This is a genomic window from Pseudomonas sp. P110(2024), assembly GCF_057480795.1.
The window spans coordinates 1-56,093 of the sequence record NZ_JBLIYT010000014.1 but is presented as its reverse complement, the minus strand read 5'-3'; the positions used below and the strand labels follow the sequence as shown (position 1 = coordinate 56,093).

The 56,093-nt window shown below is 64.3% G+C and carries 52 protein-coding genes, 2 tRNA genes and 1 pseudogene (1 of these 55 running past the window's edge); 20 read left to right on the top strand and 35 right to left on the bottom strand.

What is annotated here, in order from left to right; all coding sequences use genetic code 11:
• The 5 genes in view from urtC to AC25ND_RS21320 are tightly spaced (at most 37 nt apart) and all read left to right on the top strand, a layout consistent with a single transcriptional unit that may run on beyond the window.
• A protein-coding gene (urtC, locus tag AC25ND_RS21340; protein ID WP_062572703.1) for an urea ABC transporter permease subunit UrtC crosses the window boundary here: on the top strand, positions 1–873 show its 3' portion. 207 nt of this gene lie to the left of the window's left edge; only the last 873 of its 1,080 coding nucleotides appear in the window; its start codon lies off the left edge, out of view; its stop codon occupies positions 871–873.
• Positions 870–1,727 carry an urea ABC transporter ATP-binding protein UrtD gene (gene urtD / locus AC25ND_RS21335; RefSeq protein ID WP_028691301.1) on the top strand — a complete coding sequence of 286 codons (858 nt, stop codon included), beginning with the start codon at positions 870–872 and terminating at the stop codon, positions 1,725–1,727. Before urtC ends, urtD begins: the two co-directional genes overlap by 4 nt.
• 37 nt (positions 1,728–1,764) lie before the next feature.
• A complete protein-coding gene (gene urtE, locus AC25ND_RS21330; protein ID WP_236179494.1) occupies positions 1,765–2,463 on the top strand; it encodes an urea ABC transporter ATP-binding subunit UrtE in 699 nt (232 codons plus the stop codon).
• Between the two features lie 31 nt (positions 2,464–2,494).
• Complete coding sequence (locus tag AC25ND_RS21325; protein ID WP_186596612.1) at positions 2,495–3,019, top strand: GNAT family N-acetyltransferase; 525 nt, start codon at positions 2,495–2,497, stop codon at positions 3,017–3,019.
• Positions 3,020–3,024: 5 nt separating this feature from the next.
• Positions 3,025–3,567 (top strand): GNAT family N-acetyltransferase, encoded by a 543-nt coding sequence (locus AC25ND_RS21320; protein WP_182321815.1) that lies wholly within the window; start codon positions 3,025–3,027, stop codon positions 3,565–3,567.
• A gap of 82 nt (positions 3,568–3,649) precedes the next feature.
• On the opposite strand, the gene AC25ND_RS21315 is transcribed toward AC25ND_RS21320, so the two are convergent.
• Positions 3,650–3,955, bottom strand: a complete 306-nt coding sequence (locus tag AC25ND_RS21315; protein ID WP_028688225.1) for a chaperone modulator CbpM — start codon at positions 3,953–3,955, stop codon at positions 3,650–3,652.
• A 2-nt stretch (positions 3,956–3,957) separates the two neighbouring features.
• Positions 3,958–4,917, bottom strand: coding sequence for a curved DNA-binding protein (gene cbpA / locus AC25ND_RS21310; protein ID WP_486976575.1), 960 nt, complete (start codon positions 4,915–4,917; stop codon positions 3,958–3,960).
• Positions 4,918–5,080: 163 nt separating this feature from the next.
• Here cbpA and AC25ND_RS21305 point away from each other — a divergent pair, with 163 nt between their 5' ends.
• Positions 5,081–6,352, top strand: coding sequence for an Hsp70 family protein (locus tag AC25ND_RS21305; protein ID WP_062360878.1), 1,272 nt, complete (start codon positions 5,081–5,083; stop codon positions 6,350–6,352).
• Between the two features lie 36 nt (positions 6,353–6,388).
• Here the strand turns inward: AC25ND_RS21305 and AC25ND_RS21300 are convergent, their stop codons facing one another.
• The 3 genes from AC25ND_RS21300 to AC25ND_RS21290 form a co-directional block, all read right to left on the bottom strand.
• Entirely contained in the window at positions 6,389–7,396 is a 1,008-nt protein-coding gene (locus AC25ND_RS21300) for an AI-2E family transporter (RefSeq protein WP_062360876.1), read from the bottom strand.
• Between the two features lie 70 nt (positions 7,397–7,466).
• Positions 7,467–7,760 (bottom strand): PsiF family protein, encoded by a 294-nt coding sequence (locus AC25ND_RS21295; RefSeq protein ID WP_062360875.1) that lies wholly within the window; start codon positions 7,758–7,760, stop codon positions 7,467–7,469.
• Between the two features lie 64 nt (positions 7,761–7,824).
• Positions 7,825–8,613, bottom strand: coding sequence for an AraC family transcriptional regulator (locus tag AC25ND_RS21290; RefSeq protein WP_028688230.1), 789 nt, complete (start codon positions 8,611–8,613; stop codon positions 7,825–7,827).
• Positions 8,614–8,801: 188 nt separating this feature from the next.
• On the opposite strand from AC25ND_RS21290, the gene AC25ND_RS21285 reads away from it, so the two are divergent.
• The gene (locus AC25ND_RS21285; RefSeq protein WP_028688231.1) at positions 8,802–9,674 is read left to right on the top strand and encodes a DMT family transporter; all 873 of its coding nucleotides are present in this window, start codon (positions 8,802–8,804) and stop codon (positions 9,672–9,674) included.
• Between the two features lie 114 nt (positions 9,675–9,788).
• Here AC25ND_RS21285 and AC25ND_RS21280 read toward each other — a convergent pair whose 3' ends face one another.
• Positions 9,789–10,679: an esterase/lipase family protein gene (locus AC25ND_RS21280; RefSeq protein ID WP_486976574.1), complete on the bottom strand. Its 891-nt coding sequence runs from the start codon at positions 10,677–10,679 to the stop codon at positions 9,789–9,791.
• Positions 10,680–10,803: 124 nt separating this feature from the next.
• On the opposite strand from AC25ND_RS21280, the gene osmE reads away from it, so the two are divergent.
• The gene (osmE, locus tag AC25ND_RS21275; RefSeq protein ID WP_028688233.1) at positions 10,804–11,145 is read left to right on the top strand and encodes an osmotically-inducible lipoprotein OsmE; all 342 of its coding nucleotides are present in this window, start codon (positions 10,804–10,806) and stop codon (positions 11,143–11,145) included.
• Positions 11,146–11,181: 36 nt separating this feature from the next.
• On the top strand, positions 11,182–11,709 hold the full coding sequence (locus AC25ND_RS21270; protein WP_036985638.1) for a ferritin-like domain-containing protein: 528 nt from the start codon (positions 11,182–11,184) through the stop codon (positions 11,707–11,709).
• Between the two features lie 120 nt (positions 11,710–11,829).
• Here AC25ND_RS21270 and AC25ND_RS21265 read toward each other — a convergent pair whose 3' ends face one another.
• Complete coding sequence (locus tag AC25ND_RS21265; protein WP_028688235.1) at positions 11,830–13,896, bottom strand: AsmA family protein; 2,067 nt, start codon at positions 13,894–13,896, stop codon at positions 11,830–11,832.
• A 316-nt stretch (positions 13,897–14,212) separates the two neighbouring features.
• Here AC25ND_RS21265 and AC25ND_RS21260 point away from each other — a divergent pair, with 316 nt between their 5' ends.
• The 3 genes from AC25ND_RS21260 to AC25ND_RS21250 all read left to right on the top strand — a co-directional run bounded on the left by AC25ND_RS21260 (position 14,213) and on the right by AC25ND_RS21250 (position 16,623).
• Complete coding sequence (locus AC25ND_RS21260; RefSeq protein WP_028688236.1) at positions 14,213–14,713, top strand: hypothetical protein; 501 nt, start codon at positions 14,213–14,215, stop codon at positions 14,711–14,713.
• A gap of 122 nt (positions 14,714–14,835) precedes the next feature.
• A complete protein-coding gene (locus AC25ND_RS21255) occupies positions 14,836–15,468 on the top strand; it encodes a TetR family transcriptional regulator (RefSeq protein ID WP_028688237.1) in 633 nt (210 codons plus the stop codon).
• Positions 15,469–15,534: 66 nt separating this feature from the next.
• Complete coding sequence (locus AC25ND_RS21250) at positions 15,535–16,623, top strand: AGE family epimerase/isomerase (RefSeq protein WP_486976573.1); 1,089 nt, start codon at positions 15,535–15,537, stop codon at positions 16,621–16,623.
• A 68-nt stretch (positions 16,624–16,691) separates the two neighbouring features.
• Here AC25ND_RS21250 and AC25ND_RS21245 read toward each other — a convergent pair whose 3' ends face one another.
• The 6 genes from AC25ND_RS21245 to AC25ND_RS21220 form a co-directional block, all read right to left on the bottom strand.
• Positions 16,692–17,459: an SDR family oxidoreductase gene (locus tag AC25ND_RS21245; protein ID WP_023629361.1), complete on the bottom strand. Its 768-nt coding sequence runs from the start codon at positions 17,457–17,459 to the stop codon at positions 16,692–16,694.
• 651 nt (positions 17,460–18,110) lie between these two features.
• Positions 18,111–18,827: an ABC transporter ATP-binding protein gene (locus AC25ND_RS21240; protein WP_028688239.1), complete on the bottom strand. Its 717-nt coding sequence runs from the start codon at positions 18,825–18,827 to the stop codon at positions 18,111–18,113.
• Positions 18,824–19,699: an ATP-binding cassette domain-containing protein gene (locus AC25ND_RS21235; RefSeq protein ID WP_050707124.1), complete on the bottom strand. Its 876-nt coding sequence runs from the start codon at positions 19,697–19,699 to the stop codon at positions 18,824–18,826. Before AC25ND_RS21235 ends, AC25ND_RS21240 begins: the two co-directional genes overlap by 4 nt.
• Positions 19,696–20,997, bottom strand: a complete 1,302-nt coding sequence (gene livM, locus AC25ND_RS21230) for a high-affinity branched-chain amino acid ABC transporter permease LivM (RefSeq protein WP_182321818.1) — start codon at positions 20,995–20,997, stop codon at positions 19,696–19,698. The genes AC25ND_RS21235 and livM overlap by 4 nt, the downstream gene beginning before the upstream one ends.
• 2 nt (positions 20,998–20,999) lie before the next feature.
• Positions 21,000–21,914, bottom strand: coding sequence for an ABC transporter permease subunit (locus AC25ND_RS21225; RefSeq protein ID WP_028688242.1), 915 nt, complete (start codon positions 21,912–21,914; stop codon positions 21,000–21,002).
• A 156-nt stretch (positions 21,915–22,070) separates the two neighbouring features.
• Positions 22,071–23,207, bottom strand: coding sequence for a branched-chain amino acid ABC transporter substrate-binding protein (locus tag AC25ND_RS21220; RefSeq protein WP_062360862.1), 1,137 nt, complete (start codon positions 23,205–23,207; stop codon positions 22,071–22,073).
• A 440-nt stretch (positions 23,208–23,647) separates the two neighbouring features.
• Between AC25ND_RS21220 and pncB the strand changes: the two genes are divergently transcribed.
• Both pncB and nadE read left to right on the top strand, forming a co-directional pair.
• Positions 23,648–24,853, top strand: a complete 1,206-nt coding sequence (gene pncB / locus AC25ND_RS21215; protein ID WP_028688244.1) for a nicotinate phosphoribosyltransferase — start codon at positions 23,648–23,650, stop codon at positions 24,851–24,853.
• 3 nt (positions 24,854–24,856) lie between these two features.
• Positions 24,857–25,684: an ammonia-dependent NAD(+) synthetase gene (nadE, locus tag AC25ND_RS21210; protein ID WP_182321819.1), complete on the top strand. Its 828-nt coding sequence runs from the start codon at positions 24,857–24,859 to the stop codon at positions 25,682–25,684.
• A gap of 66 nt (positions 25,685–25,750) precedes the next feature.
• On the opposite strand, the gene azu is transcribed toward nadE, so the two are convergent.
• Positions 25,751–26,203, bottom strand: a complete 453-nt coding sequence (azu, locus tag AC25ND_RS21205) for an azurin (protein WP_028688246.1) — start codon at positions 26,201–26,203, stop codon at positions 25,751–25,753.
• A gap of 346 nt (positions 26,204–26,549) precedes the next feature.
• Here azu and AC25ND_RS21200 point away from each other — a divergent pair, with 346 nt between their 5' ends.
• The gene (locus AC25ND_RS21200; RefSeq protein WP_069016481.1) at positions 26,550–27,137 is read left to right on the top strand and encodes a cytokinin riboside 5'-monophosphate phosphoribohydrolase; all 588 of its coding nucleotides are present in this window, start codon (positions 26,550–26,552) and stop codon (positions 27,135–27,137) included.
• 135 nt (positions 27,138–27,272) lie between these two features.
• On the opposite strand, the gene AC25ND_RS21195 is transcribed toward AC25ND_RS21200, so the two are convergent.
• From AC25ND_RS21195 to rnr, 8 genes are all read right to left on the bottom strand, one after another.
• Entirely contained in the window at positions 27,273–29,570 is a 2,298-nt protein-coding gene (locus tag AC25ND_RS21195; RefSeq protein ID WP_028688248.1) for a YgiQ family radical SAM protein, read from the bottom strand.
• A gap of 113 nt (positions 29,571–29,683) precedes the next feature.
• Positions 29,684–31,081: a replicative DNA helicase gene (dnaB, locus tag AC25ND_RS21190; protein ID WP_023629368.1), complete on the bottom strand. Its 1,398-nt coding sequence runs from the start codon at positions 31,079–31,081 to the stop codon at positions 29,684–29,686.
• A gap of 113 nt (positions 31,082–31,194) precedes the next feature.
• Positions 31,195–31,641 (bottom strand): 50S ribosomal protein L9, encoded by a 447-nt coding sequence (gene rplI, locus AC25ND_RS21185; RefSeq protein ID WP_028688249.1) that lies wholly within the window; start codon positions 31,639–31,641, stop codon positions 31,195–31,197.
• 20 nt (positions 31,642–31,661) lie between these two features.
• Complete coding sequence (locus tag AC25ND_RS21180; RefSeq protein WP_028688250.1) at positions 31,662–32,528, bottom strand: YybS family protein; 867 nt, start codon at positions 32,526–32,528, stop codon at positions 31,662–31,664.
• 34 nt (positions 32,529–32,562) lie between these two features.
• Positions 32,563–32,793, bottom strand: a complete 231-nt coding sequence (gene rpsR / locus AC25ND_RS21175) for a 30S ribosomal protein S18 (RefSeq protein ID WP_003249563.1) — start codon at positions 32,791–32,793, stop codon at positions 32,563–32,565.
• A 28-nt stretch (positions 32,794–32,821) separates the two neighbouring features.
• Positions 32,822–33,247 carry a 30S ribosomal protein S6 gene (rpsF, locus tag AC25ND_RS21170; RefSeq protein WP_011535936.1) on the bottom strand — a complete coding sequence of 142 codons (426 nt, stop codon included), beginning with the start codon at positions 33,245–33,247 and terminating at the stop codon, positions 32,822–32,824.
• Between the two features lie 246 nt (positions 33,248–33,493).
• Complete coding sequence (rlmB, locus tag AC25ND_RS21165) at positions 33,494–34,240, bottom strand: 23S rRNA (guanosine(2251)-2'-O)-methyltransferase RlmB (protein ID WP_028688251.1); 747 nt, start codon at positions 34,238–34,240, stop codon at positions 33,494–33,496.
• Positions 34,237–36,810 carry a ribonuclease R gene (gene rnr / locus AC25ND_RS21160; protein WP_062360855.1) on the bottom strand — a complete coding sequence of 858 codons (2,574 nt, stop codon included), beginning with the start codon at positions 36,808–36,810 and terminating at the stop codon, positions 34,237–34,239. The genes rlmB and rnr overlap by 4 nt, the downstream gene beginning before the upstream one ends.
• Before the next feature lie 271 nt (positions 36,811–37,081).
• Here rnr and AC25ND_RS21155 point away from each other — a divergent pair.
• The 4 genes from AC25ND_RS21155 to AC25ND_RS21140 all read left to right on the top strand — a co-directional run bounded on the left by AC25ND_RS21155 (position 37,082) and on the right by AC25ND_RS21140 (position 40,092).
• Positions 37,082–37,168 (top strand) — tRNA-Leu (locus AC25ND_RS21155).
• 87 nt (positions 37,169–37,255) lie between these two features.
• Positions 37,256–37,342 (top strand) — tRNA-Leu (locus AC25ND_RS21150).
• 171 nt (positions 37,343–37,513) lie between these two features.
• Entirely contained in the window at positions 37,514–38,527 is a 1,014-nt protein-coding gene (locus AC25ND_RS21145; RefSeq protein ID WP_028688253.1) for an extracellular solute-binding protein, read from the top strand.
• Entirely contained in the window at positions 38,527–40,092 is a 1,566-nt protein-coding gene (locus AC25ND_RS21140; RefSeq protein WP_028688254.1) for an ABC transporter permease, read from the top strand. The genes AC25ND_RS21145 and AC25ND_RS21140 overlap by 1 nt, the downstream gene beginning before the upstream one ends.
• A 124-nt stretch (positions 40,093–40,216) precedes the next feature.
• Here the strand turns inward: AC25ND_RS21140 and AC25ND_RS21135 are convergent, their stop codons facing one another.
• The 13 genes and pseudogenes from AC25ND_RS21135 to AC25ND_RS21075 all read right to left on the bottom strand — a co-directional run bounded on the left by AC25ND_RS21135 (position 40,217) and on the right by AC25ND_RS21075 (position 54,637).
• Entirely contained in the window at positions 40,217–40,921 is a 705-nt protein-coding gene (locus AC25ND_RS21135) for a methyl-accepting chemotaxis protein (protein WP_371349751.1), read from the bottom strand.
• Positions 40,922–41,122: 201 nt separating this feature from the next.
• Positions 41,123–41,335 (bottom strand): annotated as a pseudogene (locus tag AC25ND_RS21130) (methyl-accepting chemotaxis protein); the annotation flags it as partial.
• Positions 41,336–42,357: 1,022 nt separating this feature from the next.
• Entirely contained in the window at positions 42,358–43,650 is a 1,293-nt protein-coding gene (locus AC25ND_RS21125; RefSeq protein WP_028688256.1) for an adenylosuccinate synthase, read from the bottom strand.
• Positions 43,651–43,705: 55 nt separating this feature from the next.
• Positions 43,706–44,893: an ATP phosphoribosyltransferase regulatory subunit gene (locus AC25ND_RS21120; RefSeq protein WP_062360852.1), complete on the bottom strand. Its 1,188-nt coding sequence runs from the start codon at positions 44,891–44,893 to the stop codon at positions 43,706–43,708.
• Between the two features lie 292 nt (positions 44,894–45,185).
• Complete coding sequence (hflC, locus tag AC25ND_RS21115; protein WP_186596604.1) at positions 45,186–46,055, bottom strand: protease modulator HflC; 870 nt, start codon at positions 46,053–46,055, stop codon at positions 45,186–45,188.
• Positions 46,055–47,239, bottom strand: coding sequence for an FtsH protease activity modulator HflK (gene hflK / locus AC25ND_RS21110; protein WP_182321821.1), 1,185 nt, complete (start codon positions 47,237–47,239; stop codon positions 46,055–46,057). Before hflK ends, hflC begins: the two co-directional genes overlap by 1 nt.
• Before the next feature lie 96 nt (positions 47,240–47,335).
• Positions 47,336–48,637, bottom strand: coding sequence for a ribosome rescue GTPase HflX (gene hflX, locus AC25ND_RS21105; protein ID WP_028688260.1), 1,302 nt, complete (start codon positions 48,635–48,637; stop codon positions 47,336–47,338).
• A gap of 18 nt (positions 48,638–48,655) precedes the next feature.
• The gene (hfq, locus tag AC25ND_RS21100; RefSeq protein ID WP_028688261.1) at positions 48,656–48,916 is read right to left on the bottom strand and encodes an RNA chaperone Hfq; all 261 of its coding nucleotides are present in this window, start codon (positions 48,914–48,916) and stop codon (positions 48,656–48,658) included.
• A gap of 94 nt (positions 48,917–49,010) precedes the next feature.
• A complete protein-coding gene (miaA, locus tag AC25ND_RS21095) occupies positions 49,011–49,982 on the bottom strand; it encodes a tRNA (adenosine(37)-N6)-dimethylallyltransferase MiaA (protein ID WP_062360847.1) in 972 nt (323 codons plus the stop codon).
• Position 49,983: 1 nt separating this feature from the next.
• A complete protein-coding gene (gene mutL / locus AC25ND_RS21090; RefSeq protein ID WP_486976572.1) occupies positions 49,984–51,885 on the bottom strand; it encodes a DNA mismatch repair endonuclease MutL in 1,902 nt (633 codons plus the stop codon).
• Complete coding sequence (locus AC25ND_RS21085) at positions 51,882–53,312, bottom strand: N-acetylmuramoyl-L-alanine amidase (protein ID WP_028688264.1); 1,431 nt, start codon at positions 53,310–53,312, stop codon at positions 51,882–51,884. Before AC25ND_RS21085 ends, mutL begins: the two co-directional genes overlap by 4 nt.
• A 12-nt stretch (positions 53,313–53,324) precedes the next feature.
• Positions 53,325–53,777 carry a tRNA (adenosine(37)-N6)-threonylcarbamoyltransferase complex ATPase subunit type 1 TsaE gene (gene tsaE, locus AC25ND_RS21080; protein WP_371349750.1) on the bottom strand — a complete coding sequence of 151 codons (453 nt, stop codon included), beginning with the start codon at positions 53,775–53,777 and terminating at the stop codon, positions 53,325–53,327.
• An 8-nt stretch (positions 53,778–53,785) separates the two neighbouring features.
• Positions 53,786–54,637, bottom strand: a complete 852-nt coding sequence (locus tag AC25ND_RS21075; RefSeq protein WP_028688266.1) for an NAD(P)H-hydrate dehydratase — start codon at positions 54,635–54,637, stop codon at positions 53,786–53,788.
• A gap of 65 nt (positions 54,638–54,702) precedes the next feature.
• On the opposite strand from AC25ND_RS21075, the gene queG reads away from it, so the two are divergent.
• On the top strand, positions 54,703–55,767 hold the full coding sequence (gene queG, locus AC25ND_RS21070) for a tRNA epoxyqueuosine(34) reductase QueG (RefSeq protein ID WP_062360844.1): 1,065 nt from the start codon (positions 54,703–54,705) through the stop codon (positions 55,765–55,767).
• The last annotated feature ends 326 nt before the right edge of the window (positions 55,768–56,093 follow it).

Here is a 56,093-nt window from a genome sequence, read left to right as displayed (position 1 = left end):
GTCTGGGGCTATGCCGGGTTGCTGTCGCTCGGCCATGGCCTGTTCTTCGCCCTGGGCGGCTACGCCATGGGCATGTACCTGATGCGCCAGGCGGCCGGCGACGGCCTGCCGGGGTTCATGACCTTCCTGTCGTGGAGCGAGCTGCCCTGGTACTGGGCCGGCACCCAGCATTTCGCCTGGGCGCTGTGCCTGGTGGTGCTGGCGCCGGGGCTGCTGGCGCTGGTGTTCGGCTTCTTCGCCTTCCGCTCGCGGATCAAGGGCGTGTATTTCTCGATCATGACCCAGGCCCTGACCTTCGCCGGGATGCTGCTGTTCTTCCGCAACGAGACAGGCTTTGGCGGCAACAACGGCTTCACCAGCTTCCGCACCATCGTCGGTTTCGACATCGCCGCCCAGGGCACTCGGGCCGTGCTGTTCCTGCTCACGGTCGGCCTGCTGCTGGGCAGCCTGTTCCTGTGCTGGCGCCTGACCCAGAGCAAGTTCGGGCGCCTGCTCACTGCCGTGCGTGACGCCGAGAACCGCCTGATGTTCTGCGGCTACGACCCGCGTGGCTTCAAGCTGCTGGTATGGGTGCTCAGCGCCGTGCTGTGCGGCCTGGCCGGGGCGCTGTACGTGCCGCAGGTGGGCATCATCAACCCCAGCGAGATGTCGCCGACCAACTCCATCGAGGCCGCCGTGTGGGTGGCCCTGGGCGGGCGCGGCACGTTGATCGGGCCTCTGCTCGGCGCCGGCCTGGTCAATGGCATGAAGAGCTGGTTCACCGTGGCGTTCCCCGAGTTCTGGCTGTTCTTCCTCGGCGCGCTGTTCATCCTCGTCACCCTGTACCTGCCCAAGGGCGTGGTCGGCCTTGTGAAGAAAAGGAGCCAGCCATGAGAAGCGTGCCCCCGGTGCATCCGGAATTCATGCTGGAGCCGATCTTCGACCAGATCGGCAGCGGTCGCGAGGCGATCGGCCTCGGTCGGCGCCGCGAGACTGGGCTCGACACCCGCCACGGCACGGTGCTGAGCCTGGAGGGCATCAGCGTCAGTTTCGACGGCTTCAAGGCGCTCAACGATCTGAACCTGTACATCGGCGTGGGTGAGTTGCGCTGCATCATCGGCCCCAACGGCGCCGGCAAGACCACGATGATGGACGTGATCACCGGCAAGACTCGGCCCGACACGGGGACCGCGTTTTTCGGCGACACCCTCGACCTGACCCGCATGAGCGAATGCCAGATCGCCCAGGCCGGCATCGGCCGCAAGTTCCAGAAGCCCACGGTGTTCGAGGCGCTGACGGTGTTCGAGAACCTGGAGCTGGCGCTCAAGGCCGACAAGTCGGTGTGGGCAAGCCTGGTGGCGCGGTTGTCCGGCGAGCAGCGCCAGCGCATCGAGGAGGTGCTGACCACCCTGCGCCTGCTGCCCCTGGCCCAGCGCCAGGCGGGGCTGTTGTCCCATGGACAGAAGCAGTTCCTGGAGATCGGCATGCTGCTGGTGCAGGAGCCGAGGTTGCTGCTGCTCGACGAGCCGGTGGCGGGGATGACCGATGCCGAGACCGCGTTCACCGCCGAGCTGTTCCGCTCCTTGGCGGGCAGGCATTCGCTGATGGTGGTGGAGCATGACATGGGCTTCGTCGGCAGCATTGCCGACCATGTGACGGTGCTGCACCAGGGGAGTGTGCTGGCGGAAGGGTCGCTGGCGCAGGTGCAGGAGGATGAGCGGGTGGTCGAGGTGTATCTCGGTAGATAGGCCCGCTCCCACGAATTGAACGACTCAAGGGCAGAACATGCTGAAAATCGACACCCTGCACCAATACTACGGTGGCAGCCACATCCTGCGCGGCCTGTCCTTCGAGGCCAAGGTCGGCGAGGTCACCTGCCTGCTGGGCCGCAACGGCGTGGGCAAGACCACCCTGCTGCGCTGCCTGATGGGTGTGCTGCCGGCCCGCGAGGGCCGCGTGGAATGGGAAGGCAAACCCATTACCACGCTCAAGCCCCAGCAACGGGTCCAGGCCGGCATCGGCTACGTGCCGCAGGGCCGCGAAATCTTCCCGCGCCTGACCGTCGAGGAAAACCTGCTGATGGGCCTGTCGCGGTTCCCCGCCCGCGAGGCCCGGGAAGTGCCAGCCTTCATCTACGAACTGTTCCCGGTGCTGGAGCAGATGAAGCAACGCCGTGGCGGCGACCTCTCCGGTGGCCAGCAGCAACAGCTGGCCATCGGCCGCGCCCTGGCCAGCCGCCCGCGCCTGCTGATCCTCGACGAGCCCACCGAAGGCATCCAGCCGTCGGTGATCAAGGAAATCGGCGCGGTGATTCGCACGCTCGCCGACCGGGGCGACATGGCCATCCTGCTGGTGGAGCAGTTCTACGACTTCGCCGAGGAGCTGGCCGACCAGTACCTGGTCATGGCCCGCGGTGAGATCGTCCAGCGCGGCCGGGGTGAAAACATGCAGGCCGAAGGTGTGCGCGGCCTGGTTACCATTTAATCTGCAGCCACTTCCCTTGCGAGACGCTGTCATGAGTTACCAGATCCGCGACGCCCTGATCGACGACATGCCGGGCATCCTCGACATCTACAACGACGCCGTGGCCAACACCACGGCGATCTGGAACGAAACCCCCGTGGACCTGGGCAACCGCCAGGCCTGGTTCGAGGCCCGTGCGCAGCAGGGCTATCCGATCCTGGTGGCGGTGGACGACAGCGGCGTGCTGGGCTATGCCTCATTTGGCGACTGGCGGCCGTTCGAAGGCTTCCGGCATACCGTCGAGCACTCGGTGTACGTGCGTGGCGACCAACGCGGCAAGGGCCTGGGGCCGGTGTTGATGGCAGCGCTGATCGAGCAGGCGCGTCTTTGCGACAAGCATGTGATGGTCGCCGCCATCGAGAGCGGCAACGCCGCATCGATCCGCCTGCACGAACGCCTGGGCTTCAGCATCACCGGGCAGATGCCGCAGGTGGGGGTGAAGTTCGGGCGCTGGCTGGACCTGACCTTCATGCAGCTTTACCTGGATGACAACACCCATCCCCCTTCAAGGACCTGAAGCCAATGAACACCGCCCAGCTGCACCGCGTCACCCACGAAGGCCTGGCGTACTACCGCGACGGGTTGGTGGCCCTTTTGCTGAATGCGGTGCGCCAGGGCGCGTCGGTGGGGTTTCTGGCCGATATCGACGAGCAGCAGGCCAAGGCCTACTTCGATGAGGTGAAGGCAAAAATGGCCAGTGGCGAGCAACTGCTCTGGGTCATTGCCCAGGGGCAGGAAGTGCTGGGCAGCGTGCAGTTGGGGTTGTGCCTGAAGCCCAATGGGCTGAACCGGGCCGAGGTGCAGAAGTTGCTGGTGCACAGCGATGCTCGGCGGCGTGGGCTGGGGCAGCAGTTGATGGGGGCCCTGGAGGCCGAGACGCGGCGGATCGGGCGGGGGATGCTGTTTCTCGATACCGAGGCGGGGTCTGGGGCCGAGGCGTTCTATCGGGCGCAGGGGTACAGCAAGGCGGGGGAGATTCCGGATTATGCCTGCGGACCGGAAGGGGTGTACCGGGCAACAGCGTTGTATTTCAAGGTCCTGGCGCCGGCTTCAGAACGGCGTTGATGCAATCGCGGGGCAAGTCCGCTCCCACGAAGCACCTCGATGCCTGGCGTGGGAGCGGGCTTGCCCCGCGATGCTTTTACTCTTATATCTGGGTAAACCTGCCCAACCGCTGCTTCAACATGCTGTTCTCACTGCGTAACTGCTGCACCTCTTCCAACAGTTCCAGCGCCAGCGCCACCCCTTCCCACTCCAACTCCAGCTCCTGATGCAGCTTCACCGCGCGCTTCAGCGTCACCGGCGCGCGGTCATCGAACACCCACTCCTCGGGCGTTCGCCCTGACGGTTCGACAATGCCGTGCTCGACGATCTCGATCACCCAGTCGGCCGATACATTGGCCTCCTGGCACAGGGTACGCATGTCCAGTTGAACGATCAGGGTGCTGCTCATGATCACTTACTCCATTGAGTCCTCGGATTGAACGCGGCTTTCTCGGAGAGCTGGGTCCACAGTTCGCGCGCGGCGGCGTCGGACTGGGCGGGCATGACCACCTTGAGCTGGGCGTACAGGTCGCCGCGCTCGCCCTGCTTGTTCAACAGGCCCATGCCCTTGACCCGCAGGCGCTGGCCGCTCTGGCTGTCGGGGCGGATGGTCAGGTTGATCTTGCCGGTCAGGGTCGGCACGGCCACCTTGGCGCCGAGCACCGCTTCCCACGGTGCCAGCGGCACGGTGATGATCAGGTCATGGCCTTCGACATCGAACAGCGGGTGCGGAGCCATGCGGATGGTCAGGAACAGGTCGCCGTTGGCGCCACCGCCCACGCCCGGCGCGCCCTGGCCCTTGAGACGGATGCGCTCGCCGTCGGTCACCCCGGCGGGGATCTTCACGTTCAGCGTTTTCGTGGTGAACCCGGTACGCTGCCCGGCACCGTTGGTCTGCGGCACCTGGAAGCTGATCTGCTTGGATTCCTTGTTCAGGGTCTCTTCGAGGAAGACCGCCAGTTCCAGTTCCACGTCCTGCCCTCGCCTGCCGGCACTGCGTTGCTGCCGGCCACCGCCGCCACCAAAGGGGTTGCCGCCCCGGGCGCCGAAGATCGAGCTGAAGAAATCGGAAAAATCGCCACCCTCGAAGCCACCGCCACCACCGCCGCGGGACTCCCAGCCAGGCGGCGCCTGGAACGGCCGGCCATGCTGGCCGCCGTACTTGCGGATTTCGTCGTACTCGGCACGCTTGTCCTTGTCGCCAAGCACTTCGTAGGCCTCGTTGGCCTCCTTGAACTTGTCCTCGGCGTCACGCTCCTTGCTGACGTCGGGGTGATACTTGCGCGCGAGCTTGCGGTACGCGGCCTTGATCGCCTTCTCGTCCGCGCTCGCCTCGACGCCGAGTATCTTGTAATAGTCTTTGAAGTCCATCTATGGATCACCGATGTGAATGTACGTATTGCTATTGAAGATTGGGGTCAAGCATAGCCTTTCAAGGTTCATTCGGGGTTGCGCTATCGCAGACGACCGGTCTTGATTTAGTCGCAGACTGGCATAAACTGCGCGGCCGTTTTGCCTCCGGAAGCTCTCCTTCATGTCTGACGTATCCCCGGCCCGTGCCCTCGGCATCGACTTCGGCACCTCCAACTCCACGGTCGGCTGGCACCGCCCGGGCGTCGAATCGCTGATCGCCCTGGAAGACGGCAAGATCACCCTGCCGTCGGTGGTCTTCTTCAACATCGAGGAGCGTCGCCCGGTGTACGGCCGCCTGGCCCTGCACGAGTACCTGGAGGGCTACGAAGGCCGCCTGATGCGCTCGCTCAAGAGCCTGCTAGGCTCCAAGCTGATAAAGCACGACACCAGCGTGCTGGGCAGCGCCCTGCCGTTTAAGGACCTGCTGGGCATGTTCATCGGCGAACTGAAAAAGCGTGCCGAAGCCGATGCCGGCCGCGAATTCGACCAAGTGGTGCTGGGCCGCCCGGTGTTCTTCGTCGACGAAGACCCGGCCGCCGACCAGGAGGCCGAGGACACCCTGGCGGAGGTGGCGCGCAAGATCGGCTTCAAGGACGTGTCGTTCCAGTACGAACCGATCGCCGCGGCGTTCGACTACGAGTCGGGCATTAGCCGTGAAGAGCTGGTCCTGATTGTCGATATCGGCGGTGGTACCTCGGACTTTACCCTGATCCGCCTGTCGCCCGAGCGTCACCTGGTGGCCGAGCGCCAGAGCGATATTCTCGCCACCGGCGGCGTGCACATCGGCGGTACCGACTTCGACAAGCAGCTGAGCCTACAGGGCGTGATGCCGCTGTTCGGCTACGGCAGCCGGATGAAGAGCGGCGCGCTGATGCCCACCAGCTACCACCTCAACCTGGCCACCTGGCACACCATCAACGCCCTGTACTCGCAGAAGTCGCAACTGGCCCTGGGCAGCATGCGCTATGACATCGAGGACACGCTAGGCATCGACCGCCTGTTCAACCTGATCGAGCAGCGCGCCGGGCACTGGCTGGCGATGGAAGTGGAAGCCAGCAAGATCGAACTGACCGAGCGCGACAGCCGTCGCATCGACTTCGGCCGGATCGAGCCTGAACTGTCGGCCGAACTGACCCGGGCGCTGTTCGAAGATGCCATCGGCGGGTTGCTGGAGCGGGTGCGCGGCAGCGTGACCGAGCTGCTGGCCAAGGCCGGCGTGAGCGAAGGGCAGGTGGACACGGTGTTCTTCACCGGTGGTTCCAGCGGGATTCCGGCGCTGCGCAACAGCGTGGCGGCGATGCTGCCCAATGCGCGGCATGTGGAAGGCAATATCTTCGGCAGCATTGGCAGTGGGCTGGCGATCGAGGCACGCAAGCGTTACGGCGCCGCCTGAGCCATCCCGGGGCCGCGTGGCGGCCCCGGCAATCCTTCAGACCAACTCCGCCCGCTTCAACTCACTCTTCAGGTAAGCGTAATAGATCGGCCCCGCCACCACCCCCGGCAAGCCGAATGCCGCCTCGAACACCAGCATCGCCAGCAACAGCTCCCAGGCCTTGGCACTGATCTGCCCGCCAACGATCCGCGCGTTGAGGAAGTACTCGACCTTGTGGATAACAATCAGATACCCCAGCGCCGCCATCGCCACCCAGATCGACAGCGACAAGCCGACGATGGTGATCAGGGTGTTGGACATCAGGTTGCCGATCACCGGCAGCAGCCCGAGCAGGAAGGTCAGCACGATCAGCGTCTTGGTCAACGGCAGGTGCACGCCGAACAGTGGTAGCACCACGGCCAGGAAGATGCCGGTAAAGAAGGTGTTGAGCAGCGAGATCTTGATCTGCGCGAAGACGATGTTGCGAAACGCCTGCACCAGCAGGCTCAGGCGCTCGAACAGCGCCGCCGCCAGGGGCTTGCGCCGGGAGATGTCGGGGATGCGCTGCAGGGCGACGATGGCGCCGAGGATCATGCCGATCAGCAGGGTCACGAACATGTGCGCCATGCCCTTGCCCACCAGTTGCAGGTCGCTCAGGTGGCTCTTGATCCAGTCGCCGATGGCCACCTTGAACTCGGCGGCGCTGGCCGGCAGGTAGGCTTCGATGAACGGCGGCAGCTGGCCCCGCGCGCGCTCGACCAGGCCCATGAACTTGTCCAGCGAGGCGCCGGGGTTCTCGGCCTCGTGCAGCAGGAAACTGAAGGCGCCGGCGATCAGCAACGTCAGCGTGCTCACCACCAGGGTGCCGAGCAGCGCCACCGCCAACCAGCGTGCGCGCTGCCCGGCGATCAGCGGTTGCAGGCGCGGGGTGAGCATGTTGACCAGCTCGTAGACCAGCAGGCCGGCCAGCAGGCTCGGCAGCAGCTTCAGCGGCAGCGCCAGCAACAGGCCCGCCATGACGATGATCCAGCTGGCCAGGGTGACCTGGCGGGGAGTGAAAGTCATACAGCCTCAACGGCAGACAGCGGAAAGTCCCGCAGTCTGCCAGCCTTCACGGCAGAGGCATAGGCGCAGGTCATTTCTTCTTCAGGCAGTCACTCATGAAGGTCTTGCGTTCATCGCCCTTGAGCGCCTTGGTGGTGGCGTCGGCGTTGCAGGTCTTCATCTTCTCCTGCTGGGTGGCGGCTTTGGCCGGCTCGGCCTTTTTCAGGCAGGTACTCATGAACGCCTTGCGTTCATCGCCCTTGAGCGCCTTGGCGGTGGCGTCGGCGTTGCAGGTCTTCATCTTTTCCTGTTGCGCGGTGGCGGCGAACCCTTGGCCCGCGATCAACAGGCCCAACACCAGCAGGGGTACGTGCAGCAGCTTCATGGAGTGGTCTCCTTGCCTGCGCGCCGGATGCGCGCTCGTCGCAGCTGAGTGTAGACAAGAATTCTTACATCTCTGTCCGTGCCCGCCGCCGGTACTGCTCCGGGGTGCAATTGGCCTGGCGCTGGAACATGGCGATGAAGGCCGAAGCGCTGCTATAGCCGAGGTCGAAGGCGATGGCCTGGATCGGCGTGCCCGCCTCGAGCGCCTCGATAGCCCGCAGAAAGCGCAGTCGCAAGCGCCATTCGCCGAAGCTCATCCCCAGCTCCCGCAGAAACTGCCGGGCCAGGGTACGCTCGCTGACATGCACCTGCCCGGCCCAATGGGCGAGCGGCCGGTTGTCGCCAGGCCCCGCGTGCAACGCCTTGAGCACCTGGCGCAGGCTGTCGCTGCGGGCGAACGGCAAATAACAGGTCTGCGTCGGCGCCAGACGCAGTTGGTCGATCAGTACCTGGACCAGGCGCTGGTCGCGCTCGTCCTGGGCGATGTGCAGGTCGCGGCGGGCGAAGTCGCCAAGGATCGCCTTGAGGATGTCGCTGATCACCAGGCTGCAGGGCTGCGCCGGCAGTTCAGCGCACAAGCTGCGCTCCAGATAGACCGAACGGTAGATGATGGCCTGGGGGTTGTAGCAGCCATGCTCCGTCTCCGGCGGCACCCAGACAGCGTAGTGCGGGGGCGAGATGAAGCGCTGGCCCTCGACGTCCAGGTGCATCAGGCCATGGGAGGCATAGTTGAGCTGGCCCCAGGGGTGACGGTGGGGCGGGCTGTGGGTGTCGGCGCCGAATTCGTCGTAGCGGAAGTAGACCGGTGCGGGGAGCCGGTCGAACCGGGGGATGTCGAGGAACTTGCGGGTCATGCTGTCTGCTTCGCGGGACGGGTTGTCTGGATGGAAGTATAGGCATTTGGACAGACAAGCGATAATGGCCGCCACGTGGGAGCGGGCTTGCCCCGCGATTGCACCCGCCCGGCCAACATCATTTCCTGGCCTGGCGCAATCGCGGGGCAAGCCCGCTCCCACGGGTCAACCGCAACTCGAGAATCATCATGAACTACCTCTTCCCCCTCATCGCCATCCTCATCTGGGCCGGCAACACCGTGGTCACCAAGATGTCCGCCGGGGCCATCTTCCCCGCCGAGATCGGCTTCTACCGCTGGCTGCTGGCCGGCCTGCTGTTCACCCCTTTCCTGCTGCCACAGCTCTGGCGCAACCGCACGGCCATCCGCCCGCACCTGGGCAAGATCTTCGTGCTGGGCGTGCTGGGCATGGCCATCTACCAGAGCCTGGCCTACTTCGCCGCCGCCATCACCAGCGCCACCAACATGGGCATCATCCTCTCGTTGATGCCGCTGATGTCGCTGGCCCTGTCCATTGCCTGGCTCGGTCAGCGCCTGACCTATGGCGCGCTGCTGGGCGCGCTGGTGTCGTTCTTCGGCGTACTGGAGGTGGTCTCGGCCGGGCAACCCGGCGTGCTGCTGCACCAGGGGTTGAACGCCGGCGACCTGATGATGCTGGTGGCCACTTTCGCCTATGCGCTGTACAGCTTCCTGTTGAAAAAATGGCAGCTGCGCCTGCCGCCGTTGCAGTTGCTGTACCTGCAGGTGCTGGTGGCGATCCTGGTGTTGCTGCCGCTGTTCCTGCTGTCACCCAAGACCGGGTTGAACGGCCACAACATTGGCCTGGTGCTGTATGCCGGCCTGCTGGCCTCGATGGTCGCGCCACGGGTGTGGATGCAGGCGGTGCACCGTCTGGGGCCAAGCCGGACCACGCTGTTCTTCAACCTGCTGCCGGTGGTCACGGCGGTGATCGCGGCGGTAGTGCTGGATGAGCAGTTGGCCAGTTATCACTTGGTTGGCGGTGTGCTGACGCTGGTTGGCGTGCTGCTGGCCGAGCGTTGGACCACTCCGGTACGGCGTTAGTACGCGGGGAGCGCTGCGCGCTCCTTTCGCGACGCAAGGCCGCTCCCACAGACGAACGCAATCCCCTGGAGCGGCCTTGTGTCGCGATAGGGCTGCGAAGCAGCCCCAGGCTTCTCACAGCCCCGCAGCCTTGAGCCGTGCGGCATGCTCGGTGAACAACCGCACCGGCTCGGCACCCTTGCCCACCGCGCCCAGCGACTGATTGACGATATCCAGGTGATCGAGCGGATAGTCGTCCCCGATCACCAAACCCAAGTGCGAGCTGAAGCGCCCGACCATGCCATCGCACTGCCCCTTCTCTCGGACGAAACTGCGGGCGAACAGCCGGCAAAATCGGTTGCTGCCGTCAAACCGGTTCAAGCCTTGGTCGGTGCGCCCTGGCTGCAGGGTGCCGGACCAGGAGTAGTAGCGAACACCGTTCACCTCAGCCGGCCCTTCGCCGCCCCAGACCTCGGGCAGCCCCTGTGGATAAGCATGGTTGAACAGCGCCACCCCGGCACTGGTCAGCGACTGATGGGAGGCGTGCACATCGATCGGCAGCGGATCGCGGCGCCATCCGGTCTCCAGCCAACCCAACAGCACAGCGAAGCCATGCAGCACGGCCTTCAGGAAGCGCCCCCGCACAGAGTCACCAGGTGCCGTGCGTTCGAGATGGTCGGCCAGCTCCGAGCCATGATTGGGGCCGGCCACCGACGTCACCGAAGCCACCCGGTCAGGCCGCTTCGCCGCCGCATAGCGGGCACTGAGGGCGCCCTGGCTGTGACCGATCAGGTTGACCTTGTCGGCCCCCGTGCGCTGACAGATGTCCTCGATGATGCCGAGCAGCTGCTCACCCCGCACTTCGCTGGAATGCAGCGGCGACACCTGCACCGGGAATACCTGCGCGCCGCCCCGGCGCAATGCCGGCACGATGCCGAACCAGTAGGGATACACCAGCGCCCGCACGAACCCGAGCATGCCCGGCACCAGCACCAGTGGATAACGCGTGGCCAGCTCCTGACTCATCCCCCTTGCCCTCATCCGTGAACAGACCGGTCCACCCTACAGCGCGATCGACGACAAGTGCAATCGAACTCCCGGCGCGCCGCGCGGTTCCAAGCAGAACAGACCCTGAGCAAGGAGCGGGACCATGTACAAGCGAACCCTGGCCATCCTTCTGGCAAGCGCCACCCTAGCCGCCTGCGGCAGCCGCCCGGAAAACCCGGTGGACTATGTCACCTACCGCGACGAACCGCTGGTCAAGCAGGTTGAGCACGGCATGACCATGCAAAAGGTCATTGCCATCGGCGGCAGCCCGTCCAACGTCATAGACCTGCCCCACGGCGGCACCTGCAACGACTACATCCTCAACCGTGATGGCCACCAGCAGCCCTACTACGTGCGTTTCGACGCCACCGGCCATGTCGACGCCAAAGGCTTCAAGACCTGCAAGCAACGCCAACAAGACAGCGACGCCGTACACGGCGCATGACACACCATGACTACCCTGATGCTTTCGGAGATGAACATGAGCGTTGAACTGACCGATGTGAAGACCCTGCGCGAACGTGCCCGCCAGCATGTCGAGCAAGGTGCGGTGACCGAGGGTTACCACGCCGATCGTGAAAAGATCCTGCGCCTGCTGAACGAGTCGCTGGCCACCGAGCTGGTCTGCGTCCTGCGCTACAAGCGTCACTACTTCATGGCCAGCGGCATCAAGGCCAGCGTTGCCGCCGCGGAGTTCCTCGAGCATGCCAACCAGGAAGCCGAGCACGCCGACAAGCTGGCCGAGCGCATCGTGCAGCTGGGCGGCGAGCCGGACTTCAATCCGGACAACCTGACCAAGAACTCCCACGCGCAGTACGTGGCAGGCAATTCGTTGAAGGAGATGGTGCTGGAGGACCTGGTGGCCGAGCGCATCGCCATCGACAGCTACCGCGAGATCATCCAGTACATCGGCGACAAGGACCCGACCACCCGGCGCATCTTCGAGGACATCCTGGCCCAGGAGGAAGAGCACGCGGACGATATGTCGGACCTGTTGCAGGGGCTGTGATACCTGGGGGCGCTGTGCGCCCCTTTCGCAAAGCCGCTCCCACAGGTCAAGCATATGACTCAAGATCGACGCTTTGCCTGTGGGAGCGGCCTTGCGTCGCGAAAGGGCCGCAAAGCGGCCCTACTTCTTGCCCTTCACCGCCGCCGGCGCCTTGCCAGCGCGCATCTGCTGCAACAACGGCGTGCACTGGTTGGGTTCATCCCCGCTGCTCGGCGCGATCAGCGCCAGCAGCCCCGCCGCCGGCCCGGCCACCACGCCAAGCGCCACCATTCCCGCGCCACGCAGCGCCAGCGGCACCGCCTGCACGCCGGCACTCGGCTTGGCGAACGGTCCGCGCACATACAATGGCGAACGCAGCGAGAACAGACGCAGGCCCTTGGACTCCGGGGTGATCTTCAGGTCCAACTGCTCGCTGGCGAAGTTGGCCGTACCGTTGATGTAGATGATCGCGTTCTCGGTATCGAAAACGAACAAGCGGCTGGTGGCCAGGCCATCCTTGATCCCGACATCCGCTGCGGCACAATTGATCTTCACATCTTCGTCGCCAAACAACTTGCCGATCACGTAGTTGCCCACGTTCAGCCCAGCGATCTCCATCAGGCTGCGGCTGATTGCGCCATCGTTGATCAGCAGGCGTAGATCCCCGTTGGAAGTGCCCAGCAGCGCGGCCACCGAGTTGCCCCGGCCACTGATGTCGGCATCGCCGTTGAGTTCGCCGAAGCTGGTCTGCATCGGCGCGAAGCTGGGGAACAGCTGCTTGAGCTTGAAGCCACGCGCGGTCAGCCGTGCACGACCCTGCAACGGCGCGCTGCGCCCGTCCAGGCGGATGTTGGAATCGAGGTTGCCGCCGGCCACGCCGAAGCGCAGCGGCTCCAGACGCAGCAGGCCGTCCTCGAGGATCACATGGGCGGACAGGTCGTTGAACGGCAGCGTCTCGCTGTGCACGATGCGCTTGCCGGCGAAGGTCACATCGGCGTCCATGGCCCGCCAGCGCTCGGTGCGGAATTCTTCGACCGGCAGCACCTTGCCGGCCGGCTGCTTGCTGGCACCGCCGCGGGCCTTCTGCTCGCTGTTGGAATCGGCGCCGATCAGTGGCGCCAGGTCCTTGAACAGCAGTTGGTTGGAGACCAGGTTGCCGGAGAGCTTCGGCCGGGGCTGGCTGGCGACAAAGACCAGGTCGCCGTGAATGTCGCTGTCGCCGATCTTGCCGTTGAAGCCCTCGTAACGGAACTGCGCGCCGCCGGCGGCGTGCAAGTTGGCGGTCAGATGACCATCGGTGGCGTACGGCGGCGTATCGGGCAAGGTCACGCCGGTCAGCGGGTAGAGGTTGCCCAGGCTGTTGCCGGAAAGCTTCAGGCGCAGGTCGAGGGCGCCGAGGTTGCGTGGATCGGTCAGGGTCCCGGCCAGCGCGACCTGGGTATCGCCGATACGCACATCGGCCTGCAGCGGAAACGGCTGGCTGGCGTCCTGCAGCGCCAGCAGGCCGCCGATCTTGCCGGTGCCGGCCACCGCCAGGCCCTTGTAGCGGCCCTGGGCCTTGAAGCCGAAGGCATAGTCCTGGGCATTGCCGGCCTTCTCGGCGCGGGCCTTGCCGACGATGTCGCTGAACGGGATCGGCTTGCCCAGCGGATCGACCTGCACCTTCATGCTGGTCTTCAGCGTCTGGTCGTCAAAGCTGACGTTGCCCTGGTCGAAGCCGATGGCGCCGATGTCCAGCTCCCACTTTGACGGTGCCTCGTTCTCATCCTTGGGCCCGAAATCGAACACCCAGTTGGCCCGGCCATCGGCCAGCCGGGTAAGGCTGGCGCTGGGCTTGACCAGGTCGATGCGCGGGATGCTGATGCGCTGGACGATCAGTGGCAAGGGCGCCAGGCGAAAGTCCACTCGCTCGAGGGCGACCATGCGCGGCGCCTTGAGCCAGTCGGGGTTGCCCAGGGTGAGGTCCTCGGCGCTGAAGTGCGGCCAGGGCACGAAGGCCCGCCAGCCGCCTTCCTCGGGTTCGGTGCGCCAATGCACGGCGAGGTTGCCGTTGATCGCGAAGGGCCGCTGCAGTGCTTCGGAGACTTTCTCGTTGAGCAGCGGCTTGACGCGGTTCCAGTCAAAGGTGGCGATCACCACCACCAGGATCGCCAGCAGGGTGGCAAGGGTGGCGAAGGTCCAGATGAGGATTCTGGCAGGGCGCGTCATTGCATGGTTCTCCTGACTGCATGGCACTCATTATGTCGGACTGATGAAAAACCGCCGGGTTTAATCCGTGCGCCATGATAACCAGGATTTTCCTGACGCCTTTCTCAGCTTTTCGTCCACGGACAGCGGCAGTGTTACCGGGGATCAAGCGTGCCTCAGTGTTTGATAAACACCTGAAAACACTGATCCAGAGCCCTCCACGCACAGTATCAATCCTGTCGATTGTTACCATTATCCTGATGAACTTTTCTCTGGAGTTACCAGGCGTAGCATTGGCTTCGTACCCACTTTCCAGCCCCCCGAGGAGCACCGAACCATGAAACGCCATCTGCTGCTGAGCCTGACCCTGTCCGTACTTGCCGCCAACGCCTTCGCCCTGCCAGCCGAAGACCAGCACCTGAGCGCCGAATCGCGCTCCAGCGCCGCCACCGTCAGCCAACCGCTGAACACCTTGGCAGAAGGTGGCGCCGAGCGCCTGCAGGAGCGCGCAGGCCGTGTGGCCGAAGGCGGCTCCGAGCGTCTGCTCGAACGTAACAACCGCGTCGCCGAAGGTGGCTCCGATCGCTTGATCCAACGCAATGACCGCGTTGCCGAAGGTGGCTCCGATCGCTTGATTCAACGCAATGACCGGGTTGCCGAAGGTGGCTCCGATCGCTTGATTCAACGCAATGACCGGGTTGCCGAGGGTGGCTCGGATCGTCTGATCCAACGCAATGACCGTGTCGCCGAGGGTGGCGCCGATCGCCTCAACGAACGCAACAACCGTATCGCCGAAGGTGGCTCGGATCGTCTGGTCGAACTCAGCCGTGTGAGCTGATCGCCATGGCCGAGAACAACAACCCGCCCCACTGCGCCTGCTACCCTCCAAGCCCGGTCCATTGACCGGGCTTTGTTTTTTTATCCAGAATGCCCAGCCGTACCGTCATAGAATCCTGCCCCATGCTGCCGCGCGCCGAACAGAAGCTACAGACCCGCCAGGCCCTGCTGGATGCCGCCTGCCTGCTCATGGAGAGCGGCCGTGGCTTCGGCAGCATCAGCCTGCGCGAGGTGGCCAAGGCCGCGGGCATCGTGCCCACCGGCTTCTACCGCCACTTCCCCGACATGGATGCGCTGGGCCTGGCCCTGGTTGCCGAGGTGGACACCACTTTCCGCCAGACCATCCGCCTGGTACGCCACAACGAATTCGAGCTGGGCGGCATCACCGACGCCTCGGTGCGCATCTTCCTCGACGTGGTCGTCGCCCACCGGGCGCAGTTCCTGTTCCTCGCCCGCGAGCAATACGGCGGCTCGCAGCCAGTGCGCCAGGCCATCGCCCGCCTGCGCCAGGACATCAGCAACGACCTGGCCACAGACCTGGCACGCATGCCGCGTTGGCAGCATCTGGACGGCGCCGCCTTGGCGGTGATGGCCGACCTGGTGGTCAAGACCGTGTTCGCCACCCTGCCGGAACTGATCGACAGCCCTGAGTCGGGTCATCCACAGGCGCTGACGCCCCAGGAGAAGATCACCCAGCAACTGCGCTTCATCTTCGTGGGCGCGCGGCACTGGCAGGGGCTGGGCAATCCCGGCTGACGCGCCCACGAAGCACTTGTTACATCTGCTACCATGGCGCCCTGCCCGACCGTCACGAGCGCGACCATGTCCGACCCCCGCCCCGCATTGACCCGTTTCCAACAGCACTTCGCCGAGCGCATCGTGCCGCTGTGGCAGGGCCCTGGCTGGAACGCCGACATGGCCCTGCCGTACGAAGCCCTGGACACCCAGCACCGGCCACTGCCGGTGCAACGCTACCGGGCCATGGCCTGCGCCCGCCAGCTGTACCTGTTCAGCAGCCGCATCGGTCAACCGGGCGCCGCCGAACGCGCCGCCGCGCTGTTCCGTTCGCTGCAGAAGCACTTCCACGACGCCGAGCACGGCGGCTGGTTCTACAGCATCGACGCGCAGGGCAAGCCGTTGGACCGACGCAAGGACCTCTACACCCACGCCTTCATCGTGTTCGCCTGTGCCCATTACTGGGGCAAGGTCGGAGAAGGCCTGGTGGAAGCCACGCTCAACGGTGCCCTCGAAGTCGTTGCCGAGCAGTTCGCCCGTGACGATGGCCTGTACGAGGCCAGCCTCGCTGAGGACTGGTCGGACCTGGGCAGCGGCTCGCTGCAGAACCCGCAGATGCACCTGGCCGAGGCTTTCCTTCAGGTACTGGCCGTGCGCGAGGACGACGAGGTTCGCCAGTCGCTGCTGCAGTTGTGCGACGCGCTGCAGGTGCAATTCATCGAACAGCGCCACGGCCTGATGCTGGAAAAACCACGCGGGTCTGTGGATAACTGGTTCGAGCCGGGGCACCAGTTCGAATGGTTCTACTTGCTGGACACCTCGCCGCTGCTGCGCGGGACAGCGCTGCACGCTTCCATCACCCGCGCCTTCGACTACGCCGAGCAGTACGGTGTGAAAGATACGGCGGTGCTGGCGATGCTCGATGTGGACGGCAAGGTCATCGATGCGACCCAACGGATCTGGGCCCAGGCCGAGTACCTGCGGGCGCTGGCCTTGCGGCCAGGAAGCGAGGCGAGGTTGCTGGCGCAGCTACAGGCGCTGGAGTCGCGATTCCTGCATGACGGTGGCTGGCATGAGTGCCGTGATGGTAATGGCGCGGTCAGCCGCCACGACATGCCATCGACTACGCCGTATCACCTGGCGACCTGCCTGGAAGGCTTGCAGCTCCTGATCTGACACAATCGCGGGGCAAGCCCGCTCCCACGCCATCGTGGGAGCGGGCTTGCCCCGCGATCATTGGCGTATCAGCCCTTGGCCGACCGGTCGATCGAGAACCCTGCCCAGTCCTGGCTCACTGGCATCAGCTCAAGGCTGTTGATGTTGATATGTGCCGGCTGGTTGAGAATCCAGAAGATGGTCTCGGCGATGTCCTGCGGCTGGATTGGCTCGGCGCCGGCATAGGTGGCGTCATACTTGGCTTGGTCACCGCCGAAGCGCACCAGCGAGAACTCGCTCTCGCACAGCCCCGGCTCGATATTGCTCACCCGCACGCCCGTTCCTCGCAGGTCGCAGCGCAGGCTCAGGGAAAACTGGCCGACGAAGGCCTTGGTGCCGCCATACACATTCGCGCCCGGGTACGGGTAGTTGCCCGCCACCGAACCGACGTTGAGGATCGACGCGCCACGCCCATGCGCAATCAATCGAGGCAACAGCAGGCGAGTGGTGTACATCAGCCCCTTGATGTTGGTGTCGACCATGGTTTCCCAGTCGTCCAGGCTGCAGTTCTGCGCGGCGTCCACGCCCAGCGCCAGGCCGGCGTTGTTGACCAGGCCCTGCAGCTTGTCGAAGCTCGGCGGCAGGCTGGCGATGGCGGCTTCCATCGCCTGACGGTCACGCACATCGACCACCAGGCCGTGCACCTCGGTCTTGGCCGACAGTTCCTGGCACAACGCATCCAGGCGCTCCTTGCGCCGACCGGTGAGTACCAGCTTCCAGCCGGCGTCGGCGAAACGGCGGGCGGTGGCCTCGCCAAAACCGGACGTCGCGCCAGTGATGAATACGGTGGATGTCATGCTCTTCTCCTTAGCGTTGGATTGTCGTCGACAGGCCTCGCAGCATGCCCGGCGCAGGGCTCGACCACAACCGTCATCACCGCTGGTCAAAAAATGTACTAACCTCGCTGAGGCCCGTGGTAGAAGGGCTGCACCGGGCTATGCGCACCTTATCCACAAGGCTTTCCCCATGGATTGGGGGCAACTCGTCGGGTCAAGGGAACCTCTGCGCGCTGTGGACATCCGTGGATGATGGCGCAAGGCTTTCAACCATGCCGTCTCTGGCGGTCTGTCCAAGGTTTTCCCACAGCGTTATCCACAGAAATTTCCCCGCTGTGGGTATATCCATGGGTTGCGCAAAACACATGCAAAATCATGCACAAACCGTTATTGGTCAAAAAACGACCAAGTGCTCGAACGCGCTGATTTATCTGGGCTGGAGCGAGGTGCCACCATGTTTTCCACAGGCGGTTCCACATAATCCGTGGAAAGTTTTCCACTTGTGGAAACAAGGGTTTGCAGTGGGGTTGTGGCGTGTTTCAAGAAAGATATGCGACAAGTTGTCCACATCTGCCGTCTGGCATAAAACGCATCGCGGGGCAAGCCCGCTCCCACAGGCCCAAATGAGGCGCTTGTGGGAGCGGGTTCGCCCCGCGATCTGTGGAATGTAACTCAGTGCCCGCCCAGATAGGCGTTACGCACCTCCTCGTTGACCAACAGCTCCTGCCCGGTCCCGGTCATGCGGATCTGCCCGTTGACCATCACATAGGCCCGGTCCGACAGCTTCAGCGCATGGTTGGCGTTCTGCTCCACAAGGAAGATGGTCATGCCGGTCTGCGCCAGCTCGCGCAGGGTGGAGAAGATCTGCTTGACCACGATCGGTGCCAGCCCCAGCGAGGGCTCATCGAGCAGCAGCAGCTTGGGCCGGCTCATCAGCGCCCGGGCGATGGCGAGCATCTGCTGCTCGCCGCCGGACATGGTCATGGCACGCTGGTTGCGCCGCTCCTTGAGCCGTGGGAACAGCTCGAACATGCGCTGCATGTCCTCACCGGCATGTTTGTCGCCAATCGGAATGGTGCCCATCATGAGGTTCTCCTCGACGGTCATGTCGGGGAACACCCGCCGCCCCTCCGGAGACTGGGCGATACCGTTGGAGGCAATGTAGTGCGACGACTTGCGGGTGATGTCGGTGCCGCGATAGACGATCTGCCCGGAGGCCGCCCTCGGCTGGCCGAAGATCGACATCAGCAGTGTCGACTTGCCCGCGCCATTGGCGCCGATCAGGCTCACCGTCTCGCCCTCGTTGATATGCATGGAGACTTTCTTCAGGGCCTGGATCGGCCCGTAGAACACATCCAGGTCCTTCAGCTCAAGAATGGGCGCACTCATATCAGCTCCTCTTCATCTGCACCCAGGTAGGCGGCGATCACCGTCGGGTTGTGGCGGATGTCCTGCGGCGTGCCTTCGGCGATCACGTTGCCGTGGTCGAGCACGACGATATGATCGGAGATGCTCATGACCATGCCCATGTCGTGCTCGATCAGCACCACGGTGATGTCGTGCTCATCGCGCAGCACGCGGATCATGCGGCTCAGGGCCTCGGTCTCCTGCGGGTTGAGGCCGGCGGCCGGCTCGTCCAAGCAGATGATCTTCGGCCGCGTGCACATGGCCCGGGCGATTTCCAGGCGGCGCTGCTGGCCGTATGACAGCTCGCCAGCCAGGCGGTTGGCGCAATCGACCAGGTCGACCACCTCCAGCCAGTAGAACGCATGGTCCAGCGCGTCGCTCTCGGCCTTGCGGTAACCCGGGGTATTGAGCACGCCGGCCAGCAGGTTGCGGTTGACCCACATGTGCTGGGCCACCAGCAGGTTTTCCACCACCGACATTTCCTTGAACAGGCGAATGTTCTGGAAGGTCCGTGCAAGACCTGCGCGGTTGACCAGGTGGGTACCGCCGAACATCTTGTAGTACAGGCGGTTGGCGAAGCGCGCCGGCGAGACGAAGTCCGCCGCCTGGAAGCGCTCGCCGAGCAGTTGGATGACGTTGGTGTGGCTGCCGCGCACGTTCAGCTCGATACGTCCGCCGCTGGCCTTGTAGAAGCCGGTGAGGCAGTTGAACACGGTGGTCTTGCCGGCGCCGTTGGGGCCGATCAGGGCGAAGATCTGGTTGCGCTTGACCTTCAGGCTGACATCGCTGAGCGCCTTGATCCCGCCGAACTGCATCATCAGGTTGTCGACCGACAGAATGATTTCGTCGCTCATGGCGCCACTCCTTTACGCGGGACCACGCCGGTACGGCTGATGCGGACCAGCCCCCGCGGTCGCCAGATCATCATCAGCACCATCAGCACGCCGAACAGCAGCACCCGGTACTCGGAGAAACTGCGCAGCAGCTCCGGGGCCACGGTCAGCACGAACGCGGCGATCACCACGCCCACGGTCGAGCCCATGCCGCCGAGCACGACGATGGCGAGGATCAGTGCCGACTCGAAGAAGGTGAACGACGATGGGTTGACGAAGCCCTGGTAGGTGGCGAAGAACACCCCGGCCAAACCAGCGGTGGAGGCGCCCAGGGTGAACGCCGAGAGCTTGACCAGCACGTGGTTCAGGCCCATGGAACGGCAGGCGATCTCGTCCTCGCGCAGGGCTTCCCAGGCGCGGCCCACCGGCATGCGAGTCAGCCGGTGCTTGATGTACAGCACCGCCAGCACCACCAGGAACAGCACGGCGTAGATGAACACGAACTTCAGGTTGGGGTTGTAATCGAAGCCAAAGAACTCATGGATCGGCACTCCGCCATCCTTGGCCCGGCGACCGAACTCCAGCCCCAGGAAGGTCGGCGACGGCGCCGGCATGCCATTCGGGCCGCCGGTGAACGACAGCCAGTTGTTCAGCACCAGGCGAATGATCTCGCCGAAGCCCAGGGTGACAATGGCCAGGTAATCGCCGTGCATGCGCAACACCGGGAACCCGAGGATGCACCCCGCCAGCGCCGCGGCGATCGCCGCCAGCGGCAGCACGCTCCAGAAGCCCAGGCCCAGGTACTGGTAGCCGAGGGCCAGGCCATAGGCGCCGATGGCGTAGAACGCCACGTAGCCCAGGTCGAGCAGGCCCGCCAGGCCCACCACGATGTTAAGGCCCAGGCCCAGCAGCACGTATATCAGGCCGAGGATGACCACGGTCAGCAAGTACTTGTTGGCGAACACCGGGAACACGATGGCGATGACGATCAGCGCCGGGATGATGTAGCGCAGCCGCGACTTGTAGTCCGGCGCCAGTACATGCACGCCCGAACCACCGCTATCGAAGCCCTGGAGCATGCGCTGGCCGGTCGGTGTCTGCAGGAATAAGCTGAGGATGAAACGCCCGGCCATCACACCGCCGACCAGCCAGGCCACGCGGGCCGGTTCGGCGTTGAAGCTGTAGCCGTCAAGTACCACGCCGACGACCGGACCGAAGACGATGAGGGCCAGCAGGCCGGCGACGATCGTCTCCAGCAGGCTGCGTTTGAGGTCGAAACCTTTGGTTTGGGCAACAGAGGCAGAATTGGCAGCGGACATGTTCACACCTTAGCCACGAGCGGGCGACCCAGCAGGCCTTGGGGACGGAAGATGAGGATCATCACCAGCAGCGAGAAGCTGAACACGTCCTTGTAGTCGGAGTTGATCAGGCCGGAGAACAACGATTCTGAGATCCCCAGGATAATGCCGCCGAGCATCGCCCCCGGCAGCGAGCCGATACCGCCGAGCACAGCGGCGGTGAAGGCCTTGATGCCGATGATGAAGCCGGCGTAGAAGTCGAAGGTGCCGTAGTTCATGGTGATCAGCACGCCGGCCAGCGCGGCCATCACCGCGCCGATGACGAACACGTAGGAGATCACCCGGTCGGTGTTGATGCCCAGGATCGAAGCCATCTTGCGATCCTGCTGCGTCGCTCGGCACATGCGCCCGAGCTTGGTGTACTTGATGACGTAGGTGAGCAGCGCCATGCCAACGAAGGCGGCCACCAGGATGAAGATCTTGGTGTAGGTCAGTTGCACGAAGCCGGTGCCCACTTCGATGCGCATGGCGCCTTCGAGCAGGGTCGGCACGCCTTGCTGGCGGGCGCCCTGGCTGATCTGCGCGTAGTTCTGCAGGATCAGCGAGATGCCGATGGCGCTGATCAGCGGAGCCAGGCGGGTGGAGTTGCGCAGAGGCTTGTAGGCGATGCGTTCGATGGTGAAGCCATAGACGCCGGTGACGACGATGGTGAACAACAGGGTGCCCAGCATCAGCAGCGGAAACGACTCGATACCAAAGTAGGCCAGCAATGCCAGGCTGATCGCCGCGAGGTACGCGGAGATCATGTACACCTCGCCGTGCGCGAAGTTGATCATGCCGATGATGCCATAGACCATTGTGTAGCCGATGGCGATCAGGCCGTAGACCGACCCGAGGGTCAGGCCGTTGACCAGTTGCTGCAGGAAAATACCATCCATAACGCAATCTCACCTGATTGAGATCGCACGAGCGCCGACCACGCAGGGTCCGGATGCAACGGCCCTCGCAGCGCAGAACTGTGCAGATCTACTGACAATGACAGGTACCGCGGGGCCACGGCCCGGAGCATGGCGCGCCCGGGCCGGATGCCGTTGTTATTGTTGTTTTTCCAGCTGGTGGTACTTGCCGTTGGCATCCCACTGGTAGACCACGTAGTCGGAGACGGTCAGGTCGCCCTTCTGGTCCCACTTCTTCTCACCCATGACGGTCTTGACCGGATTGGCCTTCAGCCACTTGGCGGCATCTTCGCCCTTGTTCGACTTGGCACCGTTGAAGGCGGCGGCCAGGGCCTGGACCGAAGCGTAGGCGTACAGGGTGTAGCCTTCAGGCTCGGTGCCGTTCTTGCGGAACTCCTCCACCACCGCCTTGCTGTCGGGCAGCAGGCGCGGGTCGGCGCCGAAAGTCATGTACACGCCGTTGGTGTACTGGGCGCCGCCGGCGGTGGCCACCAGTTCGTCGGTGACGATGCCGTCGTCGGACATGAACGCCACATCCTTCAGGCCCTGCTCGCGCAGCTGACGCACCAGCGGACCGGCCTCGGGGTGCAGGCCGCCGAAGTAGACGACATCGGCACCTGCGGCGCGGATCTTGGTGACCACGGCGCTGAAGTCCTTCTCGCCACGGGTCAAACCTTCGTAAAGCACCGGCGTGACACCGCGCTTGATCAGCTGCGCCTTGGTCGCGTCGGCCAGGCCCTGGCCGTAGGTATCCTTGTCGTGCAGCACGACGACTTTCTTGCCTTTGAGCACATCGACGATGTAGTTGCCGGCGACGATGCCCTGTTGGTCGTCACGGCCGCACATGCGGAACATCGCGGACAGGCCGCGCTCGGTCACCTGCGGGTTGGTCGAGCCGGGCGTGATGGCGATCACGCCGGCCTCGTCGTAGACCTCGGAAGCGGGGATGGTGTTGGAGGAGCAGAAGTGGCCGACCACGCCCGCCACCTTGTCCTTATCGACCAGACGGTTCGCCACGGCCACGGCCTGCTTCGGCTCGCAGGCATCATCGCCCTTGACCAGGACGATCTTCTCGCCGTTCACGCCACCGGCCTTGTTGATCACATCGGCCGCTGCCTGCGCACCTTTCATGTACTGCTCGCCAAACGCTGCGTTGGCCCCGGTCATGGGACCCGCGACGCCGATCTTGATGTCGGCCTGAACATACGAAGAAACACCCAGTGCCGTGGCTACGGCCAGTGCCAGGAAACCTTTCTTGTAAAACGTCTGCGACATGAGGTGGTGCTCCTAGAGTATTTTTTTGGTTGGCACTACAACTTCTCAGCCCTGAGCTCCGAGCAAGGGCCGTGCCAGTGGTTTTGTCTTCCGGGAAAACACACGATAGGGAGTGAATAGAGGCGACCGGCGGCCTTTTCTTTATTGAGCGTGCAACCGTCTACTGCGGAGCAAGCGCTACCGATACACCTAGACAAGGAGCAACCTCCGAGCGCCATCATTGCAACCCTTGCGAGTGTTAACGTGCAACCGACCTGTAACAGCGGACGTCACCGAACTGCACACCGCTGGTGCGTGACTGCTACAGGCAGCACCGTTTGAAGGCTAGCTGGCGCACGGAAAATTACCTGCAAAGGCCAGGATCGCGAGCGGCGTGGGAGCGGGCTTGCCCCGCGATCTGGCACAATGGTCGCCATTGCCCGCCTTGGAGCTTCCCCCTGATGAGCGAGAGCGCATTCGCCGAGCGCATCGTGCACAACCTGCTCGACACCGACTTCTACAAACTGACGATGATGCAGGCCGTCCTGCACAACTACCCGGACGCCGACGTCGAATGGGAGTTCCGCTGCCGCAATGGCGAGGACTTGCGGCCCTACCTGGGCGAGATCCGCAACCAGCTCGAACGGCTCAGCGAGTTGACCCTGGATGACGACCAACTGGCGTTCCTCGAGCGCATCAGCTTCCTCAAGCCGGACTTCCTGCGCTTCCTGCGCCTGTTCCGCTTCAACCTGCGTTATGTGCGCATCGGTATCGAAAACGATCAGCTGTTCCTGCGCCTGCGCGGCCCCTGGCTGCATGTGATCCTGTTCGAGGTGCCGTTGCTGGCCATCATCAGCGAGGTGCGCAACCGCCACCTGCATCCGCGCATGCGCCTGGCCGAAGCCCGCGACCAGCTGCATCGCAAGTTCGACTGGCTGCGCGCCCACGCCAGCGATGACGAACTGGCCCATCTGCAGGTGGCCGACTTCGGCACCCGCCGGCGTTTTTCCAGCCGCGTACAGGAAGAAGTAGTGCGGGTGCTTCGCGATGAGTTCCCGGGCCGTTTCGTCGGCACCAGCAACGTCGACCTGGCATGGAAACTGGATATCAAGCCCCTGGGCACCATGGCCCACGAGTGGATCATGGCCCACCAGCAGCTCGGCCCGCGGTTGATCGACAGCCAGATCGCCGCGCTGGACTGCTGGGTCCGCGAATACCGTGGATTGCTCGGCATCGCCCTGACCGACTGCATCACCATGGACGCTTTCCTCCAGGACTTCGACCTGTACTTCGCCAAGCTGTTCGACGGCCTGCGCCACGACTCGGGCGAGCCGGTGGCCTGGGCCGAGAAAGCCATCGCCCACTACCAGAAGCTGGGGATCGACCCGATGACCAAGACCCTGGTGTTCTCCGACGGCCTGAACCTGACCCGCTCGCTGGAGATCTTCCGGGCCCTGCGTGGGCGCATCAATGTCAGCTTCGGTATCGGTACCAACCTGACCTGCGACATCCCCGGTGTGGCGCCGATGAACATCGTGCTTAAAATGACCGACTGCAATGGCTCGCCGGTGGCGAAGATCTCCGACGAAGCCGCCAAGACCCAGTGCCGCGACGAGAACTTCGTCACTTACCTGCGTCACGTATTCAAAGTCCCCAGCAAGGAGTAACCCATGCAAGCCGTTCAGCAAGAGATTGCCCGGGCGCTCAAGGTGCAGCCGCCGTTCGCAGACGCCGCCGCGCTCGAGCGGGAAGTCGCCCGGCGCGTGGCCTTCATCAAGGACTGCCTGGCCAATGCCCGGCTCAAGACCCTGGTCCTGGGCATCAGCGGCGGCGTCGACTCGCTGACCGCCGCCCTGCTCGCCCAGCGTGCCATCAACGAGCTGCGCAGCGAGACCGGCGACCAGGCCTACACCTTCATCGCCGTGCGCCTGCCGTACCAGGTGCAGCACGACGAGCACGACGCCCAGGCCTGCCTGGAGGTGATCAAGGCCGACGAGGTGCACACCATCGATATCGCCTCGGCGGTGAAGGCCCTGGCGGCGGAAGTTCAGGCGCTGAAAAATGGCTCGCCGACCCTGGTGGACTTCGTCGTCGGCAACGTCAAGGCGCGCACGCGCATGGTCGCCCAGTACACCGTCGCCGGTGCCCGCGCGGGCCTGGTGATCGGCACCGACCACGCCGCCGAGGCGGTGATGGGGTTCTTTACCAAGTTCGGTGACGGGGCGTGCGACCTGGCGCCGCTGAGCGGGCTGGTGAAGAACCAGGTACGGGCCATTGCGCGCAGCTTCGGCGCGCCAGAGTCACTGGTGGAGAAGGTGCCGACCGCGGACCTGGAAGACCTCGAGCCGGGCAAGCCGGACGAGGCGTCACACGGCGTGACCTACCAGCAGATTGATGCCTTCCTGCATGGGCAGCCGGTCGATCAGGCAGCGTTCGACATCATCGTCGCCACCTACCGCAAGACCCAGCACAAGCGCGAGCTGCCGTTCGCGCCCTGAATAGCATGAGGTTGAACGTGGGAGCGGGCTTGCCCCGCTCCCACAGGGTACTGCGTCAGACGTTGATTACTTGACGATGACCTTGCCCTTCATCATCGCGATGTGGCCCGGGAAGGTGCAGAAGAAGCTGTAGTCGCCACCGGCTTCCAGCTTGGTGGCATCGAACTTCACTTCGGTTTCTTTCTCAGGCGCGCCGATCATCTTGGTGTGGGCGATGATCGCGGCGTTATCGGCCTTGATGTAATCCTTGTCCAGGCCCTGGGACATGCCTTCGGTGGCGATGGCCTGCATGTCGGCGGTCTTGCTGATGACCAGGTTATGGCCCATGACGTTCTTCGGCAGGCTGCCGGAGTGGGTCAGTTTTACGGTGAACTCCTTGCAGCTCTTGTCGACGGTGATTTCCTTGGTATTGAAGGACATCTGGTCAGTCGAGTCGACAGTCACCGAGCACTTGTCAGCAGCGAAGACAGAGGCGCTGGCGAGGGTCAGCAGGGATACCGCTACAGCTTTCGCAAACATCATGAATCTCCTTGGCAGGGTTTTATCAATTGCGAGACTGCCTGAAAATCGGACGCCCGTACCTGATATGGGTCAAGGGGTGTCAAGTGGCCAGGCAGTAGATTTGTTCAATGGATTGTATACAACCAATCAAAGTGCACATCATGCCCTCTTGATAGACGATGGGACAACCTCTCATTTAGGAGTTGAATGAAATGTCCCTTTCCAGCTTCATGAACAGCCTGCTCGCCGCTTACGCTCACGGCGCCAGTGGCGCCATCTGTGAGTTCGCCCGTCCCGAATGATCCCCCTTGGAAGCGACAGGCATGCGCCTTACCCTGTGCGCGCATGTAAAGGGAGATAAGCAATGCCTGTACGTTCCGTTTGTGTCTTCTGCGGCGCCAGCATCGGTGCCAACCCCGCCTATCGCGAAGCTGCCGTGGCTCTGGGCCAGGCCATCGCACGTCGTGGCCTGACCTTGATTTACGGCGGTGGCGCGGTCGGCCTGATGGGCACCGTCGCCGATGCCGCGCTGGCTGCTGGTGGCGAAGTCATCGGCATCATTCCGCAAAGCCTGATGAACGCCGAGATCGGCCACAAGGGACTGTCCCGCCTGGAGGTGGTGGACGGCATGCACGCGCGCAAGGCGCGCATGGCCGAGCTCAGCGATGCGTTCATCGCCCTGCCGGGCGGCCTGGGCACGCTGGAGGAGCTGTTCGAGGTGTGGACCTGGGGGCAGTTGGGCTATCACGCCAAGCCGCTGGGGCTGCTGGATGTGAACGGGTTCTATGAAAAGCTGGGCGGGTTCCTCGACCATATCGTCGAAGAGGGCTTCGTGCGGCCGCAGCATCGGGCGATGCTGTTGCTGGGGCAGCAGCCGGATGAGCTGCTGGACGGGATGGATCGGTTCGAATCGCCGGTGTTGCCGAAGTGGGTCGACAAGCAGCCGGATTGAAAGCTGAGAGCCTGGGACCGCGTTGCGGTCCTTTCGCGATACAAGGCCCACGCACTTCGATCAGCGTACGCTGTATTTCTGTGGGAGCGGCCTTGTGTCGCGAAAGGGCTGCGACGCAGCCCCATGGCCGGTAGATCAGCGCGGAATGACCGGCTGGCGCGGCTTCTTGCCCTTGCCGCCCTTGGCCGCTTCCTTGCGTTCCTTGGCCGCCTGCTGGTTGCGGGCGAACGCCTCGGCCTTGGCCTTCTCGCGCTTGTCCCACGGCTTGCTGCCGTCGCTGGCGCGCGGTGGCAGGCCGGTGTGCTGGGTGAGGATCTTCTGGTCCTTGCCCACCTTGTGGCTGCCGGCCGGCGTCGAGTTCTTGCGTCGGGCACTTTGGTAGCTGTCGGTCTGCGGCTGGTGCAGCGGGATCAATTGGTGCTTGCCCGGGCCGATCAGGTCGGCGCGGCCCATGCGCTGCAACGCTTCACGCAGCATCGGCCAGCCCTTCGGATCGTGGTAGCGCAGGAACGCCTTGTGCAACCGGCGCTGCTCCTCGCTCTTGACGATCTCCACCCCTTCGCTCTTGTAGGTGACCTTGCGCAGCGGGTTCTTGCCCGAGTGGTACATGGCCGTGGCCGAGGCCATCGGCGAGGGGTAGAACGCCTGCACCTGGTCGGCGCGGAAACCGTTGCCCTTGAGCCACAGGGCCAGGTTCATCATGTCTTCGTCGGTGGTGCCCGGGTGCGCGGCGATGAAGTACGGGATCAGGTACTGCTCCTTGCCCGCTTCCTTCGAGAACTTCTCGAACATGCGCTTGAAGCGGTCGTAGGTGCCAATGCCCGGTTTCATCATCTTGTCCAGCGGACCACGCTCGGTGTGCTCCGGGGCGATCTTCAGGTAGCCGCCGACGTGGTGGGTGACCAGCTCGCGCACGTATTCCGGCGACTCGACCGCCAGGTCGTAGCGCAGGCCCGAGGCGATCAGGATCTTCTTCACCCCCGGCAAGGCGCGGGCCTTGCGGTACAACTCGATCAGCGAGCTGTGGTCGGTGTTGAGGTTCTCGCAGATGCCCGGGAACACGCACGACGGCTTGCGGCAGTGCTTCTCGATGTCGTGGCTCTTGCAGGCGATGCGGTACATGTTGGCGGTCGGGCCGCCAAGGTCGGAGACCACGCCGGTGAAGCCCGGCACCTTGTCGCGCATCTCCTCGATCTCGTGCAGGATCGACTCGTGGGAGCGGTTCTGAATGATCCGGCCTTCGTGCTCGGTGATCGAGCAGAAGGTGCAGCCACCGAAGCAGCCACGCATGATGTTCACCGAGAAGCGGATCATCTCGTAGGCCGGGATGCGCTCCTTGCCATAGGCCGGGTGCGGGACGCGTGCGTAGGGCATGCCGAACACATAGTCCATTTCCTCGGTGGTCATGGGAATGGGTGGCGGGTTGAACCACACATCCACGTCGCCATGCTTCTGCACCAAGGCGCGGGCATTGCCCGGGTTGGTCTCCAGGTGCAGCACGCGGTTGGCGTGGGCGTAGAGCACCGGGTCGTTGCGTACCTTCTCGAACGACGGCAGGCGGATCACCGACTTCTCGCGGGTGACGCTCGGGCTGTCGAGGATCTGCACGACCTTGGCTTCGTTCGGGTCTTCCTGCTCGCCCTTGGCCTGCTCGATGGCACAGGCCTGGGTGTCCTGGGTGTTCACGTACGGGTTGATGATCTTGTCGACCCGGCCCGGACGGTCGATGCGCGTGGAGTCGATCTCGAACCAGCCCTGCGGGGTGTCACGGCGAATGAACGCGGTGCCGCGCACATCGGTGATGTGCTCGATGCTTTCACCCTGGGACAGGCGCTGGGCGACCTCGACGATCGCCCGCTCGGCGTTGCCGTAAAGCAGGATGTCGGCGCTGGCATCGACCAGGATCGAGTGGCGGACCTTGTCCTGCCAGTAGTCGTAGTGGGCGATGCGGCGCAGCGAGGCCTCGATGCCGCCGAGCACGATCGGCACGTGCTTGTAGGCTTCCTTGCAGCGCTGGCTGTACACCAGGCTGGCGCGGTCCGGACGCTTGCCGGCCATGCCGCCGGGGGTGTAGGCGTCATCGGAACGAATCTTCTTGTCCGCGGTATAGCGGTTGATCATCGAGTCCATGTTGCCCGCCGCGACACCGAAGAACAGGTTCGGCTCGCCGAGCTTCATGAAGTCGTCCTTCGACTGCCAGTTCGGCTGGGCGATGATGCCCACGCGGAAACCCTGGGCTTCCAGCAGACGGCCGATGATGGCCATGCCGAACGACGCATGGTCGACGTAGGCGTCGCCGGTCACGATGATGATGTCGCAGGAATCCCAGCCGAGCTGATCCATCTCCTCCCTGCTCATCGGCAGGAAAGGCGCTGGCCCGAAGCATTCGGCCCAGTACTTGGGATAGTCGTAGAGTGGTTTGGCTGCTTGCATGTCAGTGACCGGTTCTAATGTGCAGGAAAATCGCGGGCGCGGAATATAGCACAAATTTTGACCAAATCCGACGGTGATGGTCGGATTCATGGACGGGCGAACAGGCCAGCGGCTTATTCGTCGTCGTCGAAGTTGTACATGCCCGGCGCGAGGTTCTCGAAGCGGGTGTACTTGCCGATGAACGCCAGGCGCACGAAGCCGATGGGGCCGTTACGCTGCTTGCCGATGATGATCTCGGCCACGCCCTTGTGCTCGGTCTCGGGGTGATACACCTCGTCACGGTAGACGAACATGATCACGTCGGCGTCCTGCTCGATCGCACCCGATTCACGAAGGTCGGAGTTGACCGGACGCTTGTTGGGCCGCTGCTCCAGGGAGCGGTTGAGCTGCGACAGGGCGATCACCGGGCAGTTGAATTCCTTGGCCAGCGCCTTGAGCGAGCGGGAGATCTCGGAAATCTCGTTGGTCCGGTTGTCACCGGCCGAACCCGGAATCTGCATCAACTGCAGGTAGTCGACCATGATCATGGCGATCTCGCCATGCTCGCGCGCCAGTCGGCGGGTACGTGCCCGCATCTCCGAGGGGCTGATACCGGCGGTATCGTCGATGAACAGCTTGCGGTCGTTGAGCAGGTTCACCGCCGAGGTCAGCCGCGGCCAGTCATCGTCGTCCAGCTGACCGGAACGCACCTTGGTCTGGTCGATCCGCCCGAGCGAGGAGAGCATACGCATGATCAACGACTCACCGGGCATCTCGAGGGAGAACACCAGCACCACCTTGTCGCTGCGCAACACGGCGTTTTCCACCAGGTTCATGGCGAAGGTGGTCTTGCCCATCGACGGACGGCCGGCAACGATGATCAGGTCGGCTGCCTGCAGGCCGCTGGTCTTCTCATCCAGGTCGGTGAAGCCGGTGGACACGCCAGTGATGTCGCTGTCGGAGTTGAACAGCGTGTCGATGCGGTCGATGGCCATGGTCAACAGCTCGTTGACCCCCACCGGGCCACCGGTCTTCGGCCGCGCTTCGGCGATCTGGAAGATCTGCCGTTCGGCGTCGTCGAGGATCTCCTCGGCGTTGCGCCCCTGGGGGTTGAAGGCGTTGTCGGCGATGTCGGTGCTGATGCTGATCAGCTGACGCAGCGTGGCACGCTCGCGGATGATCGCGGCGTAGGCCTTGATGTTAGCCACCGACGGGGTGTTCTTGGCCAGCTCGGCCAGATACGCCAGGCCGCCGACCTGGGTGGACACGCCTTCCTTGTCCAGCTGCTCGTGCAGGGTCACCACGTCGAACGGCTGGTTCGCGTCCACCAGCTTGTGGATGGCGCGGAAGATCAGGCGGTGGTCATGCCGGTAGAAATCGCCGTCCGACACCTGGTCCAGTACCCGCTCCCAGGCGTTGTTGTCCAGCATCAGGCCACCGAGCACGGCCTGTTCGGCCTCGATGGAATGCGGCGGCACCTTCAGGGCGGCGGTTTGCAGGTCGAGCTGTTCGGGGGTGGTGATCTCGTTCATGGCCACGAAAGAATTCTGGGGGATGAAAAAGACAAAGGGCACGGCCTGTTAAACACAGGACCGTGCCCGATGTTAACCGTCTGACCCACAAGGAGCCAGCCAGTCAGCGCAGCTTAGGCAGCTACGACGACCACACGTACAGTGGCTTCAACGTCGCTGTGCAGGTGCACGGCTACGTCGTATTCGCCAACCTGACGGATGGTGCCGTTCGGCAGACGAACTTCAGCCTTGGCCACTTCAACGCCGGAGGCGGTCAGGGCGTCAGCGATGTCGTGGGTGCCGATCGAACCGAACAGCTTGCCTTCGTCGCCAGCGGTGGCAGTGATGGTCACTTCCAGCTCGGCCAGTTGGGCAGCGCGGCTTTCAGCCGAAGCTTTCTTCTCTGCGGCGGCTTTTTCCAGCTCGGCGCGGCGCTCTTCGAACGCGGCCTTGTTGGCGGCGTTGGCGACGGTGGCCTTGCCGAACGGCAGCAGGAAGTTACGGCCGTAGCCGGACTTGACTTTAACGATGTCGCCCAGGTTGCCCAGGTTGGCGACTTTTTCCAGCAGGATCAGTTCCATTTGGTAAAACCTCTTAACTTTTAACCTTCACCGTTCGCGGAGTCGTCACCCTGTGAAGGGGACTTGCGACCGCGAAAATCAATCAGGCTGTCGACAATGGCCAAAACCACGAGCAACGGATACATCAGCTGCATGAGCAGCGGCAGCGTCACGTACATCCCCACCAGCCAGAACCCAGCCAGTCGCCCTTGCGCCACCAGCCCGTGAATCAGGGCGATGCCAGCGAGCAGCAGCACCAGGCTGGAGGCGGTGGCGAGAACGATGAACGGCGAGCCGAGAAACGGACCGAGCACCATCAACGACACCAGCACCAGCATTGGCACCAGTGGCAGCCTCAGCTCGCGAAACTCGCGACCGAAACCGCCGGGGTTGTACAACGCCGCCTGCCAATAGCGCGCCAGCATCAGAGCCAGCAGGCTGAACAGCTGCAGCATTACCGCACTGGAAGCGACCAGCAAAGGGCCGATCAGCTCACCAGGTAGTACCGGTTGACCCTCGATCTGCGGCAGGGCTTTTTCAAGCGCCTTGGCCAGCACCTCGAAGGTCTCGCGCATCACCGCGTCCAGGATCAGGCTGTACAGCAAGCCTAATGCGACACTGGACAGCAGCACCCGGGTCCAGGAATGTCCGGCCCGCAACAAGGCGGCCAGACCCAGCGTTCCCAACAGCACCAGCAAGGTGCTCAGTTCGCCGAAGTACGCCAGGACCATCGCTGGCAAAAGGCCCCAGGCGATGATCGATGACGCGTCCTTGAAACCGCGCCGCAGGAACACCAGGCTCCCGGCGGCGGCACTCAACCAGAACAGCAGCGGCAGTACCGCGCTGATGACCACCACGAGGGTGGCCTGCACACGACCGCGCATGATGAAACTTGCCAACGCTCGCATGCCTATCCCTTGCTACTTAGTCGACGACCCGGTCTCAGCGGCCGTGGCTGTCGGTGTAGGGCAGCAGGGCCAGGAAGCGGGCGCGCTTGATAGCGGTAGCCAGCTGACGCTGATAACGAGCTTTGGTACCGGTGATGCGGCTTGGAACGATCTTGCCGGTTTCGGATACGTAAGCTTTCAGGGTGTTGAGATCTTTGAAGTCGATCTCTTTCACGTCTTCAGCAGTGAAGCGGCAGAATTTACGACGACGGAAGAAACGTGCCATGTGATTGGCTCCTCAAAAGGTCCGTGGATTACTCGTCAGCGTTATCGCTGTTGTCGCTGTCATTGCTGTCGTCGCCTTCGGCGCCATCAGCATGCTCAGGACGTTCGCGACGCTCACGGCGCTCGCTGCGGTTCTCTTCGGCCTTGAGCATCTCGGACGGGCCGGTAACGGCTTCGTCACGACGGATGACCAGGTTACGGATCACGGCATCGTTGTAGCGGAAGTTGTCTTCCAGCTCGGCCAGAGCCTTGCCGGTGCACTCAACGTTCAGCATCACGTAGTGAGCCTTGTGAACATTGTTGATTGCGTAGGCCAGTTGACGACGGCCCCAGTCTTCCAGACGGTGGATCTTGCCGCCGTCTTCTTCGATCAGCTTGGTGTAACGCTCAACCATGCCGCCGACTTGCTCGCTCTGGTCCGGGTGAACCAGGAAGATGATTTCGTAATGACGCATGAATGCTCCTTACGGGTTAGTAGTCTGCCAGCTACCTGGTCAGACAAGGAGTGAATGACACTTGTATGTCTTGCCCTGGCGAGAAGGCGCATGCGCGCCTGCCAGCTCGGCAAGGGGCGCAATTGTAGAGAAGGCTGGAGGGACAAGCAAGGAGGCTGGCGAATATTTGAACAGCCGGAAACATATTCGCCCGCCGAAGCGATTCCCGCGAGGGCGGGCTCGTGGAAGCCCACCCCAGGGGAGGAATCAGCGCTTGACCTGACGCTGCCTCACGGCCTCGAACAGGCACACCCCGGTCGCCACCGAGACGTTCAGGCTGCTGACGCTGCCCGCCATCGGCAGCTTGACCAGGAAATCGCAGTGCTCGCGGGTCAGACGGCGCATGCCCCTGCCTTCGGCGCCCATGATCATCACCAGCGGGCCGGTCAGGTCCTGCTGGTAAATCTCCTGCTCGGCCTCGCCGGCAGTGCCGACCACCCACAGACCGCGCTGCTGGAGTTTTTCCAGGGTACGGGCCAGGTTGGTCACGGCCACCAGCGGAATCACTTCCGCAGCGCCGCAGGCCACCTTGCGCACCACCGGCGTCAGGGTCGCCGACTTGTCCTTGGGCACCACCACCGCCGTGGCGCCGGCGGCATCGGCGGTGCGCAGGCAGGCGCCGAGGTTGTGCGGGTCGGTGACACCGTCCAGGACCAGGATCAGCGGCGGCGTCTCGGTGCGCTCGAGCAGTTCCTCGAGCATCAGTTCGCCCCAGACCTGGCTCGGGCTCACCTCGGCGACCACGCCTTGATGCACGCCCTCGACCCAGGCGTCGAGCTCACGACGCTCGGCCTGGCCGACCTGGACGCGGTTTTCCGCGGCCAGGGCCAGCAAGGCCTGGATGCGCGGCTCGCTGCGCCCCTCGGAAAGCCAGATCTGCTTGACGCGCTTGGGGTGGTGCTGCAGCAGCGCCTGCACAGCATGCACACCGTAGATCTTTTCCAGCTGACTCATGACTTGCTCTTGCCCTTACGTGGCGCGCCGGACTTCGACGGCCCCTTGCGATGCTTGGTCTTGCCCGACGACTTGGCGCCCTTCTCCGCCTTGCCACCGGCGTGAGCGCTGTGCTTGGCGTCGCTCATCAGCGCCTTCTTCATCTCGCGACTCTTGCGCACCTCGGCGTTGCGCTGCACCGCGTCTTTCGGGAAGTACGCCTCGGCGGTTTCGCTCTTGCGGCTGCGCGGCTTGGGTGAGATCTTCGCCTCGGGCGCCGCTGCCGGCTCCGGCGCGGCCTTGCCGACAGGCGCGGCGGACTTGCGGCCGACCGGCGCGTTGACGGTAGCCTCGGACATTTCGAAATCGATCTTGCGCTGCTCGAGATCGACGCGCATGACCTTGACCTCGACCGTATCGCCCAGGCGGAAGCTGCGACCACTGCGCTCGCCCGACAGACGGTGGTGTACCGGATCGAAGTGGTAGTAATCACCCGGCAGGGCGCTGACATGCACCAGGCCTTCGACGTAGATGTCGGTCAACTCGATGAACAGGCCGAAACCGGTCACCGCAGTGATCACGCCGGGGAAGGTCTCGCCCACGCGATCACGCATGTACTCGCACTTGAGCCAGTTGACCACGTCGCGGGTGGCCTCGTCGGCGCGGCGCTCGGTCATCGAGCACTGCTCGCCCATCTGCTCGAGGGTGTTCTCGTCGTACGGGTAGATGCGCGCCTTGGGGATGCTCATGGCGCCGGCACGCTTGACGTGCGGGGTGTCGACCTTGGAGCGGATCACACTACGGATGGCGCGGTGCACCAGTAGGTCCGGGTAGCGGCGGATCGGCGAGGTGAAGTGGGTGTAGGCCTCGTAGTTCAGGCCGAAGTGGCCGTTGTTCTCGACGCTGTACACCGCCTGGCTCAGCGAGCGCAGCATGACGGTCTGGATCAGGTGGAAGTCCGGACGCCCGGCGATGCTCGCCAGCAGTTGCTGGTAGTCCTTGGGCGATGGATCCTTGCCCTTGTGCAGGGTCAGGCCCAGTTCGCCGAGGAAGGCGCGCAGTTTTTCCAGGCGTTCCGGCGGCGGACCGTCGTGCACGCGGTACAGCGCAGGCACGTTGTGCTTCTGCAGGAATTCGGCGGTGGCGACGTTGGCCGCCAGCATGCATTCCTCGATCAGCTTGTGGGCATCGTTGCGCACGGTCGGACGAATTTCGTCGATCTTGCGGTCTTCGCCGAATATGATCCGGGTTTCCTGGGTTTCGAAGTCGATCGCGCCACGGGTGTGACGGGCATCGACCAGCACCTTGTACAGGTTGTACAGGTTCTTCAGGTCCGGCAGGACTTCCTTGTACTCCTCGCGCAGCGCCTTGCCCTCGCGGGTGCGGGCATGCTCGAGCATGCTGCTGACCTTGTTGTAGGTCAGGCGCGCGTGGGAGTGGATAACCCCTTCGTAGAACTGGTAGTCGACCATCTGGCCGGCCTTGTTCATGGTCATTTCGCAGACCATGGCCAGGCGATCGACGTGCGGATTCAGCGAGCACAGGCCGTTGGACAGCTCCTCGGGGAGCATCGGCACCACGCGCTCGGGGAAGTACACCGAGTTGCCGCGCTGCTGGGCCTCGACGTCCAGGGCCGAGCCCAGGCGCACATAGCTGGAGACGTCGGCGATCGCCACGTACAGGCGCCAGCCGCCGGAGAACAGGCGCAGCTTGCCCAGCGGTTCGCAATAGACGGCGTCGTCGAAGTCGCGGGCATCCTCGCCGTCGATGGTGACGAACGGCAGGTGGCGCAGGTCGACGCGCTTCTCCTTGTCCTTCTCCTCGACTTCGGAGCGGAACTTGCGCGCTTCCTTGATCACGTCCCTCGGCCAGACATGCGGAATGTCATAGCTGCGCAGGGCAATGTCGATCTCCATGCCCGGCGCCATGTAGTTGCCGATCACCTCGACCACGTCGCCCTGGGGCTGGAAGCGTGGGGTTGGCCAGTGGGTGATCTTGATCGACACGAACTGACCGATCTTGGCGCCGCCGTTGCGCCCGGCGGTGACCAGCACTTCCTGCTGGATCTTCGGGTTGTCCGGGGTCACGTAGCCGATGCCGCCTTCTTCGAAGTAGCGGCCGACCACGCTTTCATGGGCGCGGGAGATGACTTCGACCAGCACGCCTTCGCGCCGGCCACGGCGGTCGACGCCGGACACCCGGGCCAGGCCGCGGTCGCCGTCGAACACCAGGCGCATCTGCGCCGGGCTGAGGAACAGGTCCTCGCTGCCGTCATCGGGGATCAGGAAGCCGAAACCATCACGGTGGCCGGATACGCGGCCGCAGATCAGGTCGAGCTTGTCCACCGGGGCATAGGTGCCGCGCCGGGTATAGATAAGCTGACCATCGCGCTCCATGGCACGCAGGCGGCGGCGCAGGGCTTCGATCTGGTCTTCTTCATAAAGACCGAACTCTTCGGCCAGCTGTTCACGGGCAGCCGGTTCGCCACGGTCGGCGAGGCGCTGCAGGATCAGCTCACGGCTGGGGATGGGGTTGTCGTATTTTTCCGCTTCGCGAGCGGCCTCGGGATCGAGGGATTGCCAATCGGCCATCAGAAAGGGTTCACCTTGGGGTATATAGAATGGAATTCTGGCATAGGCGTATTGAAACCGGAAATGTCAGCCTTGGACAGCCCCGGCAGCGTGTCCGTCATGCGGCAATAGGCCTGCGGAATCAACAAGTTGAATTTTTTGAATTTTTTTTCGTTCGGGGGGTTTACAGGCATCAGGGGCGTCCGTATAGTGCGCACCACAACGACGGACAACCCCGAAGTTGTAGTAGAGATGAACGACGCTGTAAAGCATCTTGTAATCTCGAATGTGTGCCCAGGTGGCGGAATTGGTAGACGCGCTGGTTTCAGGTATCAGTGGCTTAACGGCCGTGGAAGTTCGAGTCTTCTCCTGGGCACCAAATTTTTCAAGTAACAGATGACCAAGGATCTGTTACTACTGTGTGAAAGCGAACGATAGTCGCCTTCATCAGATGATGCAAAGCTTTGCCCAGGTGGCGGAATTGGTAGACGCGCTGGTTTCAGGTATCAGTGACTTAACGGTCGTGGAAGTTCGAGTCTTCTCCTGGGCACCATACAAAAACCCACTAGCTTGCTAGTGGGTTTTTTCTTGCCTGCGATTTTGTATCGCGGGGCAAGCCCTATCCCATGGTCGACCCATGAATTTCCCGTCATGCGCCCATTTGAGAAACAATTTCGTTTACCATTGTTTCCAAATATGTAGCCGTAAGCGAGGAAGTACCCGCATGACGATCCGCCCGCAACCGCTGATGCGCACCCTGGCCGCCGCAGTTCTGAGCCTGGTGATCGGCGCTCCGGCCGCCCTGGCAGACGAACCGGTCACGTTGACGATGTACAACGGCCAGCACAAGGAAATCGGCGACGCCATCGCCAAGGCCTACGAGGCCAAGACCGGCATCCATATCAATATCCGCAAGGGCAGCAGCAACCAGCTGGCCAGCCAGATCATCGAGGAAGGCGCACGCTCGCCGGCCGACATCATCTACACCGAGGAATCCCCGCCCCTGAACAACCTGGGCGAGCTGGGCCTGCTGGCGAAGATCGACGACGCCACCGCGAACATGATGCCCAGGGAATACGTAGGCGCCAACGGCACCTGGATGGGCATCACCGCCCGCACCCGCATCGTGGTGTTCAACCCGAAGAAGATCGATGAGAAAGACCTGCCGACCACGGTCATGGACTTTGCCAACCCCGAGTGGGAAGGGCGCGTCGGCTACGTCCCCACCAGCGGCGCCTTCCAGGAACAGGCCGTGGCCATCCTGAAGATGCATGGCCGCGAGGCCACCGAAGAATGGCTGACCGGCCTGAAAGCCTTCGGCAAGACCTACACCAACAACATGGTGGCCCTCAAGGCCGTGGAAAAAGGCGAAGTCGCCGCGGTTCTGGTGAACAACTACTACTGGTATGCGCTTGAGCGCGAGCGCGGCAAGCTGGATTCCAAGCTGTACTACCTGGCCGATGGCGATGCCGGCAACCTGGTCACCATTTCCGGCGCCGCGGTAGTCAAGGCCAGCAAGCACCCCAAGGAAGCCCAGGCCCTGCTCAACTGGATGGCCAGCGAAGAAGGCCAGCGGGTGATCACCCAGACCACCGCCGAGTACCCGCTGCACAAGGGCATGGTCTCGGACCGTGGCCTGAAACCGTTCGAGGATCTGCGCCCGCCGAAGATCTCGCCGGCGGACCTTGGCAATGCCGAGGAAGCCATCGAACTCGAACGTGAGGTTGGCCTGCTCTGATGACCGCCGCCCTGCCCTCGCCCGCCTTGTCGCGCTTCGTACCGAAGCGCAAGCGACCCTCCGTCTGGGTGGTGTTGCCCGTGTTGTTCCTGGTGGCGATGAGCCTGCTGCCGTTGCTGTACGTCGGACTCAAGGCCTGGGAAGCCGGCTGGCACGAAGCCCTGCGCCTGCTCTGGCGCCCGTTTGTCTGGGGCCTGCTGCGCAACACTTTGCTGCTGATGGTCGGCGTCACCGTGCTTTGCCTGCTGGTTGGCGTGGCCCTGGCCTGGCTGCTGGAGCGTAGCGACCTGCCGGGGCGGCGCCTGTGGGGCGTGGTGCTGTGCCTGCCGTTCGCCGTGCCGTCGTTCGTCAGCAGCTTCACCTGGGTGTCACTGAGTTCTGACTTCGAGGGCCTGGGCGGGGCCATTCTGGTGATGGCACTGTCGAAATACCCGTTGGTGTTCCTGCCGGTGGCCGCCACCCTGCGCAACCTCGACACCTCGCTGGAGGAGTCGGCGCGCACCCTGGGCTGCGGGCGCTGGGGCGTGTTCCACAGGATCACCCTGCCGCTGCTGTGGCCCTCGATGCTCGGTGGCGCGCTGCTGATCGCCTTGCATATGCTGGTGGAGTTCGGCGCCCTGTCGATCCTCGGCCTGCAGACCTTCACCACGGCGATCTACCAGCAGTTCGAGCTGGAGTTCAGCAACGCCAACGCGGCCATGCTCTCGGCGGTGCTGCTGGTGCTGTGCCTGGCGATGCTCTGGCTGGAGCTGCGGGTGCGCGGCAAGGCCCGCCATGTGCGCATCGGCCAGGGCGTGGCGCGCCGCGCGCAACCGCTGCGCCTGCGTGCCTGGATGCCGCTGGGGCAGCTGTTCTGCCTGGCCCTGGCGGTATTGGGCAGCGGCATTCCGCTGGCCATGCTTGGCTACTGGCTGAGCGTCGGTTCGTCCGCGGCGTTCCCGGTTGCGGCCATCGGCAAGGCCCTGGCCACTTCGCTGTCGGTCTCCCTGGGCGGCGCCGGCTTCTGCGTGCTGCTGGCCCTGCCGATCAGTTTCCTGGTGGTGCGCTACAAAGGGCGCCTGGCGATCTGGGCCGAGCGCCTGCCATACCTGCTGCACGCCCTGCCCGGGCTGGTGATCGCCCTGACCCTGGTGTTCTTCGCCCTGCACTATGTGCCGGTGCTGTACCAGACAACGGCGCTGCTGATCCTGGCCTATGCCCTGCTGTTCCTGCCACTGGCGCAGTCGCCGGTGCGCACGGCGCTGAACAAGGCCTCACCGACGCTCGAAGAGGCCGCACGCACCCTGGGTGCGAGCAGTTTCGCGGCGTTCTGCCGGGTCACCCTGCCGATCATCTTCCCGGCGATGGCGGCGGCGTTCGCCCTGGTGTTCCTGGATGCGATGAAGGAGCTGACCGCAACCCTGCTGCTCAGCCCGACCGGCATGACCACCCTGGCCACCGAGGTGTGGGCGCACACCGCCAACGTCGAGTTCGCGGCGGCGGCGCCTTATGCGGCGTTGCTGATCGTGGTGTCGGGATTGCCGGTGTACCTGCTGACGACGCGGATGTATCTGAACAAGGCGTGACACCCACTGGGGCCGCTTTGCGGCCCAATCGCGACACAAGGCCGCTCCCACAGGCACTGCACCGAGCGCCGAACCTGTGGGAGCGGCCTTGTGTCGCGATGCGAGGGCTCAGCCCTCGCCCGAGTCAGGCCCGGAACTGCCCCAGGCTGGCGCGCAACTGCGCCGCCAGGTCATCCAGTACCTTGCTGCTGGCCGTGGTCTGCATCACCACCTCGGCCGAGCGCTCGGCCTGGGCATGAATGTTCTCCACCCGACCGCGCACGGCCTGGGCGCCATTGGCCTGCTGCTCCGCCGCGCGAGTGGCCAGGCCGATCGCCGCATGCACCTGCTCCACCGCCGCCTGCACCGACTGCTGGCGACGCTCGTTATCACGCAACACCAGCAGACCCTCGCTGGCCTGGCGTCCGGCCTGGCTGATGGTCGCCACCGCCTCCTTGGCCCCCTGCTGCAGGGCGGCAATATGCGACTGGATATCACCGGTCGAGCTCTGCGTCTTGCTCGCCAGCGCCCGCACCTCGTCGGCCACCACGGCGAAGCCGCGCCCGGTTTCCCCGGCCCGCGCCGCCTCGATGGCGGCGTTCAGCGCCAGCAAGTTGGTCTGCTCGGCGATGCCATGAATCACCGTCAGCACCACCTCGATCTGCTCGCTCTGCTTGGCAAGCCGCTCGATCACCTGGGAGCCGGTTTGCACCTCGCCGGCCAGGTTCTCGATCAACCGTGCCAGCTGGGTGGAGGCGCGGCTGTTCTCGTCGGTGGCCTGACGAATGTCCACCACCTGCTGCAACGCCGCCTGCATCGCATGGCTCTCTGCCTGGGCCTCGTCGGCCATGCTCGACAGGTCGCGCAGGCTGGCCGCCACCTCATCACGCTGTAGCGCGGCGGCGGCATCGGCCCCCGCGTTGCGCTGGGCCATGCTGTCGATCTCGACACCGGTGCGCTGCGCCACCTCGCCCGCTTCGCGGACGATGGGCTGGAGCTTGTCGACGAAGCGGTTGACCGCCGAGGCCATGTCGCCGATCTCGTCACGACTATCGAGCTTGACCCGCTTGGTCAGGTCCCCCTCGCCCGCGGCCAGGTCGTTCAGCGCGGCGATCAGCAGGCCGAGCTTGCTAAGCACCCGACGCCCGAGCACCACGGCCACCACCAACAGCACGCCCAGGCCCACCAGCACCAGGCCCAGGCCGATGCGCCAGCGCAGCTCGGCGGCCGCGTCGCGCACGGTCTGCGCGGTGTTGGCCTGCATCGCCGTGGCGCTGTTCTGCGCCGTTTCCAACCGCGCGCGCAGGGCCTTGCCGCTGTCGGCAGCGGCGGCCACCAGGCTGTCGCCGACCAGTTGTTCGCCGCTGGCGATCAGGGCGGCGAAGCGCTGGTCGAGGGCCTTGAGCTCCTGGTCGACGCCCACGGTGGAGACCCCCATCAGCACCTTGCCGATCTCGGCACCGTTGGGGTTGATCGAGGCCTCGACGTAGTACACCGACGGATCCTTGCGCGCGGCGTCCAGTACCTTGTCCAGCGCACGCTCACCCTGCCCCTTGTCCATCAACGCCTGGTTGATCGGGTTCTGTCGGTTGAGGTAGCGGGTCAGGTGCTGGCCCTGGGCGTCGTCATAGATCACGAACAGCACATTGGGGTTGCGCTGGGCACGACGGGCGAAGTCCGACAGCGTCGGCACGTCGTTGTCCCAGATCGCCCGCGGCGCGACCGAGGCCAGCAGCTCGGCCATGTCATTGGCCGAGTCCTTGAGATTCTTCTCCAGGGTGGCGCGCAGCTGCTGCTGTTCGCCCTGCAGACGCTCGGAGAGGCCGGCGCTGAGGCGCTGGCGGGTACTGGCCGACAGGCTGTCGAGCCCGGCGCGGACATCCTGTCCGGCCTGCTCCAGTTCGGCGGCCAGCTTCTGACTGTCGTTACCCAGGCGCGCGCCCAAATCGGCCTCCAGGGCGGTGACCGTGCTCCGTGTCAGTGCAACGGCGACCAGCACCTGCACCAGAAGAGCGATACCAAGCGCAACAAACACAGGCCGCAAGAGGCGGCTTCGTAACAGTGAAAGGATGGCAGACACGTTGTAACCCTCGTGTTTCTGGCGCCATTACTTTGATGGCATCTACAGAAACTTCTTACAGCAAGGGTTGTGCCTGAGGCAGCAGGTATAAACGCCAATGAGTAGAAGGGGGTAAGGCATTTGTGCAAAGCCACCCTTGCTCGTAAATGAAAACGCCGCGCTCCCTTGCGAGAGCGCGGCGTTCAAGCAGCTACCGAAGTGGCCGATCAGGCGAACGGATGACGCAGCACGATGGTCTCGTTGCGGTCCGGGCCAGTCGAGATGATGTCGATCGGCGCGCCGACCAGTTCCTCGATGCGCTTGATGTAGTTGCGCGCGGCTTGCGGCAGCTCTTCCAGGGTTTTTACGCCCAAGGTCGACTCGCTCCAGCCCGGCATCTCTTCGTACACCGGCTCCAGGCCGATGTAACTGTCGGCATCGGACGGCGCGTCGATGACGGCACCGTTCTCGTTCTTGTAGCCAACGCAGATGTTGATGGTTTCCAGGCCGTCCAGCACGTCCAGCTTGGTCAGGCAGATGCCCGAGATGCTGTTGACGTCGATGGCGCGACGCAGGATGACGGCGTCGAACCAGCCGCAACGACGGGCACGACCGGTGGTCGAGCCGAACTCGTGGCCACGCTTGGCCAGGGTGGCGCCGGTCTCATCGAACAGTTCGGTCGGGAACGGACCGGAACCGACGCGAGTGGTGTAGGCCTTGGTGATGCCCAGGATGTAGTCCAGGTACATCGGGCCAACGCCGGAACCGGTGGAGATGCCGCCGGCAGTGGTGTTGGAGCTGGTGACGTACGGGTAGGTACCGTGGTCGATGTCCAGCAGCGAACCCTGGGCGCCTTCGAACATGATGTCCTTGCCGGCGCGGCGCAGGTTGTGCAGTTCGGCGGTGACGTCGAGCATCATCGGCTTGAGCTGCTCGGCGTAGGCCATGCACTCATCCAGGGTCTGCTGGAAGTCGATGGCCGGTTCTTTGTAGTAGTTCACCAGCTGGAAGTTGTGGTAGTCCAGCAGCTCACCGAGCTTGGCGGCGAAACGCTCGCGGTGGAACAGGTCGCCCACGCGCAGGCCGCGACGGGCCACCTTGTCTTCGTAGGCTGGGCCAATGCCGCGACCGGTGGTGCCGATCTTGGCTTCGCCACGGGCCTTCTCACGGGCCTGGTCGAGGGCCACGTGGTAGGACAGGATCAGCGGGGCGGCCGGGCTGATGCGCAGGCGCTCGCGCACTGGCACGCCCTTCTCTTCCAGCTTGGTGATTTCACGCATCAGGGCGTCGGGAGCAACGACCACGCCGTTGCCGATCAGGCACTGCACGCCTTCACGCAGGATGCCCGAGGGAATCAGGTGCAGAACGGTCTTCTCACCGTTGATCACCAGGGTGTGGCCCGCGTTGTGGCCACCTTGGTAGCGCACTACGGCGGCAGCATGTTCGGTCAGCAGATCGACGATCTTGCCTTTGCCCTCATCACCCCACTGGGTGCCCAGGACGACGACATTCTTACCCATAACACTTGTCCTCATTCACGCAACTTGGTTGCCGGCCCACTGCCGGCGAAGAATCTCAATGGGTCAGCGGCAGAACCTGCCAGCGCCCGTCTTGCTGAATCAATTGCCGATCACAATCCGCTTCGAAGGCAGCACTCAACGGCTGGCCAGGCAGGGCCTGGACCACACGCTGGCCTTCGTTGCGCAACTGGCAGACTTGCTGCCAGAGGGCCGCATCGCTGCTGTCGGGCATCCAGATGCCACCAGCAGGCAATACGACCTCCGCTCGCCCCAGTGTGACCAGGGTCTTCAAATCCGTGGAGAATCCGGTGGCCGGGCGCGCCCGGCCGAAATCGGCGCCGATGTCGTCGTAGCGACCGCCCTGAGCGATCGACTGACCTTCGCCCGGCACGAACACCGCGAACACCACGCCGGTGTGATAGTGGTAGCCGCGCAGCTCGCCAAGGTCGAAGTACAGCGGCAAATCCGGGTAACGTGCCGCCAGGCGATCAGCGATCGCCAGCAGGTCGTCCAGCGCCGCCAGCACGCTGGCCGGGGCACGACCCAGGCGCACGCGGGCTTCGGCCAGCACTTCACGGCCGCCGCACAGCTCGACCAGGGCACGCAGCATGTTGCCCAGGTCCTTCGGCAGGTCGGCGGTGAGCGCCTGCACTTCGTCGACCGCCTTGCGCTGCAGGGCGTCGAACAGCTGCTGCTCCACATCACCGGACAGGTTGGCGGCACGGGCCAGGCCGCGGTAGATACCGACATGGCCAAGGTCCATGTGCACATCCGGCACATCGGTCAGCTGCAGCGTGGCGAGCATCAGGCTGATGACCTCGACATCGCTGGTAGGGCTGGCATCGCCGTACAGCTCGGCGCCCAGCTGGATCGGGCTGCGCGAGGTGGACAGGGCACGCGGTTGCGCGTGCAGCACGCTGCCGGCGTAGCACAGGCGGCTCGGGCCCTCACGGCGCAGGGTGTGGGCGTCGATGCGCGCCACCTGCGGGGTGAAGTCGGCACGGAAGCCCATCAGGCGGCCGGACTGCGGGTCGACGACCTTGAAGGTGCGCTGGTCCAGGTCCTGGCCGGCGCCGGTGAGCAGCGACTCCAGGTACTCGATATGCGGCGTGACGACCAGTTCGTAACCCCAACTCTGGAACAGGTCCAACACCTGACGCCGCGCGATCTCGATGCGCGCCGCCTCAGGTGGCAGTACTTCCTCGATGCCATCTGGCAGCAGCCAGCGGTCTACCGTTGCCATTACGCCATTTCCCCTCTGGTCCGGGCGGCCTGCCCGCAGGCGAGCCGTGAGTGAAGCAGGCATTGGCGCACAATAGCGGGCAGCACTAATCCCAGCGCAACCACCGTACCCAATACCCTCGAATTGCCTTGCGTCCTGACCAAACCGTCAACAAGCCATGGGCCGATCAACCTTGCAGACGCAAAAAAGCCGGGAATTTCCCGGCTGCCGCATCATACACCCCTTTTCATTCAGGATGCACCCCGCCTGGCATTTTAGCTGCCAGACGGGGCGCCCCGTCATGAGAGCAACCTCAGGGCTTGCTCTTGTCCAGGTAGCGGAAGAACTCGCTCTTCGGATCCAGGACCATTACGTCGCTCTTGCTGGAGAAGCTCTCGCGGTAGGCCTGCAGGCTACGGTAGAACGCGTAGAAATCGGCGTCCTGGGTGTAGGCCTTGGCATAGATGGCAGCCGCCTGGGCGTCACCATCACCACGGGTCTCTTCAGCTTCACGATACGCCTCGGCCAACAGCACGCGGCGCTGACGGTCGGCGTCGGCACGAATACCTTCGGCCAGCTCGTTACCCTTGGCGCGGTGCTCGCGGGCCTCACGCTCACGCTCGGTGCTCATGCGGTCGAACACGCTGCGGTTGACTTCCTTCGGCAGGTCGATGGCCTTGACGCGAACGTCGACCACTTCGATACCCAGTTCCTTGCTGGCCATGCGGTTCAGCGAGGCGGTGATGTCGGCCATCAGCGCATCACGTTCACCGGACACCACTTCGTGCAGGGTGCGTTTACCGAACTGGTCACGCAGGCCGCTTTCCAGACGCCGCGACAGGCGCTCGTCGGCGATCTGCTTCATGCCCGAGGTCGCGGTGTAGAAGCGCTCGGCATCCTTGACCCGCCACTTGGCGTAGGCATCGACCATCACCGCTTTCTTCTCCAGCGTCAGGAAACGCTGGGTCGGGGCGTCGAGGGTCATCAGGCGGGCGTCGAACTTGCGCACCTGGTTCACGTACGGCACCTTCACGTGCAGGCCGGGCTGGACATCAGCCTTGACCACGCGGCCGAACTGCAGCAATACCGCGCGCTCGGTCTGCGAGACGATGTAGAAGCAGTTCCAGGCGGCGATCGCCACGACCACGGCACCAATCAGGGCGAACAGCGATTTATTGCTCATCAGCGGCTCTCCCTGGAACGCAGCGGCGGTTGTTGTTGCAGGTCCTGCGCGGCGCGCGCGGCGGCGTCGTTGACCGACGGCGAAACGCTGCTGACCGGCGCCGACGCGCTGTTGCGGCTGCCTTCGACCATCTTGTCCAGTGGCAGGTAGAGCAGGTTGCTCTGCCCGTCCTTGGTGGCCACCATGACCTTGCTGGAGTTGCTGTACACCTCCTGCATGGTATCGATGTACAGACGCTGGCGAGTGACCTCCGGCGCCTTGCGGTACTCGACGACCATCTTGCTGAAGCGGTCGGCCTCACCCTTGGCGCGGGCAATGACTTCATCGCGGTAGCCATTGGCGTCCTCGATGATACGCTGCGCCTGGCCGCGTGCCTCGGGCACCACGCCATTGGCGTAGGACTCGGCCTGGTTGCGCGCACGCTGCTCGTCTTCCCGGGCGCGGATCACGTCGTCGAAGGCTTCCTGCACTTCACGCGGGGCTGCCGCGCTCTGCACGTTGACCTGGGTGACGGTGATACCGGTGCGGTAGGTGTCGAGGAAACGCTGCAGACGCTCGCGGATATCCACGGCCATCTGCTCGCGGCCTTCGGTCAGCACCTGGTCCATCGAGGTGGAACCCACCACGTGGCGCAGGGCGCTGTCGGTGGCATGCTGCAGGCTGACTTCCGGCTGGTCGACGTTGAGTACGAAGTCCTGCAGGTTGCTGATGCGGTACTGCACGGTCAGCGGCACCTCGACGATGTTCTCGTCTTCGGTGAGCATCTGGCCCTGCTTGGTGTAGGCCCGCTCGCGAGTCACGTTTTCCATGTACTTGCGGTCGATCGGCGGGAAGTAGATGTTCAGGCCGGGACCGACGGTCTCGTAGTACTTGCCGAAGCGCAGCACCACGGCCTGCTCCTGCTCGTCCACCACGTACACGGCGTTGTACATCCAGATGGCAGCCAGCACCGCCAGGCCAATGCCCAGCAGCCCATAGCCGCCACCCTTGCCGATATTGCGGTCGCCACTGCCACCGCGTTTCTTGCCACTGCCGAACATGCCGTTCAGGCTGTCCTGCAGCTTGCGGAAGGCCTCGTCGAGATCCGGTGGACCTTTCTTGTCGCCACCACCGCCACCGCCGTTACGGCGACCGCCCCAGGGATCCTGATTGTTCGAGTTGCCACCCGGCTCGTTCCAAGCCATAGCGCTCTCCATCTGATAAAGCAAAGACGCGCCCACGGCGCGCCGTCCAATGCTACAGAATGCCTGTCACCGCTGCCCGCCGACCTCGACGGGCATTTATTGCAAAGTGTGTTGCTCGACAAACACTTGCGGCTCCATGCCTTCGCGGCTGACCAGGCGATTCAACTCGACCCTGGGCAGTCGCACGCTCAGCAGGCTGCGCCCTTCTTCATCATGCTCTTCACTCTGCACGGCACCCAGGGCAAAGAATTGCGCGCGCAGGCGGGCAAACCGTTGCTCCAGGCACAGGGTTCCGACGTACAGATCGTCCCCCAGCAGCTCGGCAATCGCCTGGCCAACCAGCTCCAGGCCGCGTCCATCACGTGCCGATACCCAGACCCGCTGCGGCTTGCCATCGGCATCGCGTTGGATCTGCGGCTCGACATCTTCAAGCAGGTCGAGTTTGTTATAGACCTCGAGGATCGGCAAGCTCTCGGCCCCGATCTCGCCCAGCACCGCCAGCACCTGTTCGATCTGCTCCATGCGCTCGGGCTCATGGGCGTCGATCACGTGCAGCAGCAGGTCGGAGTTGCTCGACTCTTCGAGCGTAGCCCGAAATGCCTCGACCAGCTTGTGTGGCAGGTGGCGGATAAAGCCCACGGTGTCGGCCAGCACGATCGGCCCCAGGTCGGCCAGTTCGAGCCGGCGCAAGGTCGGGTCGAGGGTGGCGAACAGCTGGTCCGCGGCATACACCTCGGATTGCGTCAGGGCGTTGAACAGGGTCGACTTGCCGGCGTTGGTGTAGCCCACCAGCGACACCGACGGGATGTCCGCGCGCTTGCGCCCGCGACGGGCCTGCTCGCGCTGACTGCGCACCTTCTCCAGGCGTGCCTTGATCTGACGCAGGCGCACCCGCAGCAGGCGGCGGTCGGTTTCCAGCTGGGTCTCGCCCGGGCCGCGCAGGCCGATACCGCCCTTCTGCCGCTCAAGGTGGGTCCAGCCGCGCACCAGCCGCGTGCTCATGTGCTCGAGCTGGGCCAGTTCGACCTGCAGCTTGCCTTCATGAGTGCGCGCCCGCTGGGCGAAGATGTCGAGAATCAGCCCGGTGCGGTCCAGCACGCGACACTCGAAGACGCGCTCGAGGTTGCGTTCCTGGCTGGGCGTAAGGGTGTGATTGAAAATCACCAGGTCGGCTTCGGCTGATTGGACCAGGTCGCGCAATTCGTCGACCTTGCCGCTGCCGATCAGAAACTTGGCGGTGGGCTGATGCCGCGCCACTGTTACCAGCGAGACGATATCGGCGCCGGCCGACAGCGCCAGCTCCTGAAACTCCTGCGGGTCTTCGCGCGCCTCAGGGTTCTGACCTTCCAAGTGAACGAGCAGCGCTCGCTCACCACCACCGTGGCGCTCAAAGAACAATGCAGGCTCCTACTTTTTTCAAGCGTTGCCTTGCTCGCTGTCGCCGTGATCGGCATCGGACGGGCTTGGCAGGCGAACCGGACGGGCAGGTACGACAGTCGAAATGGCGTGCTTGTAGACCATCTGGCTGACAGTGTTCTTCAGCAGCACAACAAACTGGTCGAAGGATTCGATCTGGCCCTGCAGCTTGATCCCGTTGACCAGATAGATCGAAACCGGGACTTTTTCTTTTCTCAAGGTGTTCAAGTAAGGGTCTTGTAGCGAATGCCCTTTTGACATATGCCGCACTCCTGTAAGGATCAATAGTAGAAAATCAAGAAAATCGATAAATTATGACGCCCGTCCGCAAGGATAGACGGCATTTGGCAGGGACTCAGCTCAATATGGAGACGGTCCCCAGGTATTTCAAGGTGCGGGACAGATTGTCGCAGGCCAGGCTATCCAGCCAGTGCACGCCTTCCCAACCGCGCAACCAGGTGAACTGCCGCTTGGCCAGCTGGCGTGTGGCGATGATACCGCGTTCACGCATCTCATTCTCAGTCAGCTTGCCGTCGAGATGATCCCAGACCTGTCGATAGCCCACTGCCCGTATAGACGGCAGTTCCGCGTGCAAGTCACTTCTGGCTCGCAGCGTTCGGACCTCGTCGACGAAGCCCTGTTCCAGCATCTGTGAAAATCGTAACGCAATTCGCTGATGCAAAATGTGACGATCTGTAGGAGCAATCGCCAAACTCGCGACAGTATAGGGCAAATGCCCGCCCGCGCCTGCGTCTGCAGCGCTACTTTCCGCGAATTGACGCTGGCGGTGGGCGGTCATGGTCTGACCGCTGACCCGATACACTTCGAGCGCACGGATCAACCGCTGCGGGTCATTCGGATGGATGCGCCCCGCCGATTCGGGATCCACCTCGGCCAGTTGCCGGTGCAGCTCGCCCAGGCCCAGCGTGGCGGCCTGGGCCTCGAGTTCGGCGCGCACCGCCGGGTCAGCCTCCGGCATGTCGGCCAGGCCCTCGATCAGTGCCTTGTAATAGAGCATGGTGCCGCCGACCAGCAGCGGGATCTTGCCGCGCGCGGTGATCTCGGCCATGGCCTCGAGGGCATCGGTGCAGAACCGCTTGGCCGAGTAGCTTTCGGCGGGATCGAGGATGTCGATCAAGCGGTGCGGGTGGGCGGCCAGCACCTCCTTGGAGGGCTTCGCGGTGCCGATGTCCATGCCGCGATAGACCAGCGCCGAATCGACGCTGATCAGCTCGCAGGGCAGCACCTTGGTCAGCTCGATGGCAAGGTCGGTCTTGCCGGCTGCAGTCGGTCCCATGAGGAAGATCGCCGGGGGTTTCGCACTCATCTCATCGGCCCCGCAGGAACAGCTTGTCCAGGTCGTCCAGGCCCATCTGGGTCCAGGTCGGCCGGCCATGGTTGCACTGGCCGCTGCGCTCAGTGTTTTCCATGTCGCGCAGCAGCGCGTTCATCTCCGGGATGGCCAGGCGCCGGTTGGCGCGCACCGCGCCGTGGCAGGCCATGGTTCCGAGCAGTTCGTTCAGGTGCGCCTGGATCCGGTCGCTGGTGCCGTACTCCATAAGGTCGGCAAGCACATCCTGCACCAGACGGTTGGCCTCGGCCTGCTTGAGCAACGCCGGGATCTGGCGGATCGCCAGGGTTTCCGGGCCCAGGCGCTGCAGCTCGAAGCCCAGACGCTGGAACCACTGAGCGTGTTCCTCGGCACAATCCGCCTCGCGCTGGCTCAGCGCCAGCGACTCGGGCACCAGCAGCGGTTGGCCGCTCAGGCCTTCGCTGGCCATGGCCACCTTGAGACGCTCGTACATGATCCGCTCATGGGCGGCGTGCATGTCCACCAGCACCAGGCCGACAGCGTTTTCGGCGAGGATATAGATACCCTTGAGCTGTGCCAGGGCGTAGCCCAGCGGCGGAATGTCGCCCTGGCTTTCCGGCAGCGCGCTCGACGTGGCGGCGGTGTTGTCCAGCGGCGCGTAGAACTCGCGGTAGACCGCCTGGGCCTCGCCGACGTGGACCGGCTGCGCGGGGCGCGGGGTGTACTGATACTGATAGCCAGCGCCAGAACCGCCGGAGGAGAAGGCAGGGCGCGCCTCGCCCTGGGGCTGCTCGAGCACCGGCGAGGCCAGGCGCATCTCGCCCTGCGGGCCGAACTCGCCGGCCTGCAGACCACTCGGGCGAAGCATCTCGCTGGTCGCGGCAGGCGCGGCGAGCTGGTCTTCCGGGCGCACGTCGGCCAGGGCGCGGTGCAAGGTGCCATAAAGGAAGTCGTGGACCATGCGCCCTTCGCGGAAGCGCACTTCGTGCTTGGTCGGGTGCACGTTGACGTCCACTCCGGTCGGGTCGCACTCGAGGAACAGCACGAAGGTCGGGTGGCGGCCATTGAACAGCACGTCGCGATAGGCCTGGCGCACCGCGTGGGCGACCAGCTTGTCGCGCACGGCGCGGCCATTGACGAAGAAGTACTGCAGGTCGGCCTGGCTGCGCGAGAAGGTCGGCAAGCCGACCCAGCCCCACAGGCGCAGGCCATTGCGCTCGACATCGATCGGCAGCGCCTGCTCGAGGAAGCCCGGGCCGCAGATGGCGCCCACGCGCCGCGCCCGGGCCATCTCGTCGGCGGCTTCGTGCAGGCTGAAGATGGTCTTGCCGTTATGGCGCAGGTGGAAGCCGACGTCGAAGCGCGCCAGTGCCAGGCGCCGGATCACTTCCTGCAGGTGATCGAACTCGGTCTTCTCGGCCTTGAGGAACTTGCGCCGGGCCGGGGTATTGAAGAATAGGTCGCGCACTTCGACCGAGGTGCCGACCGGATGCGCGGCGGGCTGCACCCGAGGCGTCATCTCGCGCCCTTCGGTTTCCACCTGCCAGGCTTCGCTGGCGTCGACGGTGCGCGAGGTCAGGGTCAGGCGTGCCACCGAACTGATCGAGGCCAGGGCTTCTCCGCGAAAGCCGAGGCTGAGTACGCCTTCGAGGTCTTCCAGTTCGTGGATCTTGCTGGTGGCATGACGCGCCAGGGCCAGCGGCAGGTCATCCGGGGCGATGCCGCTGCCGTTGTCGCGCACCCGCAGCAGCTTCACGCCACCCTGCTCGACCTCGACCTCGATGCGCCGGGCACCGGAGTCGAGGCTGTTTTCCAGCAGTTCCTTGGCCACCGACGCGGGGCGCTCGACCACCTCGCCGGCGGCGATCTGGTTGGCCAGCCGCGGGCTGAGCAGCTGTATGCGCGAGCCGCCACTCATTGCTGGGACGCCAGGGCGGTGGTGGGGATGTCCAGGTGCTGGCCGACCTTCAGCTCGTCGGTTTTCAGGCTGTTGCTGCTGCGCAGGCTGGCAACGCTGACCTGGTAGCGCACCGCGATCATCGCCAGTGTCTCGCCGGGGCGCACGGTGTGCTCACGCGGCCCCTGGGCGATCTTGCCGCTGTCGCGCAGCCAGGCGATGTAGGTGCCCGGTGGCGGGTTCTGCTGGAAGAACTGGCGCACGCCGGTGTGGATCGAGCGCGCCAGCGCCTGCTGGTGGCTGCGGGTCGCCAGCTTGGCGGCCTCGTTGGCGTTGGAGATGAACCCGGTCTCGACCAGGATCGACGGAATGTCCGGCGATTTCAGCACCATGAACCCGGCCTGTTCCACACGCTGCTTGTGCAGCGGCGTGACCCGTCCCATGTTGCCCAGCACCTTCTGGCCAACGTTGAGGCTGGAGCTGAGGGTGGCGGTCATCGACAGGTCGAGCAGCACGCCGGCCAGCATGCGGTCCTTGTCGTCGAGGCTGACGTTGCCGGCACCGCCGATCAGGTCGGAACGGTTTTCCGTGTCGGCCAGCCAACGGGCGGTCTCGGAGGTGGCGCCACGGTCGGACAGGGCGAACACCGAGGCGCCAAACGCGGCCTTCGACGGCGCGGCGTCGGCGTGAATCGAAACGAACAGGTCGGCGCCCTTCTTGCGGGCGATCTCGGTGCGCTTGCGCAACGGGATGAAGTAGTCGCCGGTACGGGTCAGCTCGGCGCGGTAGCCCTTCTCGGCGTTGATCTGGCGCTGCAGCTCCTTGGCGATATCCAGCACGATGTCTTTCTCGTGTTGGCCGCGCGAGCCGGACGCGCCAGGGTCTTCGCCACCGTGACCGGCGTCGATGGCGACCACGATGTCACGCTTGCCGCTCGGAGCTGGCGGCAGCTTGATCGCCGGTTGCGCCGGGGTGACCGGCACCGCTGGCGTCGTGGCCGGGGGCTGCGGCGTCGGTGGCGGGGTCGGGTTGCTGGCGGCGATGGCATCGGCCTCCTGATCGTACAGGTCGACCACCAGGCGGTTGCCGTACTGGGCGTTTGGCGCCAGGGTGAAGCTCTTGGGGGAGACGGCCTTTTTCAGGTCGACCACCACCCGCAGGTCGGTGGGCGTGCGCTGGGCCGAGCGCACGCTGGTGATCGGCGTATTCGAGGTGGAGACATTCAGCGGCGCGCCCAGGGTGGCGCCGTTGATGTCGATCACCAGGCGATCGGGTGCGGTCAGGGTGAAGACGCTGTGCTGCACAGGCCCGGACAGGTCGAAGACCAGCCGCGTGTTGTCCGGAGCGCGCCACAGGCGCATGCTCTTGACTTGAGTGACGGCCAGCGCGTCAACGGTCACCGCGGTCAGCAGCAGCCCAACGACGGCGACCAGTGCGCGTATGCGCATACCTTTCCCCACTTACTGTTTGAATTCTTTGGCCAGAACGGCACACCAGGCTTCGCCGCGTGCCCCCTGCGGCGACAGGTTCAGCGAACGTCCGCCCGCTTGCGGGCTTATGGTAATGGTCAGGTCGGGCTTTGGCAAAACGCCCGCGCCTTTGTCGGGCCATTCGAACAGGCACAGCGCATCGCCCTCGAAATAGTCGCGAATGCCCATGAACTCCAGTTCCTCCGGATCGACCAGGCGATAGAGGTCGAAATGGAAGGCGCGAATGTCGCCGATTTCGTAGGGTTCGACCACGGTGAATGTCGGACTTTTCACCGGACCTTCATGACCCAGGCCACGGATCAGGCCACGGGACAGCGTGGTCTTGCCGGCGCCCAGGTCGCCTTCGAGAAAGATCACACCATGACCTTTGGTCACTTCGGCCAGCTTGGCGCCAAAGGCGACGGTGGCTGGCTCGTCGGCCAGAAACAGGGTTACACCTGACACGCTGAATGCTCCTCCAATAACGCTCTAATGACCGGGACCAGATCGCTGGCCGCCAGCCCTCTACCTTTGACACCCAGGCGCTCGCCCGCGCAGGCATGCAACCATACCCCCAAGCAGGCGGCCTGCCAGGCGTCCAGCCCCTGGGCCAACAACGCCGCCAACACGCCGGTAAGCACGTCGCCCAGCCCGGCACCGGCCATGGCCGGATGCCCTCGCCCGCACTGCGCCAACTGCCCCGCCGGATCGGCCACCAGCGTGCCCGCGCCCTTGAGCACGCAGACGCTGGCGTAACGCCGCGCCAGCTTGCGCGCGGCGCCCGGCCGGTCGGCCTGCACCGCCTCGGTGGAGATGCCCAGCAGCCGCGCAGCCTCGCCCGGGTGCGGGGTGAGGATGCTGCCGCTGGGCAACGCCAGTGGCGCAGCGGCCAGCAGGTTGAGAGCATCGGCGTCCCATACCTGCGGCAGATGCGCATGGGTCACCGCCGACAGCAGGCTGCGGCCCCAGGCCGCCTGGCCCAGCCCGGGGCCGACCACCAGCACCGTGGCCCGTGCGAGCGGGCCGAGCAACTGGTTGGCCGAGCTCACGCCCTGCCACATCACCTCCGGCAGGCGGGCCAGCCCGGCGGCGACGTGCTCGGCACGGGTCGCCACGCTGACCAGGCCGGCGCCGCAACGCAGTGCCGCCTCGCTGCTGAGCAAGACCGCGCCGCCGGTGCCCAGGTCACCGCCGATCACCAGCACATGGCCGAAATCGCCCTTGTGGGCATCGGCGGCACGGGGTGGCAGCCCGGCCAAGGTCAGGCTGCTCAGCAACAATGGGGGGTGTTTGGTCTGAGGCATGGGGTCAAAGGCTCCGATGTCTGGCAGAATTATACGCACCTGTGCCTGTAATGCCTTATCCATCCATGCCCGCCACGACCCCAGACATCGCCACACTGGCCCAATCGATCAAGGATTGGGGCCGCGAACTCGGTTTTGCCCATGTCGGCATCGCCGGCGTCGATCTTGGCGAGCACGAACAGCACCTGCAGCGCTGGCTGGCCGCTGGCTACAACGGCGAGATGGAGTACATGGGCGACCATGGCCACAAGCGCTCGCGCCCGGCCGAGCTGATCCCCGGCACGCTACGGGTGATTTCGCTGCGCATGGACTACCTGCCCGGCGACACGCAGATGGCCAAGCGCCTGGCGGAGCCGGAAAAGGCCTATATCTCGCGCTACGCCTTGGGCCGCGATTATCACAAGCTGGTGCGCAAGCGCGTGCAGCACTTCGCCGACCGCATCCAGGCGGCCATCGGTCCCTTTGGCTACCGTGCCTTCGTCGACAGCGCCCCGGTGCTGGAAAAGGCCCTGGCGCAGGAAGCCGGCCTGGGCTGGATCGGCAAGAACACCCTGCTGCTGAACCGCAAGGCTGGCAGCTATTTCTTCCTGGCCGAGCTGTTCGTCGACCTCCCGCTGCCGATCGACGGCGTGCAGGGCAGCGATCATTGCGGGCGCTGCCAGGCGTGCCTGGACATCTGCCCGACCCAGGCATTCGTCGGGGCCTACCAGCTTGATGCCCGACGCTGCATCTCCTATCTGACCATCGAATTACGCGGTGCCATTCCACTGGAACTGCGCCCACTGATCGGTAACCGGGTGTTCGGCTGCGACGATTGCCAGATCGTCTGCCCTTGGAACCGTTTCGCCAAGACCACGACCGAAGACGACTTCATGCCCCGCCGGGGGCTGGACAATATCGAGCTGGCCGAGCTGTTCCTGTGGGATGAAAAGCGTTTTCTCGGTTGCACCGAGGGCTCGCCCTTGCGGCGGGCGGGGTATGAGCGGTTTTTGCGTAACCTAGCGGTGGGACTGGGGAATGCGCCATCGACCATTCCCGTGCTGGAGGCGCTCAACGCGCGGCGGGATGATCCTTCGGAGCTGGTACGCGAGCACGTGGAGTGGGCGCTGGCTCGCCACGACGCCCTTTGACGCCTGCCGGCCTTGGCGATCAGAAGATTAACCCCTGCAGCCCACTAGCGACAGCTGCGCCAGTCCAGGCGCCGCCCGTAACTTCGCGACTTCAGGAGGCCGAACGGAGGTCTTGCGGAGGGAGGTGACGGGCATGGATGCCCGTCAAGCGCTGCGCCCCAGGATGGGGCGTACAGCGCGGTCCTCCCGGGAGCAAGGCCGGAGTGAGGGAACCCGGAGCGAAGCGGAGGGCCGGATGAATGGAGCGAGGATTTTTTGGTTCCTTTTTGATCCTTCAAAAAGGAACTCGCCGTAAGGGCGAAAAGGTGACTATGCGTCGACATCGC

Excerpts from the sequence above, each read along its gene's own strand:
- urtD (WP_028691301.1), top strand. The coding sequence starts at position 870 with ATGAGAAGCGTGCCCCCGGTGCATCCGGAATTCATGCTGGAGCCGATC.
- urtE (WP_236179494.1), top strand. The coding sequence starts at position 1,765 with ATGCTGAAAATCGACACCCTGCACCAATACTACGGTGGCAGCCACATC.
- AC25ND_RS21325 (WP_186596612.1), top strand. The coding sequence starts at position 2,495 with ATGAGTTACCAGATCCGCGACGCCCTGATCGACGACATGCCGGGCATC.
- AC25ND_RS21320 (WP_182321815.1), top strand. The coding sequence starts at position 3,025 with ATGAACACCGCCCAGCTGCACCGCGTCACCCACGAAGGCCTGGCGTAC.
- AC25ND_RS21315 (WP_028688225.1), bottom strand. The coding sequence starts at position 3,955 with ATGAGCAGCACCCTGATCGTTCAACTGGACATGCGTACCCTGTGCCAG.
- cbpA (WP_486976575.1), bottom strand. The coding sequence starts at position 4,917 with ATGGACTTCAAAGACTATTACAAGATACTCGGCGTCGAGGCGAGCGCG.
- AC25ND_RS21305 (WP_062360878.1), top strand. The coding sequence starts at position 5,081 with ATGTCTGACGTATCCCCGGCCCGTGCCCTCGGCATCGACTTCGGCACC.
- AC25ND_RS21300 (WP_062360876.1), bottom strand. The coding sequence starts at position 7,396 with ATGACTTTCACTCCCCGCCAGGTCACCCTGGCCAGCTGGATCATCGTC.
- AC25ND_RS21295 (WP_062360875.1), bottom strand. The coding sequence starts at position 7,760 with ATGAAGCTGCTGCACGTACCCCTGCTGGTGTTGGGCCTGTTGATCGCG.
- AC25ND_RS21290 (WP_028688230.1), bottom strand. The coding sequence starts at position 8,613 with ATGACCCGCAAGTTCCTCGACATCCCCCGGTTCGACCGGCTCCCCGCA.
- AC25ND_RS21285 (WP_028688231.1), top strand. The coding sequence starts at position 8,802 with ATGAACTACCTCTTCCCCCTCATCGCCATCCTCATCTGGGCCGGCAAC.
- AC25ND_RS21280 (WP_486976574.1), bottom strand. The coding sequence starts at position 10,679 with ATGAGTCAGGAGCTGGCCACGCGTTATCCACTGGTGCTGGTGCCGGGC.
- osmE (WP_028688233.1), top strand. The coding sequence starts at position 10,804 with ATGTACAAGCGAACCCTGGCCATCCTTCTGGCAAGCGCCACCCTAGCC.
- AC25ND_RS21270 (WP_036985638.1), top strand. The coding sequence starts at position 11,182 with ATGAGCGTTGAACTGACCGATGTGAAGACCCTGCGCGAACGTGCCCGC.
- AC25ND_RS21265 (WP_028688235.1), bottom strand. The coding sequence starts at position 13,896 with ATGACGCGCCCTGCCAGAATCCTCATCTGGACCTTCGCCACCCTTGCC.
- AC25ND_RS21260 (WP_028688236.1), top strand. The coding sequence starts at position 14,213 with ATGAAACGCCATCTGCTGCTGAGCCTGACCCTGTCCGTACTTGCCGCC.
- AC25ND_RS21255 (WP_028688237.1), top strand. The coding sequence starts at position 14,836 with ATGCTGCCGCGCGCCGAACAGAAGCTACAGACCCGCCAGGCCCTGCTG.
- AC25ND_RS21250 (WP_486976573.1), top strand. The coding sequence starts at position 15,535 with ATGTCCGACCCCCGCCCCGCATTGACCCGTTTCCAACAGCACTTCGCC.
- AC25ND_RS21245 (WP_023629361.1), bottom strand. The coding sequence starts at position 17,459 with ATGACATCCACCGTATTCATCACTGGCGCGACGTCCGGTTTTGGCGAG.
- AC25ND_RS21240 (WP_028688239.1), bottom strand. The coding sequence starts at position 18,827 with ATGAGTGCGCCCATTCTTGAGCTGAAGGACCTGGATGTGTTCTACGGG.
- AC25ND_RS21235 (WP_050707124.1), bottom strand. The coding sequence starts at position 19,699 with ATGAGCGACGAAATCATTCTGTCGGTCGACAACCTGATGATGCAGTTC.
- livM (WP_182321818.1), bottom strand. The coding sequence starts at position 20,997 with ATGTCCGCTGCCAATTCTGCCTCTGTTGCCCAAACCAAAGGTTTCGAC.
- AC25ND_RS21225 (WP_028688242.1), bottom strand. The coding sequence starts at position 21,914 with ATGGATGGTATTTTCCTGCAGCAACTGGTCAACGGCCTGACCCTCGGG.
- AC25ND_RS21220 (WP_062360862.1), bottom strand. The coding sequence starts at position 23,207 with ATGTCGCAGACGTTTTACAAGAAAGGTTTCCTGGCACTGGCCGTAGCC.
- pncB (WP_028688244.1), top strand. The coding sequence starts at position 23,648 with ATGAGCGAGAGCGCATTCGCCGAGCGCATCGTGCACAACCTGCTCGAC.
- nadE (WP_182321819.1), top strand. The coding sequence starts at position 24,857 with ATGCAAGCCGTTCAGCAAGAGATTGCCCGGGCGCTCAAGGTGCAGCCG.
- azu (WP_028688246.1), bottom strand. The coding sequence starts at position 26,203 with ATGTTTGCGAAAGCTGTAGCGGTATCCCTGCTGACCCTCGCCAGCGCC.
- AC25ND_RS21200 (WP_069016481.1), top strand. The coding sequence starts at position 26,550 with ATGCCTGTACGTTCCGTTTGTGTCTTCTGCGGCGCCAGCATCGGTGCC.
- AC25ND_RS21195 (WP_028688248.1), bottom strand. The coding sequence starts at position 29,570 with ATGCAAGCAGCCAAACCACTCTACGACTATCCCAAGTACTGGGCCGAA.
- dnaB (WP_023629368.1), bottom strand. The coding sequence starts at position 31,081 with ATGAACGAGATCACCACCCCCGAACAGCTCGACCTGCAAACCGCCGCC.
- rplI (WP_028688249.1), bottom strand. The coding sequence starts at position 31,641 with ATGGAACTGATCCTGCTGGAAAAAGTCGCCAACCTGGGCAACCTGGGC.
- AC25ND_RS21180 (WP_028688250.1), bottom strand. The coding sequence starts at position 32,528 with ATGCGAGCGTTGGCAAGTTTCATCATGCGCGGTCGTGTGCAGGCCACC.
- rpsR (WP_003249563.1), bottom strand. The coding sequence starts at position 32,793 with ATGGCACGTTTCTTCCGTCGTCGTAAATTCTGCCGCTTCACTGCTGAA.
- rpsF (WP_011535936.1), bottom strand. The coding sequence starts at position 33,247 with ATGCGTCATTACGAAATCATCTTCCTGGTTCACCCGGACCAGAGCGAG.
- rlmB (WP_028688251.1), bottom strand. The coding sequence starts at position 34,240 with ATGAGTCAGCTGGAAAAGATCTACGGTGTGCATGCTGTGCAGGCGCTG.
- rnr (WP_062360855.1), bottom strand. The coding sequence starts at position 36,810 with ATGGCCGATTGGCAATCCCTCGATCCCGAGGCCGCTCGCGAAGCGGAA.
- AC25ND_RS21145 (WP_028688253.1), top strand. The coding sequence starts at position 37,514 with ATGACGATCCGCCCGCAACCGCTGATGCGCACCCTGGCCGCCGCAGTT.
- AC25ND_RS21140 (WP_028688254.1), top strand. The coding sequence starts at position 38,527 with ATGACCGCCGCCCTGCCCTCGCCCGCCTTGTCGCGCTTCGTACCGAAG.
- AC25ND_RS21135 (WP_371349751.1), bottom strand. The coding sequence starts at position 40,921 with ATGGCCGACGAGGCCCAGGCAGAGAGCCATGCGATGCAGGCGGCGTTG.
- AC25ND_RS21125 (WP_028688256.1), bottom strand. The coding sequence starts at position 43,650 with ATGGGTAAGAATGTCGTCGTCCTGGGCACCCAGTGGGGTGATGAGGGC.
- AC25ND_RS21120 (WP_062360852.1), bottom strand. The coding sequence starts at position 44,893 with ATGGCAACGGTAGACCGCTGGCTGCTGCCAGATGGCATCGAGGAAGTA.
- hflC (WP_186596604.1), bottom strand. The coding sequence starts at position 46,055 with ATGAGCAATAAATCGCTGTTCGCCCTGATTGGTGCCGTGGTCGTGGCG.
- hflK (WP_182321821.1), bottom strand. The coding sequence starts at position 47,239 with ATGGCTTGGAACGAGCCGGGTGGCAACTCGAACAATCAGGATCCCTGG.
- hfq (WP_028688261.1), bottom strand. The coding sequence starts at position 48,916 with ATGTCAAAAGGGCATTCGCTACAAGACCCTTACTTGAACACCTTGAGA.
- miaA (WP_062360847.1), bottom strand. The coding sequence starts at position 49,982 with ATGAGTGCGAAACCCCCGGCGATCTTCCTCATGGGACCGACTGCAGCC.
- mutL (WP_486976572.1), bottom strand. The coding sequence starts at position 51,885 with ATGAGTGGCGGCTCGCGCATACAGCTGCTCAGCCCGCGGCTGGCCAAC.
- AC25ND_RS21085 (WP_028688264.1), bottom strand. The coding sequence starts at position 53,312 with ATGCGCATACGCGCACTGGTCGCCGTCGTTGGGCTGCTGCTGACCGCG.
- AC25ND_RS21075 (WP_028688266.1), bottom strand. The coding sequence starts at position 54,637 with ATGCCTCAGACCAAACACCCCCCATTGTTGCTGAGCAGCCTGACCTTG.
- queG (WP_062360844.1), top strand. The coding sequence starts at position 54,703 with ATGCCCGCCACGACCCCAGACATCGCCACACTGGCCCAATCGATCAAG.